This is a genomic window from Streptococcus sp. 20925_1_77, assembly GCF_041432125.1.
Lineage (GTDB): Bacteria > Bacillota > Bacilli > Lactobacillales > Streptococcaceae > Streptococcus.
This window is the reverse complement of the sequence record NZ_JAPVZB010000003.1, coordinates 115,343-173,013: the sequence shown is the minus strand read 5'-3', so window position 1 is coordinate 173,013 and position 57,671 is coordinate 115,343. Positions and strand designations below refer to the sequence as shown.

Here is a 57,671-nt window from a genome sequence, read left to right as displayed (position 1 = left end):
TAGTTTTTTTAAGGTTATATCAGTATTATCAATGCCATTAGCAACTATTTTGTTTACAAGTTTATCCATGTGGAACTCTCAGTTTGCTTGGGGTGTATTCTTATTATTATCCATTGTGGTATTTGTACTTTCCTTATTTTCTAATAAATCGGCTACTAGTGACTAAGATTAGTTTGCAAGATTTAAATGTTGAATAAAAAGGTAGGTGTGTTTGATTTTTCTAAATTTTGAAAACAAGAGAAAACTGCTGAAAGCGTTTGAAATCATTCTTAAAATCAAGTATAATAAAACTAATAAAAGCATAGGAGAACTTGTTATGGCTGTTAAAGATTTTATGACACGTAAAGTGGTTTACATTAGTCCAGATACGACAATTGCCCATGCGGCAGATTTGATGCGCGAACAAGGTTTGCACCGTTTGCCAGTCATTGAAAATGATCGATTAGTTGGCTTGGTGACAGAAGGTACGATTGCAGAAGCAAGTCCATCTAAAGCAACCAGCTTGTCTATTTTTGAAATGAACTATCTCTTGAACAAGACAAAGGTCAAAGATGTCATGCTTCGCGATGTCATTACCGTCTCTAAATTTGCAAGCTTAGAAGATGCGACCTACCTCATGTATAAGAACAAGGTGGGAATTCTTCCAGTCGTGGACAATGACCAGGTATCCGGTGTCATCACTGACCGTGATATTTTCCGTGCCTTCCTTGAAGTGTCCGGATATGGAGAAGAAGGAGTCCGTGTACGCTTCGTGACGGAAGATAAGGTTGGCGTTCTAGAACAAATCATTCACTTGATTGTAGAAGAAGGGTATAACATCGCCAATACAGTCAATATCCCAACCAAAGATGATCGTGTCGTCATCGAAGTTCAAATTGATGGGGTGACAGATCTAGAAGGAATCCGTAGTAAATTTGAAGCCAACGGTTTGAAAGTCGATGAAATCACTCGAACTAGCGCAAAAGCTATTTAATAAAAAATCAGGCTGGATGATCGTCCAGTCTGATTTTTCTATTAACGAGTAATGGGTTGTTTTTCTTTATCTAAAGTGAAGCCTTCGCCGAGAATTTCATGGGCTTCGGAAATAGTGATAAAGGCGAATGGATCAATACGATTGATGATGTCTTTCATTTGTTTCATCTCATTCCGCGAAACGACACAGTAGACGATATCCAGGTCCTTACGGCTGTAATAGCCCATCCCACGGATAAAGGTAATCCCGCGACCCAGATCGTCAGATACCTTTTGGGCAATTTCTTCTGGTTTAGATGTAACGATGAGGAAGCCTTTTCCAGCGAAACCACCTTCTCCAATCAAGTCGATCACCAGGGTGTCAATCAGGATGAAGAAGAGAGTATACATGGCGGTACGGACATCTTGGAAGACTACGACAACAGTTGTCAGAACAATGGCATCTACAATCAACATGAGTTTTCCCATACTGAGGGAAGTGTATTTATTAAAGATACGAGCGAGGATATCTGTTCCTCCAGTGGTTCCTCCAGCATTGAAGATGATCCCTAGCCCCAAACCAAGCACAACCCCTGAGGCAATACAGGCAAGCAGAATATCTCCTTTAAAGGCGTCAAAGATGAAGTGATGGTAGCGGTGGCTGAGGGGCATGGCTTCAAAAATAGCCATCCAAGCCGAAACCGAAAAGGTCCCCAGTAAGCTCAGATAAAGAGATTTCTTGCCCAGCAGTTTCCAAGCCAAAACGAAGAGAGGGATATTGATCAGCAAGTTCATGATGGATACAGGGATTTTGAAAAGGTAATAGGTGATCAAGGTAATCCCTGTTGCTCCTCCTTCATAGAAGTGAAAGGGAATGACTAAAAAATAGATCCCAAACGAAAAAATGCCGGCCCCAAAAATGATAGCCAGAATATCTTTAAATTTAAACATGATAGGTTGTCTCCTAAAACTTTATAAGAATATTGTAACAAAAAAGTGAAAAAATGAAAATGACTTTGAAAAATTTTCTCTCCTAAAATACAAGATTTTTACCCTTATTTTTGGTAAAATAAAAAGAAGAAAAACAGAAAGAGGATACTATGGTAAACGGTACATTAATTTCATTTGAAGGTCCAGAAGGAGCGGGGAAATCATCGGTCCTAGAAGCCATTTTGCCTCTACTTGAAGAAAAAGGAATCCCTTTTATTACAACCCGTGAACCAGGTGGTGTCGACATTGCCGAAAAGATCCGCCAAGTCATTTTGGATCCAGACCATACTAGTATGGATGCCAAGACCGAGTTGTTGCTCTATATTGCTAGTCGCCGGCAGCATTTGGTGGAACGTGTCTTGCCAGCCCTTGCAGCTGGGAAAGTTGTCTTGATGGACCGCTTTATTGACAGCTCGGTGGCTTATCAAGGGTATGGTCGCGGTCTGAGTGTGGAAGACATCGAGTGGCTCAATCAATTCGCGACAGATGGCCTGAAGCCAGACCTAACCCTTTACTTTGATCTGGATGTCGAAGAAGGGCTCGCCCGAATTGCCAAAAACCAAGAGCGGGAAGTCAATCGTTTGGATTTGGAAGGATTGGAGCTTCACCAAAAAGTCAGACAAGGTTATTTGGCCTTGTATGAAAAGGAACCAGAGCGCATCGTGAAAATCGATGCCAGTCAATCCTTTGAAGCAGTCTTTGCGGATGTCTTGGCTGTTTTAGAAAATCGCTTGGGGACATTGAAATGAAGCTAGAAGAGATCCAACAGCTCCAGCCAGAATTGGTGGAGCGCTTCACCCAGATCCTAGAACACAAACAGCTCAGTCATGCTTATCTTTTTACCGGCTCTTTTGCCAGTTTTGAGATGGCCCTCTTGCTAGCTCAAAGTCAGTTTTGTGAAGATTTGCAAGGAGTCTGGCCTTGTGGCAAATGTCGGTCCTGTCGCTTGATTGCTGAAGAAGAATTCTCAGACGTGAAGATCGTGCGTCCAGTCAACCAGATCATAAAGACTGATCGTATTCGCTCGTTGGTTCAAGACTTTTCTCAATCCGGATTTGAAGGAAGTCGGCAGGTCTTTATCGTCCAAGATGCGGACAAGATGCACACCAATGCAGCCAATTCTCTCTTAAAAGTCATGGAAGAGCCCCAGAGTGAGATCTATCTCTTCTTGTTGACATCCGATGAAAACTTGATTTTACCGACCATCAAAAGTCGGGCCCAGCAGGTCCATTTTCCCAAAAAGCAAGCCTACCTTACCGAACGTCTAGAAAAAGAAGGTTTGATTAAATCGCAGGCAAGTCTAGTAGCTCGATTTAGTTTTAGTCTTGAAGAGGCAGAGCAGCAAAAAAAGAATGCTACTTTTTTTGAGTTGGCGAAAGTTTGTAATCAGTTCATCGAACGTTGTCACTCCAATTTGAATAGCGCCTATTTGGAAGTGACCCGATTGGTGAGCTTAGCAGATGATAAGGTAAAACAAAGCCAGGCTTTTCGTTTGATGGAGTTGTCTTTAGAAGAGCAGTTACGCTTGAGCAGATCCCAGCAGTTGCTGGAAAAATTGAGTCTTGCTCGCACCATGTGGAAGGCCAATGTTTCTTTTCAAAATGCTCTAGAATATATGGTTTTGAGCTTAGAAAGTTAAGGAGTCAGAATGAATAAAAAAGAATTATTTGATGCTTTAGACGGCTTTTCTCAGAATTTGTTGGTCACCTTGGCTGAAGTTGAAGCCATCAAGAAAAATTTGAAACAAGTCATCGAAGAAAATACAGCTCTTCGCTTAGAAAATGATAAATTGAGAGAGCGTTTGGGGGAAGTTGAGAAGACCGCATCCGCAAAGTCACAACACCATGGCCGTGAAAATTTGCAACGCATTTACAATGATGGTTTTCACATTTGCACCTATTCCTATGGTCAACGCCGTGAGAACGATGAAGAGTGTATGTTTTGTGACGAGTTGTTATTTAGGGAGTAAGCATGCAGATCCAACGAAGTTTTAAAGGGGAAAAGAAAACAGGGGTCCTTTACCTAGTCCCAACACCGATCGGCAATCGTGAAGATATGAGTTACCGCATGGTCCAGACCTTAAAGGATGTGGACTTGATCGCAGCTGAGGATACCAGAAATACAGGCCTCTTGCTCAAGCATTTTGAGATTAGGACTCCCCAGACTAGCTTTCATGAGCATAATGCCCAGGAGAAAATTCCAGATCTGATCGCCCATTTAGAATCTGGAAAAGATTTGGCGCAGGTCTCAGATGCAGGACTCCCAAGTATCTCTGATCCTGGTCATGATTTGGTCAAGGCAGCGATTGAACGCGAGATTCCTGTTGTAGCTGTTCCTGGTCCAAGTGCAGGGATTACTGGCTTGATTGCCAGTGGCCTAGCACCTCAACCTCATATTTTTTACGGATTTCTGCCTCGCAAAGAGGGGCAACAAAAGGCCTTTTTCCAAGGAAAAGTGGCCTATCCGGAGACACAGATCTTTTATGAGTCTCCCCATCGGGTGAAAGCAACCTTAGAGAATATGTTGGCTGTCTATGGGGATCGTCCGGTTGTCTTGGTTCGTGAATTGACCAAGATCTACGAAGAATATACTCGCGGCAGCATTTCAGAGTTAGTCGCATTTCTTGAAGAAAATCCCCTCAAAGGGGAGTGCCTCTTGATCGTCGAAGGAGCTAAGGAAGAAGTGCTAGACCTAGAAGAGGTCGATTTGATCCAAGAGATCGATACCTTGGTCCAAGAGGGGATGAAGAAGAATCAAGCAATCAAACAGGTCGCCAAACAATACGGCCTGCAAAAGAGTGAGCTTTATGCTCGTTACCATCAAGAGTAGGAAAGGTTGGAAGCAGGATGGAAATTAGAATGGCTTATCCAAATGAGATCCAGCGAATTATGGAAATCATCCAAGATGCTAAGGAAAGCCTGGCTCAAAGACAGGTTGACCAGTGGCAGGATGGTTATCCAGATGAAGAGATCATTTTTGAGGATATACTAGAAAGTCGTGGCTATGTGGCCGTTGAAGATCAGGAAGTTGTCGCCTATGCTGCCGTCCACAAGGGAAATGAAGCGGCCTATAATGAGATTTACGATGGCAAGTGGGAGCATGACAACTATATGTATGTTACTTTTCATCGTGTCGCTGTAGCCAAAGAAGCTGCTGGCAAAGGGGTGGCTCAGACCTTCCTTCAAGGTTTAATCGAAGGAGAAAAAGGGCCGGATTTCCGTTGCGATACGCACCCGGATAATCTAGTCATGCAACATTTGCTTGAAAAATTGGGCTACCATTATTGTGGAAAAGTCCCAATTGATGGCGTCCGTCTGGCTTATCAAAAGATCAAACGAAAAGCAGAAACCAGTTTGTTCCAAGTGGTCTCAGAAGAGGACCGCTGGGACCAAAGAGCAGAAGCGGCCTACAATGACACTCTATCTTAAACAATTCTATGAGAGCCCTATGGGACTTCTTTCGATCATTGTCAGTAAGGAAGGCCTTGTAGAGCTTGATTTTTATGATCCGAAAGAAGATGCGCCTGATCCTTTTGGGGCGCTGGAGCAGTTCCATCCCTACCATGAGAAGGTGAAGGAGTGGTTGGACCATTATTTTGCTGGGGCCCCAATTGTGATCAGTTTTCCATTAGCGCCAAAAGGAACAGCCTTTCAAGAGCGGGTATGGCAGTTGTTGCGAGAAATCCCCTATGGTGAGACTAAGACCTATGGGCAGCTGGCCCAAGATCTTTCTTGTGGTTCTGCTCAGGCCGTGGGACAAGCAGTTGGGCGCAATCCCTTGTCGATCCTAGTTCCCTGTCACCGCGTGATGGGAAAAAATGGAGAATTGACAGGCTATGCGTCTGGACTCGATCGTAAACGCTGGCTCTTACAACACGAAGGAATTACGTGGAAGGAGAAATGAAATCGATGTATACCTTTATTGAATATCCAAAATGTTCGACTTGTCGAAAGGCTAAATCAGAATTGGACGGTCTCCAATGTGAGTTTCAGAGCCAAAATATTGTAACCGAAACACCGACTAGTCAAGAATTGCAAGACTGGATGGCAGCGTCTGGCCTACCGATCAAATCTTTCTTTAATACCAGCGGGATGAAATACCGGGAACTCGGCTTGAAAGATAAGGTAGATCAACTGACAATAGAAGAAGCAGCGGATCTTTTGGCTAGCGACGGTATGCTGATCAAGCGCCCTCTACTTGTCAAAGACGGTAAAGTGGTTCAAGTGGGTTACCGGAAACCATACGCAGACTTAGATTTGTAAAAGAAAAGGGAGTTGGATTTTCTTCAGATCTATAATAAAAGTATGCCAGAAGCTTTCCTTAGGTGAGTACGGACGTCAGCGAACTTCAAAGAAGTTCCATGACTTAGTTTTGAGCCTAAGGTCTCAAAACTCCCGAGTGCTAGAAACAATAATGTTTCTAGCACTTTTCTCACGGCGGAAAGTTTCGGTATATTCTTTATGAAATTCATAAGTTAGAACTTATTTTGATTTCTTGACAAAATCGCGTAACCCATCTTACTTATAATTTATTTTTATATATTCTAAAGGGAGTTGGACTCCCTTTTCATTTTGAGTTGAAGATGATATAATCATACGAGTGAAATCTACGAAAGAGAGTTAAGCATGAGTATTTTAGAAGTGAAAAATTTGAGTCACGGTTTTGGAGACCGTGCGATTTTTGAGGATGTGTCTTTCCGTTTGCTAAAGGGAGAGCATATCGGTCTGGTCGGGGCCAATGGTGAAGGGAAATCGACCTTCATGAGCATCGTGACCGGTAAGATGCAGCCAGACGAAGGAAAGGTCGAGTGGTCTAAGTATGTGACCGCTGGTTACCTGGACCAACACGCTGTCCTAAAAGAAGGACAAACGGTGCGTGATGTTTTGCGGACAGCTTTCGACGAACTTTTTAAAGCAGAAGCTCGGATCAATGACCTTTATATGGCCATGGCAGAAGACGGAGCTGATGTCGATGCTTTGATGGAAGAGGTTGGAGAACTCCAAGAGCGTCTAGAAAGTCGTGATTTTTATACCTTGGATGCCAAGATAGATGAAGTGGCGTGTGCTCTTGGGGTCATGGATTTTGGGATGGAGACGGATGTGACCTCCTTGTCAGGTGGGCAACGGACCAAGGTCCTCTTGGCCAAACTCCTCCTTGAAAAACCAGATATCTTGCTACTAGATGAGCCGACCAACTACTTGGATGCAGAGCACATCGATTGGCTCAAGCGCTATTTGCAAAATTATGAAAATGCCTTTGTCCTCATTTCCCATGATATTCCATTCTTGAACGATGTGATCAATATCGTCTACCATGTGGAAAATCAGCAGTTGACCCGCTATTCTGGGGACTATTACCAATTCCTTGAAGTCTATGAAATGAAGAAATCGCAATTGGAAGCGGCTTATGAGCGTCAGCAAAAAGAAATTGCTGATTTGAAAGATTTCGTAGCCCGTAATAAGGCGCGTGTAGCTACACGGAATATGGCTATGTCTCGTCAGAAGAAGCTGGACAAGATGGAACTCATTGAACTGCAAAGTGAGAAACCAAAGCCATCCTTTGACTTTAAAAATGCCCGTACTCCGGGACGCTTTATCTTCCAAGCCAAGGATCTCCAAATTGGGTATGACCGTCCTTTGACCAAGCCTTTGAACCTAACGTTTGAGCGCAATCAAAAGGTAGCCATCATCGGTGCCAACGGGATCGGGAAAACGACTCTCTTGAAGAGCTTGCTAGGAATCATTCCACCGATCGCTGGAGAAGTAGAACGTGGAGATTATCTAGAGCTTGGCTACTTCGAGCAAGAGGTCGAAGGAGGCAATCGTCAGACGCCGCTTGAAGCAGTCTGGAATGCCTTTCCGGCTCTCAACCAAGCAGAGGTCCGTGCTGCCCTTGCCCGCTGTGGGTTGACGACCAAGCATATCGAGAGCCAAATTCAGGTACTATCCGGTGGGGAGCAAGCCAAAGTACGCTTCTGTCTCCTCATGAATCGTGAAAACAATGTCTTGGTACTAGACGAACCAACCAACCACTTGGATGTGGATGCCAAAGATGAATTGAAACGGGCCCTGAAAGAATACAAGGGATCGATTCTCATGGTTTGCCACGAGCCAGACTTCTACGAAGGCTGGATGGACCAAATCTGGAACTTTAATGAATTGACTTAAACACAAAAAGAGAACCGTGCGGTTCTCTTTTCAGATTCTTCTTAGAAACTTTCCTTAGGTGAGTACGGACGTCAGCGAACTTCTGCGAAGTTCCATGACTAATTATTGAGCCTAAGGTCTCAATAATTCCGTGTGCCTGAAACAAATCTGTTTCAGGCACTTTTCTCACGACGGAAAGTTTCAGTAGATGAATGACTTAAATAATTAGAATTCATTTTATTGACCGATGAATCTATTAGCTAATTTTATGTAAAATGCTTATCAATATCTTAAAAAGAGAACCATTTGGTTCTCTTCTCATTATTTCTTGAAATTATAGTCTTTTAAGATCTCGATTTTTTCAATCTTGATGTCTGTTTTTGGTTTGTCTTTATCGTCAGTTTCGGCAGACGCAATTTTATCGACGACATCCATGCCATCGATGACTTGTCCAAAGACAGTGTAGTTGCCCCCATCAAGGGTTGGATTTCCACCATTTTTATAAGCATCGATGATTTTAGCTGGGAAGCGATCAGTCGGGAGCTTGCTAGAAATATCTTCCTTATTTTGGTTGATATAGAATTGACTACCATTGGTATTTGGACCAGAATTGGCCATGGCAAGGGCTCCACGAAGGTTGTAAAGGTATGGAGAATACTCATTCTCAAAACCAGTACCTGAATCTTTGGATTTGTCTTTACCCTTCCAGATGGATTCACCACCAGTACCATCTCCCTTAGGATCCCCAGTTTGGATCATAAAGTTGTTAATGACACGGTGGAAAAGTAAGCCATTGTAGTAGCCTTCTTTTGCATGGGTCAAGAAGTTTTCAACTGCAAGTGGGGCATATTTAGGGAAGAGCTTCACAGTGATGTCGCCTTCAGTCGTTGTGATTTTAACCTCCGCTTCGTCTTCAGCCACGTCAGTTGAAAGTTGTGGGAAGACGGCATTTTCATTGGTCATGGCATCGTTAAAATCTTTGCGCAGTTGTTCTAATTTCTTTTGATCTTTTTCACTAGAGCTAGAAGTTGCTGTCTGCTCTGTCTTTTCTTTGCTTGAGCTTGAAGAGTTAGCGTCTGTCTTATTGGACGAACAAGCTGTTAAAGCCAAGCCGGAAAATAATAGTAGTGCGATTAATTTTTTCATATTCTTCCTTTCCAACATAGTTGTCTTGCTCTATTGTACCTTAATTTTGAGATACTTTCAAATTTAGACGGAAATCTCTATTCTCTAAAGATGTTTCAAGATCGATAATGCTTGATATCACTAGTTAAAAAGAAATTTGCATATAGGGATCAAATCCGGTATGATGGGAGATAACACTAAAAGAGGTATTATCAAATGAGTTTTAGTAAATTAAGAAAAAAATATGTCATACTACTTTGGATTGGGATTATCAGTTTATTTGTAGGCCATTTCTATTTATCTAGTCTGTATCCGGATCATCAAGACTTTTATTCGAATACCTTGCTAGTAGTTCTTGGTCTTCTATTTCTTCTTTATGTTTTGATGAATAAATGGTTTGGAAAAGAAGCTCTTAAGATTCTAAATGCTTCGACTGGGATCGATTTTTGGTATGAATGGTCTCAATCGGGAAATCGTGCTAGATTTAGTATAAGCAAACAATCTGCCCGTCTTGCTAGTGTGGTCTATTGCTACATGATAGGAGATTTTTCATCGGCAATCGATCGAATAGAGTATTTACAAAATCAAAATATTGCTAAGACGGATCGTTCATCCCTCTTAGGAATTTTCATAAAATCTTCCCTTCTTTCAGGAAAAGGCATCAGCAAGGAAGAGATTCAGAAGAAGTTTTCTTATATTTCCTTCAAGGATGAAGCGGAAAAAGATGAAGCCCTTCAGAAGCAACTGGCCATCTATGACATTCTTGTGGACCAACAACCGAATGATTATTTTGATCTTGTGAGAGGTTCACAGGCTTTTCAACGCTTGGAAAATCGTTATTTCAAAGGATTAAATGCCCAATTAAGGGGAGAGTTGGTGCAGGCTACTTCCTTATTTGAAGAAATTTCTCAAGAAGATGAGCGTCTGTATTTTGTCCGGATGGCTAAGCAATGGTTAGCGAGTGAAGATCACTTTTTATCTGCTCTTGTACCAGCTCCAAAGCAGGAGTCTGATAGACTTGCAACTCTGACAGCTGATCTACCTCTTCCTGAGGTAGAACTTCCTAAAAAGAAGGGGAGGAAGAAATGGAAATGGTTATTGTTGATTTTTCCGATTCTTTTTGTCGGAGCGATCATCATGAACTTGGTGGAGTCCAATCGGCCAATTAATGGGATCTATTATTTGTCGGTTGACAATATGGAGACAAAAACTGCTTCGCTTAATAAAGAATCCTGGATCAAGATTGATGGAGATCATGTGATAGTGAAGGAGCATGGCGAGGAGAAGACGTATCCTTTTGATCGAGAAGATATCGAGTTGACCGTCGATGGAAAGCAATATGATGGAATTTTACAATGGGGTTCTCTGTCGCTTTTCGAGCAGTCTGACTCTTCACATGATATTCGCACTTACGTGAGTCGGTACAGCCCGATGTATGACGGCTACGAAAAAGGAACGGTCAGAGTTGAAAAACATTAAAAAGTGCTAAATGGCGTAAGCTAAAAAGTGTAGCTGGAAGTCTGAGGAAAAAAATGGATTCAAGAAAATTGAAAAAATCAATCTTTAAAGCCAGTTTTGAAGAGAGTCTCAATCTCGAAGATGATGGGTTTGTAAAGTTACAGCAAGAGCAACATGATAAGACAGCGAAATTTTTTAAGAATGGGTATGCTTCTCTTTGGTTTCGAATTCGAAGTTTGATTTTATCCCTTATTTTCCCTGTCGGTTTTAACTTCTTTCTGCTGATTGTATCAATGGAATTTCATGAAAGTAAGACGTTAACTCTTCCAATAGCTAAGCATGAATCCTTAACAGTAAATGTATTTTTAATCTTGGTTCTCATTTGGCTTTCCTTTGTTGTGATTGGAAAGTGGTTGAAACGAGCTTACCTGTTACCATATCGCTATCAGTTTCACGTTTTTACGTTTATGGTTTGGTTCTTATTGGAAATGGATCTAGTTGTTTTTGACATTTTATTGGCAAATCTATCAACTTTTGAAATCATTGCTATTTATGGAATCATGATGATAGCAACTTACATGCTATTCACAATTGCGCTAGCAGGATTAAGAAAACTTATGTATGCAGAGCTTTCTGAAGATACTTTCCTTTATAAGATTGCAAAAATGATTTCTCTTTATGGGATGGCTATTTTAGGAATAGGGATCATTATCAAGCATATTTTAGGCATCTTTACATTAGACGTTTCAACTTCCATCAAAGCATTTGGCTTTTTATTGATGTGGATCTTTTGTAATATAGTAGTGATTGCTATCAGTGCTTTTATAGGTTTACCATACTTCCTCCAAGCCTACTACAAATGGAAATATCCTGAAGAATACCGTGAATGGGAAGGCAAGTCTGTAGAAGAATGGTATGGCAAAAAGTATTTGAAGAAACACAAGGAGTTATTAAATAATGAATAAGAATTTTAAAGAGATGTCGTTTGATGAATTGAAATGCTACCGTAGAGAAGGTTTATGGAGATCTTTGGGCTTATTACTGGTCATTATTTTAGTGATTACGGGAATGGTCTTGATGGAAGTGAACCATGTTTCTCCTTCCAATCAGAATCGTTTTCGAGTTATTGGGTTGACCACGGTCGTTGCGCTCTTTGGCTACCTTATGCCTCTGATAGCAGCAAATCGCGTGATGTTAGACCATCCGGATTGGGTCAAGAAATCAGGTTTCCGAGCGAAAATTCCTTTGCCAATGGATTGGCATGTCAAAAGGCTTTGTGTCCTTGGAGCGAGTCTCTTGGTGATTGGAGTAGGATTTGCCTCGTCATACAAACCACAAGTTCAGCAGACAAATCTGAAGGATCAACAAGACAACATCCAAGTCAATAATGTAATCAATTTGCCTGATATTGAAGTGCCTACAAGTGATAGTCAGGACTAGTAAGTGAAAGATTGAATCTAAAAGGGGAATTGGAAAAGATTTATTGGAATGCCTTTATTTTCTGCAATAGTCTATCTACTTTGTATCTTTCTTCCAGCAGTCTTTAAGGGAATAAGACTAGATGGAGATGGGGATGTTGCCTATCAATGGTTAAATTTACCTCTTTTGTTTGTTCTACTTTTATTTTATTTGGTCTACATTTTCTATTCGTTTAAATATCGAAAGAAAAAAATGATCTTGAAATATCTCACTTATTGTTATATGTACCTTTTTTTACTATTTATGGAATTAGAGTTTGTATTAATTGGGATTTTTTGCAGAAAACTTCTTGTTTTTTTATCAGCTGGATTAACGATAGTTGTTGTGATATATCTCTTTAGGACGGTCCCTAAAAAGATAAAGACTGCGGTTGAAGAAAGAAAACCCTATGCTTCCTTGGCTGCCCTAGCAACAGAAAAAATTACAGATCAATTATTAATCTGGGGTGGAAGTGGAGTTACAGCGGGTTTGGTATTGTTTGATCGTTCCAATAATACAAACGTAAGAGGAAGCATTGATGCCATCTTAACACCATTCTGCCCCGCTATTATGGCTGTCGCTCTTTATGTATTCTTTTTAGAAATAGTAGGGGGCTATTACCTATTTTTGTACTATGAACAATACAAAGAAAAATATGATATTTTAACAAAGGTTTAGCCCAAGAAAAACCTCTAGAACAGTGCCCACTCGGTGCTGTTTTTTTGCTTTCTGCTACAAATTTGTGGAAGAGATTTTACTAGAGAACTAGCTTGGAAATGTGATATAATAAAGGTCATGGCAAACAATAATCAATCAAAAAAAACACGGTCGACAAGACGACTGTCCAAAGCAGAATTAGAAAGAAAAAAAGCAATTCATCGCATGATTGCGACCATTCTGATTAGTCTGGTCTTAATTTTTGCGGCCTTGAAATTGGGGGCAGTAGGGGTCTTAGCCTACAATTTGATCCGACTCTTTGTTGGAAGTTTAGCCTATTTGGCTATTTTAGCGACCTTTTTCTACCTTTATGCCTTTAAGTGGCTGGATAAACACGAAGGGGTGATTTCAGGATTCCTAAGCTTCTTTGTTGGGGTTCTTTTGATGTTTCAGGCCTTCTTTGTATCCTCCCTTCATTTAGACAATAATGGAATCAAGGTCACTTTTTCAAGAATCATGGCAGACTTGATTCATCTGCGGGTGGAGAGTTTTGCTGGTGGTGGTATGATCGGTGCCCTTCTTTATGCTCCGATTTCCTTCCTGTTTTCAAATATTGGCTCTTATTTTATCGGTCTGCTCTTTATTGGGTTGGGGATCCTCTTGATGAGCCCTTACTCCATCTATGATTTGTTTGAAAAGGGGTCCGAAGCCTTCCATGCTTCTATGGAAAAACGTAAAGAGCGTCGCGAACAGAAATTCCTTGAAAAAGAAGCAAGAGTTGCCGAGGAAGCTGCTGCAGCTGAAAGAGAGCAAGAAGAAGCAAGAGCTGTTCTTCCAACTCCCCTTTCAATGGAAGGGCACCCTGTAGATCCTGAAACAGGAGAGGTATTGGCGGAAGAGCCGTTCACAGAGCCCTTCCCAGAAGCTGAAATTGTCGCACCAGCAACACCAGAGATCTACCTGCCAGATGAAGAATGGCCGGAAGAGCCTGAAGAATATGAAGAGCTTCCGGTAGCCGAAGAATTCGAGGACGATGGGGAGGAAGTTCAGGTGGACTTCACGCCTAAGGAACTCCTTCAGTACAAGCTTCCAACGATTGATCTCTTTGCGCCTGATAAACCCAAAAATCAATCCAAAGAGAAAAACATCGTTCGCCAGAATATCCGCATTCTGGAAGAAACCTTTGCAAGCTTTAACATCAAGGCGACAGTGGAGCGGGCGGAGATCGGTCCTTCTGTTACCAAGTATGAGGTTAAGCCGGCTGTCGGTGTGCGGGTCAACCGCATCTCCAATCTAGCAGATGATTTGGCCCTAGCCCTAGCAGCCAAGGATGTGCGGATCGAAGCGCCGATTCCAGGGAAGTCTCTGGTCGGGATTGAAGTGCCCAACTCAGAGATTGCGACCGTTTCCTTCCGTGAATTGTGGGAGCAGTCCAAAACTGATCCTGCCAAACTCCTTGAGATTCCTCTTGGGAAGGCTGTAGATGGTTCTGCTCGGACCTTTGATTTGGCCCGGATGCCCCACCTCTTGGTAGCTGGTTCTACCGGATCTGGTAAGTCAGTAGCGGTCAATGGGATTATTTCGAGTATCTTGATGAAGGCCCGTCCGGACGAAGTCAAATTTATGATGGTCGATCCTAAGATGGTGGAGCTTTCTGTCTACAATGATATTCCTCATCTCTTGATTCCAGTGGTGACCAATCCACGCAAGGCCAGTCGGGCCCTACAAAAGGTTGTCGATGAGATGGAAAATCGCTATGAGCTCTTCTCGAAAGTGGGTGCTCGGAATATTGCTGGCTTTAATGCCAAGGTTGCGGAGTACAATGCCCAGTCTGAGATGAAGCAAGTGCCGCTTCCATTGATTGTGGTCATTGTCGATGAGTTGGCAGACTTGATGATGGTCGCAAGTAAAGAAGTGGAAGATGCCATTATTCGCCTTGGACAAAAGGCGCGTGCGGCTGGGATCCACATGATTCTTGCGACTCAACGGCCATCGGTTGACGTTATCTCAGGTTTGATCAAGGCCAATGTGCCTTCTCGTGTCGCTTTTGCGGTATCGTCTGGGACCGACTCACGGACCATCTTGGATGAAAATGGGGCAGAGAAACTACTCGGTCGCGGAGACATGCTCTTTAAACCGATCGATGAAAACCACCCGATTCGTCTGCAAGGATCCTTTATCTCAGATGACGATGTGGAGCGGATTGTCAACTTTGTCAAGGAGCAGGCAGAAGCCGATTATGATGATGCCTTTGATCCAGGCGAAGTATCCGAATCAGACTTTGATGGAGGCATGGGTGGCTCTGATGAAGGCGATCCTCTCTTTGAAGAGGCCAAGGCGCTCGTGGTTGAAACTCAAAAAGCCAGTGCTTCGATGATTCAGCGCCGCTTGTCAGTTGGCTTTAACCGAGCGACTCGCCTCATGGAAGAGTTGGAAGCAGCCGGTGTGATTGGACCTGCTGAAGGAACCAAGCCTCGGAAAGTATTGCAACAATCATAAGGATAGGGAAAAAGGGCGCTTGTCCCAATCCCTTTTCTTTTTATAGAAAATAGAAAGTAGGACCAGATGAAGTTAGACATGATTCATCATATTGCTATAATTGGACGGGATCGCGATGCCATGTTGCATTTCTATGTGGACCAGTTGGGCTTTGCGATTGTCAGTGAATATGACCGTCCTGAACGCGGAGATATCTTGATCAATCTCCGTCAGGGCCAGCTGACTTTAGAACTCTTTATCAAACCGACGGCCCCAGAACGGCCAAAGCTTCCCTTGCCCGAGCATGCGGGACTGCGTCATCTTGCCTTTAAAGTGGAAGATGTCGAGGCGTATCTAGCTAGATTGGATCAGCTAGGTATTGAGAATACAGGCCTTCGCTATGATGACTTTGATGGTAAGAAAATGGCATTTTTCTTCGATCCAGAAGGATTGCCCTTGGAAATACATGAGTGAGGAAAGCGATGGATAGATTAGAAGGACTCAGTCAGGAAGAAGTAGCGAAAAAGATCCAAGAGGGCAAGCAAAATAAGGTCACAATCAAGACAGAAAAAAGCCTAGGACAGATTATTCGAGACAATGTCTTTACTTACTTTAATCTGATATTCCTGGTCTTGGCGGCCTTGCTTGTAGCAGTGAAATCTTGGAACAATCTCTTGTTTGTCCCGATTGTCGTGGTCAACTCCTTAGTTGGTATTGTGCAGGAAGTCCGCTCTAGACGGATCTTGCGTCAGATGCAATTTCTACACATGAGTGAGGCGATCGCTCTTCGCGAAGGCAAAGAAGTCGCTCTACCTATCGATCAGCTGGTGGAGGGTGATCTCGTTCGCTTTCAAGCTGGAGATCAGATCTATGCGGATGGGGTCTTGCTGGAGGGCGAGCTAAAAGTCGATGAATCGCAATTGACAGGTGAAGCCGATGAGGTCAAAAAAGGAGCGCAAGATGCGCTCATGTCAGGTAGCTTTGTGATTGCTGGTCAAGGACTGGCACGATTGGAAAAAGTGGGGAATGACTCCTACATCAACCAATTGAGCTTGGAAGCCAAGCAAGTCAAGTCCCATGAGGAATCTGATATGGTTCATGCGGTTAACCGCATCGTAGGGATCATTGGTCTCCTTATCATTCCGCTAGGTTCCCTCCTTTTTCTTCGTAGCTATATCAGCCTAGGTGACAGCCTTAAGCTCAGTGTGACTTCAACAGTCGGAGCCTTGATCGGGATGATTCCAGAAGGTTTGTACCTCTTGATGACCTTGGCACTGGCTCTGGGAGCAGTCAGATTGGCCAAGGAGAAGGTCTTGCTCAATAGCATGAAGGGGATTGAGACCTTATCGCGCGTGGATGTCCTTTGTGTCGATAAGACAGGGACCATTACAGAGCCTGGTATGGAAGTGACAGAGATTCGTCCGGTTAAAGGCGCTCAAGACTTGGAAGCTCTAGCTCAGTATGTAGAAGCTAGTATGGATCAAAACGATACCATGGATGCGATCCGAAAATTCCACAAGACCCCAGTCAACCAGCCTTGGAAGACTCTTGAAATACTGCCCTTTACGTCCAAGAAAAAGTATGGGGCCATTGCCTTTGAATCGGGGATCTATGTATTAGGCGCACCAGAATTTGTTTTACGAGAGGGCTTCTCTGAGCTTGAACAAGAGATAGCTCCTGCTACTCAGGCAGGGAATCGGGTCTTGGCCTTTGGGAAATATAAGGGAGAACACCTGGGAGAGACTTTAGAAGCTCCTGTAGACTTGGTAGCCTGGATTATTCTCTCCAATCCTTTGAGAAAAAATGCCAAAGAAACCTTCGCCTACTTTAAACAACAAGGAGTGACCATTAAGGTTATCTCAGGGGACAACCCTGCTACAGTCTCAGCTATTGCACAAAAAGCAGGCATTAAAGGAGCAGAAGATATAATCGATGCCAGAACCTTACTGACGGAAGAAGATTTGCACCAAGCGGCGAGCCAATATACGGTCTTTGGTCGGGTGACACCAGAGCAAAAGAAAAGCCTTGTAGAAGGCTTGCAGGCAAAGGGGCATAAAGTCGCCATGACCGGAGATGGCGTCAACGATATTCTGGCCCTCAAAACAGCGGATTGTAGTATTGCGATGGAATCTGGAAACGATGCGACCAAGAAGATGGCGCAAGTGGTCTTACTGGATTCTGACTTTGGGAAGATGCCGTCCATCGTGGCAGAAGGGCGGCGGGTAGTCAATAATATTCAACGATCAGCCAGTCTATTTTTGATCAAGAATATCTTTTCCATTTTGTTGGCCATCTCAGTGACGCTTTTAGCCTTCACTTATCCCATCATGCCGTCGCAGATGTCCTTGATCAGCGGTTTTACGATTGGGATTCCAGGATTCTTTCTAGCTCTTGAGCCCAATAGCGAGCGCATCAAAGGGCGCTTTATCGAAACGGTCTTTAAAAATGCACTGCCTGCGGCCTTGACGGATTTTATACTGATCTTCAGTCTGGTCTTGCTGTCTTCAGCATTTGGCATGAGGTCGGAAGAACTCTCGAGTGCAGCCATCTGCTTGATGGCCTTCGTAGGCTTTACCATCATCTACCAAGAATCCCAGCCTCTCAATCACTACAAGAGACTGGTTCTTCTAGGAAATATCCTAGCCTTCCTAGTTTCAAGTAGTGTTCTAGGGAAATTCTTTAACATGAGCCCCTTGAGGATCCAAACACTGGTTATCTGCGCCATCATGGCCGTTCTTGCTCTCATCTTGATTCAAGTCTTCAAGAAACTAGTGGGCTGGTTCTTTCATCGGAAAAAATAAAAGAAAAGAGCAAAACAGATAAAATAGTTTCGATTGGATGACGATATTTTTACTGTTCAGTTAGTTCTAGAAAATAGGCATCCCATTCTTGTGCTTCGGCTTTTGAAAGTAACAATGAAACCGAATGGATAACATTATCATGGAGAGATCTCCCTTTCTTTGGATCTTCCCAAATACTTTGATAGATGGCCTTTAATTCTAGTAAGTATAATTTTTGAAATGCAAAATAGTTAGGGAAATGTTTTTCGAATAGAAGTGTTAGCAGTTGTTTGCTAGCACTTTTTTCTTTTCTACTGATTAAGACAGATACTAAATTTAAAATCGTATCGATTTTGATTCGATCTAGATTGTTATTAAGTTTGTCCGGTGTATTTTCCAAAATTGTATCTGTAAAGAGAACAATAGCCTCAGTTGTGAAATAGGAGACCACACTTCCCATTAACCCAATGTCAAGATTGGTCCAATAATCTAATGAAAAAAAGTAATCCGTCAGTTCATTTACTGCCTGCTGTGAAACGGTTTTGTGCTGTTTTTCTGCAATGATAATCTCTAAAACGAGGGAGAGGATGTGGTAAATGTATTGATGCTTTGAGATCGCTAATTCTTGCAAATCATTTTTTATTTGAAGAAGTGATGGCCAATCCGAGTTTTCCATTGCCTCATCCATTCTTTTTTTCAAGGTTAAAAACTCAGCACTATGGAAATCACTCCAATCAAAGATCTCATTAATCTCCACAATCATGTACCCCAATAATTGAAGCAATATATCATTGGATAGATTGGTTTTCCCATTTTCAAAATCAGAAATACTCGAAGCAGAACCAGCGATATTCCCAAGTTCTCTTAAGGAGATTTTTCTTTGTTTTCGAATCAATTTAAATTTTTCTCTAATGTCCATTTGTTCGGATTTCCGTAATTTTTTACATACTATTTTTTTATATTATATACTATATCTATAAAAAGGGAAAGGAGAAAAATAATGATTATTGAAACAATAGTTAACCATGATATGGATGAAGCAATTGAAATCAAGAATCTAATTTGTGGATCTGCTTGTTAGAAATACAAATATGTTAATTGTTTTATCCATATTTTAAGGGGGGGACAATTGTTTTAAATTGGAACCCCTTATTTATTAAAAATATAAGATTTAAGAGAATAAAATTGAACTATAGAATCATTATTGAGGAGACAATTATGCTTTATTCACCATATGTAATATCATTTGAAAAAGAAGAATATAAATATTTGTTCAATACAAAAAATAATTTGTCTATAAAAATAGAAAATAAGTTATTAAAAAAAATAAAAACAGATAATAAAACGAAAGATCAATTGATTTCGTTTTTAGAATCACATCATTTTTTGAAAGAGAATGATGAGCTAGCGAATATGATAAAAATTTTTAAAGAGAGGGATGAAAAGACATTAAGAATTACAATTTTAGCACATGGAGATTGTAATTTTAGATGTAAGTATTGTTATGAAAAATTTTCGAATTGTGATATAAGTGCTAAATATGAAAGTATTTTACATTTTATAAAGAAAAAATTAAGTGAGCATCCTTTTAAAGATTTACATGTTTCTTGGTTTGGAGGAGAACCGCTTTTGGGTTATAAGGAAATACTAAGAATTTCAGAGGAATTAATAAAATATGCTAAACTAATTGGTGTTAATTATCATTCAGATATGACTACAAATGGTTACCTACTAAATCGTACTATTTTGAATAGATTGATAACTCAGTGCAAAGTAACAAACTATCAAATTACTGTTGATGGATCGAAAAAAGGGCATGATAATCAAAGAGTCTTGAAGAATGGTCAAGGCACGTATGAGCGAATTCTAAAAAATTTAAAAAATGCTACCAAGCTTGATTTGGAATTTAATATTTTTATTCGTTTAAATGTTTCAAAAGAAAACTATGATGATGTATGTAAGTTTTTAGAGGAAGATGCTCAAGACTTTAAAGGTGATGAGAGGTTTAAAATGCTCTTTCGAAATGTAGGAGATTGGGGATGTGGAGATAGATCTAAAGGTTATGAAGTTCAATTATATGATAAAGATGTATCTTTTGGACTCTCAAAATTAGCAATAAAAATGGGATATAATCTATTTGATGATATAGTTTTCAATAGTAATTATAATGCGTGCTACGCTCAGAAACCTCATTCATATACTATCGATACGAAAGGCAATTTGTTAAAATGTACTGTTGCATTATATAATCCTGAGAACATAATTGGTGAATTAGGTAATTCATCAATAAATCAACTGAATAATAAGTTGTGGATTAATTCGTATAAATTTCGTGATGAGTGTCAAAAATGTAATTTATTATTAATTTGTAAAGGAGGAACGTGTCCAAAAAGAGATATTTTTTATGAAATTTCTTTTGAAGAAAAGTGTAGTCGAATGAAACAGAAGATAATGAATAATTTTGAATTATCTATTTTATCGAATAGAATTAATTATGAATTGAGGTCAGAGTAGAATGAAAATCATTTTAAAAAGTTTATCTAAATGGAAATTGATGTTATATGTTCTATTTGCTATCTTGTATTCACTTCAAGGGCTTTTATTATCGCTTATTATTCAGTTCGCAGGTGAAATTAATCCGCGAGATAAGGGAGCCTTACTTGTCTTTGGTATAGGAGGAATAGCTCTTTTTGTATTGATCTATGCTTGTATGTATATCGATAATCTTCTTGTTCGATCGATCATCAAAGAATTTAATATATTGATCTCAGAGAGAACGTTAACCTACTTTCATCTAAAAAAATTAGAGTATACAGAGGCAGAGTTAAACTCATTTTTAACACAGGATATTCCGATGTTTTGGCAAGAATTTTTGACTCCTATGCTCATTTATCCAGTATTTGGCTTATCCATTCTAGCATCTATAGTCTATCTCATCATGCAGAACTTTTTTATTGGTTGTCTCTTTACAATAGGTGGTTTCTTGATGATCATTCCTCAGTTTGTATTTAACAAACTCCTACAAAAACGTGGGGAGGAGCTAAGTAAGGCAAGAAAGAAAAGTTTATCAAGTATCACCGATTTTAGCAAAGGAATTCAAACCATCCAAAGCAATCAAGCGGGAACTGAATTTTCTCAACATGTTCTGAAAGAAATTAGTGAAACGGAGCATCAACAATATACCTACTATACGACTCACAATTTAGTCATGTTTTGGACGGGTCCCTTAAAAGGATTAGGATTGATTGGCCCCTTGTTAACGGGTTTATTGCTTCTTCCTTCTACGACCTTGTCTTTGACAACACTCATCGCCATGATGACGGCTTCTATGAATTTAATCTCCCCTTTGCAACAATTATTAGAAATGACATCTAATTTGCAAGGCTCAACGGTTGTCAAAAAGAAAGTTGTGTCGATTTTGGAAATGCCTGAAGTGAATGAGACGACAACTATTTTAGAACCTTTGAAAGAAAAGCTAAGTATTCAGATCGATGATTTAACAAAGACATTTGGAGACCATTTGATCTTTAGAAATACAAACCTGACAATTGATGCTTGTCAGAAAGTACTTCTCACGGGTGCCAGTGGAAGTGGCAAAACTTCCCTGTTTCACTTATTATGTGGAGAAGATAAGGAATATAGTGGAAGTATTGAATTGATAAATAGAAAAGGAAAATCTTGCTATCCTTCTTACGACAGGGTCAATCTCATTCATCAAAAACCTTATCTATTTAAGGGGACTGTAAGAGAAAATTTGACTCTATTTCAGGAGTTCTCAGATGACCAACTTCAAAAAGCTTTAGAATCTGTTCATCTTTGGGACGAATTGGCTGGAGATTTAGAGTATCAAGTAGATCCACAGAATTTATCTGGAGGACAAATGATGAAACTAGAAATTGCACGGTGTATTCTCCGACCAAAACCCATTTTGTTAGCCGATGAGGTGACAGCAGCATTAGATGAAACAAATGCAAGAGAGATTCGAAAAATATTGGCTCAACAAAAGTGTACCTTAATAGAAATCGCTCATAAATACCAGAAAGAAGATTACGATTCTATTTATCAGATTGTCGATCATAAAATTATAAAAATGAATCATTAACAATGGTAAAGACTTCCTAATTCATTCAAATCGTCGTAGTTTGTCAAAAAAATACCACCTTGAAATGAAGCAAGATGGTATCTTTTTCAGTATTAGATAAACAAACTAGCGGTTAAGATCAGATAGAGCAAGAAGGTGACCAGAAATCCAGCGCGCCAGAAGTATTTGATAAATTTCGGATAATAAAAACTCTTTTTCTTTTTTAAGAAATAAATCGTTAGCCCCAAGGCTAAAAGCGAAAGGCTCAAGGCTAATAGTGGTAAGAGGCTGTGGTAAAAGGCGCTGTCTGAGATCAGGTAGTACTCCAAGGCAAATAAAGGAAAGGCAATATCGGTCGATCGCCATCCTCTTTTTTGGAGTTTAAAGAGGTGAACAATGATACCGCTCAGAATCAGCGTTAAAAAAATAAATAATACAGAAGCAAATTTGATTAACATAGCTTCATTCTATCATAAAACGAAAAAAAAGTTTACTATATTTTAATTTTTTCTTGCAAAAAAAGAGAAATCGTGTATAATAGAAAGGTATGCACAAAGCATACTTGTGGGAGGTAAAAATCTGTAATTACCGCCAAAACCACAAAGGAGGATTTAAGAAATGGCTAAAAAAGTCGAAAAACTTGTAAAATTGCAAATCCCTGCTGGTAAAGCTACTCCAGCTCCACCGGTTGGTCCAGCGCTTGGTCAAGCAGGTATCAACATCATGGGATTCACTAAAGAGTTTAACGCTCGTACAGCTGATCAAGCTGGTATGATCATCCCAGTTGTTATCACTGTTTATGAAGACAAATCATTCGATTTCGTTACAAAAACACCACCAGCTGCTGTTCTTTTGAAAAAAGCTGCAGGTGTTGAAAAAGGTTCAGGTACACCGAACAAAACGAAAGTTGCAACTGTAACTCGTGCACAAGTACAACAAATCGCTGAAACTAAGATGCCAGATTTGAACGCTGCAAACATTGAGTCTGCAATGCGTATGATCGAAGGTACTGCTCGTTCTATGGGATTCACTGTTACTGACTAATTGTAACAATCCTATTTGCCCGCAATACACTTGATCAAATGACGAGTGACGTGGGAGATGAAAATCGATATGACCACATTACAAGGAGAAAGATAAAATGGCTAAAAAAAGCAAACAACTTCGTGCTGCTCTTGAAAAAATCGACAGCACAAAAGTCTACAGCGTAGAAGAAGCTGTAGCTCTTGCAAAAGAAACTAACTTTGCAAAATTTGATGCAACTGTAGAAGTTGCTTACAACTTGAACATCGACGTGAAAAAAGCTGACCAACAAATCCGTGGTGCAATGGTATTGCCAAACGGAACTGGTAAAACAGCTCGCGTTCTTGTATTTGCACGTGGTGCAAAAGCTGAAGAAGCAAAAGCTGCTGGTGCAGACTTCGTAGGTGAAGATGACCTTGTTGCGAAAATCAACGATGGTTGGTTGGACTTCGACGTAGTTATCGCTACACCTGACATGATGGCTCTTGTTGGACGTCTTGGACGTGTCCTTGGACCTCGTAACTTGATGCCAAACCCTAAAACTGGTACAGTAACAATGGATGTTGCGAAAGCAGTTGAAGAGTCTAAAGGTGGTAAAATCACTTACCGTGCTGATAAAGCAGGTATCGTTCAAGCGATCATCGGTAAAGTTTCATTCGATGATACTAAATTGGTTGAAAACTTTAAAGCTTTCAACGACACAATCCAAAAAGCAAAACCAGCTACAGCTAAAGGTACTTACGTAACTAGCTTGACTTTGACTACAACTCAAGGTCCTGGTATCAAAGTGGACGTTAACTCACTTTAATTGAAATGAAAAGCTGCCTTTGGGTAGCTTTTTTTGTACGCCATTTTTATTTGCTACAGTTGGTAAAACCAATCGGATGGAAAAAAGAAAATTTTGATGGATATGACTATATAAAAAACGTAATTTATGGTAAAATAATACAGATCAAAAAAGGAGAGAGAAAATGGTAGAACCTAAGTATAAACGTATCTTAATCAAGCTATCTGGTGAGGCTCTTGCCGGCGAACGTGGTGTCGGAATCGATATCAAAACTGTCCAAAATATGGCCCAAGAAATCAAGGAAGTTCACGAACTTGGAATTGAAATTGCCTTGGTGATTGGAGGGGGAAACCTTTGGCGTGGAGAACCTGCTGCTGAAGCAGGGATGGATCGTGTCCAAGCAGACTACACAGGTATGCTCGGTACTGTCATGAACGCTCTTGTGATGGCTGATTCGCTTCAACAAGTTGGCGTGGATACCCGTGTTCAAACTGCGATTGCTATGCAACAAGTTGCAGAACCATATATCCGTGGTCGTGCCCTTCGTCACCTTGAAAAAGATCGGATCGTGATCTTTGGTGCAGGGATCGGTTCTCCTTACTTCTCAACAGATACGACCGCAGCCCTTCGTGCAGCTGAGATTGAAGCAGATGCCATTCTCATGGCCAAAAATGGGGTCGATGGTGTTTACAATGCCGATCCGAAAAAAGATGCTTCAGCTGTGAAATTTGAGGAATTGACTCACCGTGATGTGATCAACAAAGGTCTTCGCATCATGGACTCAACAGCCTCTACTCTCTCCATGGACAACGACATTGACTTGGTTGTCTTTAATATGAATGAACCAGGCAATATCAAACGCGTTGTCTTTGGTGAAAATATCGGTACAACCGTATCGAATAACGTAGAAAAATAATAGAAAATAGAGGAAGATTATGGCAAACCCAATCGTAGAAAAAGCAAAAGAAAGAATGACCCAGTCTCACCAAAGTTTGGGACGTGAATTTGGTAGCATCCGTGCTGGACGTGCAAATGCAAGTCTTTTGGATCGTATTTTCGTAGAATACTACGGAGTAGAGACTCCTTTGAACCAATTGGCATCTATCACTATTCCAGAAGCGCGTGTCTTGTTGATCACACCATTTGATAAATCATCTTTGAAAGACATCGAGCACAGCATCAATGCTTCTGACCTTGGTATCACTCCAGCCAACGATGGATCTGTTATCCGCTTGGTTATCCCAGCTTTGACAGAAGAAACTCGTCGTGACTTGGCAAAAGAAGTGAAAAAAGTGGGTGAAAATGCTAAAGTAGCGATCCGTAACATCCGTCGCGATGCTATGGATGAAGCGAAGAAACAAGAAAAAGCAAAAGAAATCACAGAAGATGAATTGAAAGGTCTTGAAAAAGAGATCCAAAAAGTTACGGATGATGCTGTCAAACATGTGGATGAAATGACAGCGCACAAAGAAAAAGAATTGATGGAAGTTTAATCCATCCCAACCATTACAGGAAAGAAAGACTCAGTTGGCACTGCTGGCTGGGTTTTATTTCCATTATTCTTGTGAAGAGGCAAGAGGAAAGAAGGAAACATGAATACGAATCTAGCAAGCTACATCATGGGAATGGTCATCGATGAAAATGATCACTTCTATTTTGTTCAAAAAGATGGCCAGACCTACGCGCTTGATAAAGCAGAAGGCCCACATCAAGTCGGAGAAAGTGTCAAGGGCTTTGCCTATACAGATATGAAGCAAAAACTCCGACTCACGACACTTGAAGTTACAGCAACTCAAGAAAGCTTTGGCTGGGGGACAGTCACAGAAGTGCGCAAAGATTTGGGAGTCTTTGTGGATACAGGGCTTCCAGATAAGCAGATTGTTGTCTCACTAGATATCCTACCGGAGATCAAAGATCTATGGCCTAAAAAGGGCGATCGTCTCTATATTCGCTTAGAAGTTGATAAGAAAGATCGGATTTGGGGGATCTTAGCCTACCAGGAAGATTTCCAGCGTTTGGCTCGTCCAGCCTATAACAATATGCAAAACCAAAACTGGCCAGCCATTGTCTACCGCTTGAAATTGTCTGGAACCTTTGTTTACCTTCCAGAGAACAATATGCTGGGCTTTATCCACCCAAGTGAGCGCTATGCAGAACCTCGTTTGGGAGAGGTCTTAAATGCCCGCGTTATTGGTTTTCGTGAGGTGGACCGGACCTTGAATCTATCTTTGAAGCCACGCTCCTTTGAGATGTTGGAAAACGATGCCCAAATGATTTTGACCTATTTGGAAGCCAATGGAGGCTTTATGACCTTGAATGATAAGTCCTCTCCAGAAGAGGTCAAGGCGACTTTTGGGATTTCAAAAGGCCAGTTCAAAAAGGCTTTGGGTGGTTTGATGAAGGCCAAAAAAATCAAGCAAGACCAGTTTGGAACAGAGTTAATCTAAGAGGAGGCTTATGCGAAAATCATTTTATACTTGGCTGATGACGGAGCGCAATCCTAAAAGCAATGCTCCTAAGGCCATTCTAGCAGATCTTGCATTTCACGAGTCTGCTTTTCCCAAGCATACAGATGACTTCGATGAGGTCAGTCGCTATCTAGAAGAGCATGCCAGCTTTTCCTTTAATCTTGGCGATTTTGATGCGATTTGGGAAGAATACCAAGCCCACTAGAGAAGGATAGGTCGAGGATGGTTTTTTCTCGGCCTCTTTGTTATAATAATAGAAAAACACAGGTAGAGAGGTTCTTTATTTGCAAGAACATTCAGTTGAAATTACATTAACGCATCCAGACGATCTCTTTCATTTGTTTGGATCTAACGAACGCCATCTCCGTTTGATGGAGCAAGAATTTGGGGTGACTATTCATGCCCGAACAGAAATCGTCCAAATCATTGGGGAAGAAGAAAGCTGCGAGCAGGTTCGTCAAGTCATCCAGGCTCTTTTGGTCCTCGTTAACCGTGGCATGACCATTGGAACGCCGGATGTGGTGACCGCCATTACCATGGTGAGAAATGGTGAATTGGATAAGTTCATCGCTCTCTATGAAGAAGAGATTATCAAGGATAGTTACGGCAAGCCCATTCGGGTTAAAACGCTTGGTCAAAAGATCTATGTCGATAGTGTCAAGAACCATGATGTCACTTTTGGGATTGGACCAGCGGGGACTGGGAAAACCTTCCTAGCAGTGACTTTGGCTGTGACAGCCCTCAAGCGTGGTCAGGTCAAGCGGATCATTTTGACGCGTCCTGCTGTAGAAGCTGGCGAGAGCCTTGGTTTCCTACCAGGGGATCTTAAAGAAAAAGTAGACCCTTATCTACGACCGGTCTATGATGCTCTCTACCAGATTTTAGGGAAAGACCAAACAACTCGGATGATGGAGCGGGAGATTATCGAGATTGCGCCTTTGGCTTATATGCGGGGGCGGACCTTGGACGATGCCTTTGTCATCCTCGATGAAGCGCAAAATACCACCATCATGCAGATGAAGATGTTTTTGACCCGTCTTGGTTTTAACTCTAAGATGATTGTCAATGGAGATACCAGCCAGATTGACCTTCCTCGAAATGTCAAATCCGGCTTGATTGATGCTCAGGAGAAATTGAAGAACATTTCTCAAATTGACTTTGTGCATTTCTCTGCCAAGGATGTTGTTCGCCATCCTGTAGTAGCAGAAATTATCCGGGCCTACGAGCCCATCCCAAATCCAGTCCTCAAAGAAAAACTGGATGTGGAAGAAGAAGCAGAATAAAAAGGCAAAGATCATCGGATCTTTGCCTTTTTTATGTTAGTTTAAACCAATTCATCAATTGGTGTGAAGTCACGCTCTAAACCGGTAGCAACAGGTTGGCTTGTGATGTGACCTTGGTAAGTGGTGACCCCTTGGCGCAGGCCTTCGTCGAGGGCAATTGCCTTGTGGAAGCCATTGTCAGCTAGGGATTCGACATAAGGAAGGGTCACATTGGTAAGGGCGATGGTAGAAGTGCGAGCGACGGCCCCTGGAATATTGGCTACAGCATAGTGGAGCACGCCATGTTTTTCGTAAACTGGTTCCGTATGCGTTGTCACACGGTCTGCTGTTTCGATAACACCACCTTGGTCAACGGCCACATCGACGATGACTGAACCGGGGCGCATTTGTTTAACCATATCGTCTGTCACTAATTTAGGAGCTTTAGCACCAGGAATCAAGACAGCTCCGATGACAACATCGGCATCACGGACGCTGGCTTCAATGTTAAATGGATTGGACATAAGGGTTTGGATTTGATGACCAAAGACATCTTCCAGAACAGCCAAACGTTTAGCACTGATATCTAAGATGGTCACTTGGGCACCAAGTCCAAGGGCGATACGAGCCGCGTGGGTTCCAACGACCCCGCCTCCGATAATGGTAACTTTTCCTTTGGGAACACCTGGCACCCCACCTAGGAGGACGCCTGATCCACCTTCTTGTTTGGTCAGGAAGTGAGCACCGATTTGCACGGCCATCCGTCCAGCCACCTCACTCATTGGCACCAAGAGTGGCAATTGTCCATCTAAGTCTCGAACGGTTTCGTAGGCTACACCAGTTGTCTTGGCTGCAACCATGGCATCTGCTAATTCAGGAGCAGCAGCCATATGCAAGTAAGTAAAGAGCAAGAGGTCTTCGCGAAGGAAGCCATATTCTTCAGCGAGGGGTTCTTTGACTTTGACCACCATCTCAGCGGCCCAAGCTTCTGCAGCAGTCGCAACGATGGTTGCCCCTTGCTTCGTGTAATCTTCATCCGCAAAGCCAGAACCAAGTCCGGCATTTGTTTCCACCAAAACGTGATGACCTTTCTTCACCAAGCTTTGTACACCTGCAGGTGTCAAACCGACCCGATTTTCGTTGTTTTTAATTTCTTTAGGAATTCCAATGAGCATTCTTGCCTCCTTGCTCAGATTTAGGTGTAAAAAGGCCATTGGTGTGAGATGGCTCTCTTGACTCAATGACCTTTTCACTCCTTATCTGATTGTTTTGATTGATTTTATTGTATAGAAAAGTGGGTTAAAAAGCAAGAAAAATTTGAGCTTGCCTTCCTTTAGGTTATTTGCTAAACTAATCCCTAAAGAAGGAGTGTCAAATGGAAAATTTATATGTGAAGTTAGCGGCTTATCGAGAAATAGAGACTGAGCGCTTGCACTTGCGTCCGGTCACTCTTGAAGATGCACCGGCTATGTTTGAGTATGCTTCTGATGAAACAGTTACGCGCTACACTTTTCCAACCAATCAAAGTCTAGAAGAGACGCGTAATAATATTGCCCTCTTTTACCTAGCGAGCCCACTTGGAAGATGGGGGATCGAGCTCAAAGAAAATGGAAAATTTATCGGGACGATTGATTTACTGGATTTGGATCTTTGTCTGAAGAAGGGGAGTATCGGCTATGTTCTGAATAAAGACTATTGGAACCAAGGTCTTGCGACAGAGGCTACTAAGGCAGTCATTGCTCTGGCTTTTGAACAGTTAGGGATGAACAAGCTCATTGCCGTTCATGATAAGGACAACCCAGCTTCTGGACGGGTGATGGCAAAATCAGGAATGAAATATTCTCACGAGGAGCCCTACGCGATGCTAGACTTGCATGAAAAAGGGAGAATGGTGACGAGAGTTCATTATATCCTCACTAAGGAAGAATATTTGGCAGAAAAATGAGTCAGGATATTGACAAAAGACCTATCTCCATGATATAGTAGATAGGTACTGCTGGTTTAGCTCAGTCGGTAGAGCGCATCCATGGTAAGGATGAGGTCGCCGGTTCAATCCCGGCAACTAGCATAGCAGAAGAGAGAAGCTTAGAGAAGATCTAGGCTTCTTTTTTGCGAGTCCATCTTTAAAAGTCCGGCTTTTTTCAACAATTTTCAAAAAAACGTTGACAAGCACAGAAATCCGTGGTAAAGTTATAGCAACAAAGAGAAAGGAGAAAACCATCATGAACAAAGTAGATGTTTTGATGACACAATTGAATACACAGCTTCTCCAATCTCAGTTGAGTTCTATGTAAAAATTGAATGAACCCAAGATGGAGGAGTCTGTCTTGGGTTTTTTGTATGCATTTTTGCCTGCCTTAACTGAATTGGTGATAGGCATCAGAAGGCCCAAGTGTGGACTGAGCACCTACTCAGCTCCTTACTTGGGTTTTTTCTGTGCCATTTTGAAAAGGAGAATATATGATCAGAGCTATTTGGGAGTATATCAGGGAACGCAAGTGGCGATATATCAGTATTGCTGTTGTCCTGATTCTTTATGATTACACCTTATTGATCCCGACGCAAGTTATTCAGCGTCTAGTGGATCATCTGAGTCAGCAGACGCTGACGCAATCCAACTTTGTATGGGATATGGTCCTCTTGGTAGGATCAGCCATCCTCAATTACCTGACGGCTTTTTATTGGCAGTTGCGCCTCTTTCAGTCGTCAGTTCATTTCAAGGCGACCCTTCAGGAACAAGCTTTTCGTAAACTAGTAGCTATGCGGCGTCCCTTTTTTGAGAAATTCCGTTCAGGAGATCTCTTGACGCGGTTCACGACAGATGTCGATGGCATGGCCGACATGGCTGGTTACGGGATGATGGTGCTCTTGTTTGGCGGTGGCTTGTTTGCCTTTATTATTCCGACCATGTTTTTCATTTCTTGGCGATTAACCTTGATTTCCTTTATTCCCATGATCTTCCTTATCGTCTCGACCTATTTTTTGAGTAGAAAGCAGGAGGATTATGTTGAGCAAAACCGGGAAGCAGTCGCTCAGTTGAATGATGAAGTCTTGGAGTCCATCGAGGGGATTCGGGTCATGAGGGCCTATAGTAAACGGGACCAGCAGGTCAAACAGTTTCAGAAGAAAACAGCCAGTCTATCCAAAACAGGGGACAAAATTGCTTCTATCCAATATTCTTTTGGCCCCTTAGCCCTGTTGTTTATTGGTTTTTCGACGGTCTTACTCTTAGTATTTGGAGGCCGGTCCTTAGCAAGCGGGCAATTGAGCCTTGGCAAGTTATTGGCTTTGCAGTTGTATTTGGTCTTTTTAATTGAACCTATGTGGATGATGGCGGACCTGATCTTGGTCTATCAGACAGGGCAAATGTCCTATAAAAAATTAAAAGAAGTGATTGATGAAACGGATGATCTCGAACCAGATGGTCCTAACTATTTAGAGCAGATTGATTCGGTGCAGTTTAAGGATTATTCTTTCAGCTATCCTGGTGCTGAGCGAAAGAGTCTATCAGGCATTGATTGGACCATTCAGAAAGGACAGACAGTTGGAATTGTTGGTCGTACCGGAGCAGGAAAGACTAGTCTGGTTCGACAATTCTTGCGGCAGTACCCAGTTGGTGAGGGAGAATTCTTGGTCAACAAGCAACCGATTGTGGACTACAACCGACACTCCATTGAAGCTAAAATCGGCTATGTTTCCCAAGAACATATTTTATTCTCAAAATCCATTCGTGACAATATTGCTCTGGGTAAAAATGGTGCTAGTGAAGAGGATTTGGTGGAAGCTGTAGCCCAAGCTGCTTTTGCGGATGATCTTGAGCGGATGTCTCAGGGAATGGACACCATGATTGGTGAGAAAGGGGTCTCTGTATCAGGTGGTCAAAAACAGCGGATCTCGTTGGCACGTGCTTTTTTAAGGGATGCGGATCTCTTGCTGTTAGATGATTCCCTTTCGGCAGTAGATGCTAAGACTGAACAGGCCATTATTGACACGATTCAAAAGGAACGAAAAGACAAGACGACCCTCATTGTTTCCCATCGCTTGTCTGCTGTTCATCAGGCGGATTGGATCATCGTCTTGGATCAAGGTCGTATTGTAGAAGAAGGTAGGGCTAGTGATTTATTAGCTCAAGAGGGCTGGTATTATGAACAATACCAACGGCAACAAAAACAGGAAGGAGAATAAGATGAAAGTATTGAAACGATTATTATCGAGGATCACGCTTTATCCAACTGTCTTTCTTGCTGGCTTTATTTGCCTCTTACTAGCCACCATTTTTTCTGAATTGTCACCCTTTCTTCTCCAAAAGATGATCGATGGGCCTTTGACCGCACTGACCCACGGTGGCGGACAAGGGGACTTGCTTCAGATGGGAAGATTCTATCTCTTGGTCTTGAGCCTGGGGCAGCTGATTAGCTACATGGGCAATCGGATCTTACTGCATGGAAGTAATCAAGTAACCGCTAGTCTGAGAGACCAAGCCTTTCAAGTCATGCAAGGACTGCCTATTTCTTATTTTGATGATAAGCCGGCTGGGAAGATCGCGACAAGAATTGTCAATGATACGGAGACCTTGCGGACCCAGTTTTATAACTCTTGTATGATTTTAGTCATCTACTTGGTGCGTTTCCTCTTTATCCTAGGGATTCTCTTTTACCTGAGTCCTATGATGGGCCTTCTCTTGTGTTTGGTCTTTCCGATTTTCTATGGGATCCAGTATCTCTACAAGGTCATGACGGACCAGCCTATGAAGGATTTCTTTGATGCGCGAAGCGAGGTCAATACCCAGGTCAATGAACTCTTGCATGGTGCCAGTATGATTCAACTCTATCATCAAGAGCCTGGTGTGGTGGATGAGTTTGAAGCCACTACTCAGAAGATGTTAGGAGCCAATGATCGAATCCTCTTAGCCGATTCTATTGCTTCTTGGACCTTGACAGAATTGCTCAAGTTTTTAGTGATTGCAGGCATTTTGACTATCGCTGGGATTTCTTTCCTACAGGGTAATATCGGTGTGACGGCTGGTTTCTTATTTATCAATATTAACTATGTGATTAATCTATTTGATCTCATGGCCAATCTTAGTCGTCAATTCCCAAATATTCGGCGATCCTTAGAAACGGGGAGCCGCGTCCTTGCTTTCTTAGACCAACCGTTAGAGGCTGATGGTGCATTGGAACTGAAGATAGAAAAGGCAGAAGTCGTGTTTGACGACGTTCAATTTGCCTATGAAGAAGGCAAGCCAGTTCTGCGGGATATTGCCTTTCAAGCAAGTCCTGGGCAAACCGTCGCTCTTGTGGGTCATACTGGATCGGGTAAGTCTTCGATTATGAACCTGCTCTATCGTTTTTATGATCCTCAAGAAGGAGCGATTTTGATCGATGGTCAAGATATTCGCCAAGTCTCTCGTGAGAGCCTACGAAGCTATATGGGGATTGTCCTGCAGGATCCTTATCTATTTACAGGAACCATTGCTAGTAATGTGGCCATGAGTCAGGATCATATTGACCGGGAGGCGGTCAAAGATGCGCTGAAAAAAGTCGGGGCTTGGCCCTTTGTAGAGCGCCTTGAAAAGGGAATCGACCATCCAGTCGTAGAAAAAGGATCTGCCTTTTCAAGTGGCGAGCGCCAGTTGATTTCCTTTGCGCGGACGCTCTATATGAATCCGAAAATTCTGATTTTGGATGAGGCAACCTCTCACATTGATACGGAAACAGAAGAAATCATCCAACAAGCTATGGCGGTCCTGCAAAAGGGCCGGACCACCTTTATCATTGCCCATCGCTTGTCCACTATCCAAGATGCGGATCAGATCTTAGTCTTATCTGAAGGACGCATTGTAGAGCGTGGTAGACATGAGGAACTGGTTGTACAAGGCGGGATCTATGCCCAGATGAATGCCATCCAGCAAACAGTGGTGTAAGATGATCATCCAAAGAAAAAGTTTGAAAACCAGCCTGTATCTAGTATATAGGCTGGTTTTTGTGATATAATAAAGTGATAATAGTGAGGTGATCCAGATGTATATTGAAATGGTAGATGAGACGGGCCAAGTCTCTGACGAAATCTTAAAACAAACGCAAGAAATTTTAGAATTTGCTGCTCAAAAAATTGGGAAAGAAGACAAGGAAATGGCTGTGACTTTTGTGACCAATGAACGCAGTCATGAACTAAATCTTGAATACCGTGATACGGATCGTCCGACAGATGTCATCAGTTTAGAATACAAGCCTGAGATGGAGATTTCTTTTGATGAGGAAGACCTTGAAGAAAATCCAGAATTGGCAGAGATGATGGCGGAATTCGATACCTATATTGGTGAGCTCTTTATTTCAATTGACAAGGCGCGGGAGCAAGCGGAAGAATATGGCCATAGCTTTGAGCGCGAAATGGGATTTTTGGCAGTACATGGTTTTCTTCACATCAATGGCTATGATCACTATACGCCAGAAGAAGAAAAGGAAATGTTTGGCTTACAGGAAGAGATTTTGACAGCCTATGGACTCACAAGACAATAAGCGAAAATGGAAAAATCGGGACTTCACTTCAAGCCTGGATTTTGCGATAACAGGAATTTTCACATCGATCAAAGAAGAGCGCAATATGCGCAAGCACGCCTTATCAGCCCTTGTAGCAATGCTTGCTGGTTTGGTATTTAGGATTTCTGCGACGGAATGGCTCTTTTTATTGCTCAGCATCACTTTGGTGATTGCTTTTGAAATTATGAATTCAGCCATTGAAAATGTGGTGGATCTAGCCAGTAACTACCATTTCTCCATGTTGGCAAAGAATGCCAAAGACATGGCAGCTGGAGCGGTCCTCGTTGTATCAGGTTTTGCCTTGGTGACAGGATTGATCATTTTTGTGCCCAAATTCTGGGCCTTGGTATTTGGATAAGAGGGAGCATGCCCTCGTGAAAGGAAACTATGACATTTAAATCAGGCTTTGTAGCCATTTTAGGACGTCCCAATGTCGGGAAGTCAACATTTTTGAACCACGTCATGGGGCAAAAGATTGCCATCATGAGTGACAAGGCGCAAACAACGCGCAATAAGATTATGGGAATCTACACAACCGATAAGGAACAGATTGTCTTTATCGATACGCCAGGGATTCACAAACCCAAGACCGCGCTTGGAGACTTCATGGTAGAGTCAGCCTACAGTACCCTTCGGGAAGTCGATACCGTACTCTTCATGGTGCCAGCAGATGAAGCGCGGGGCAAGGGTGATGATATGATCATCGAACGCCTTAAAGCAGCTAAAGTGCCCGTCATCCTCGTGGTCAACAAGATCGATAAGGTGCACCCTGACCAACTTTTGGCGCAAATCGATGACTTCCGTAGTCAGATGGACTTCAAGGAAATTGTGCCGATTTCAGCCCTTCAAGGAAACAATGTTTCGCGTTTGATTGATATTTTGAGCGAAAACTTAGAAGAAGGATTCCAATATTTCCCTGCTGATCAGATTACTGACCATCCAGAGCGTTTCTTGGTTTCTGAAATGATCCGTGAAAAGGTCTTGCACTTGACGCGTGAAGAAATTCCCCACTCTGTTGCAGTAGTAGTGGATTCCATGAAGCGGGATGAAGAAACAGATAAGGTTCATATCCGTGCAACCATCATGGTGGAACGCGATAGCCAAAAAGGCATTGTCATCGGAAAAGGTGGCGCCATGCTCAAGAAGATTGGAACCCTTGCGCGGAAGGATATCGAGCTGATGCTAGGGGACAAGGTCTTCCTAGAAACTTGGGTCAAGGTCAAGAAAAATTGGCGGGATAAGAAATTAGACCTTGCCGATTTCGGATACAACGAAAAAGAATACTAAGAAGAGGTGGGCAGAAGCCTGCTTCTTGTTTTTGAAAGGAGTTCTATGCCGGAATTACCAGAAGTTGAGACCGTCCGACGCGGTCTTGAGAAATTAATTCTTGGGAAGACCATCCAATCAGTGGAAGTAAAGTATCCAAAGATGATTCAGACGGATCTGGATGCTTTTTGTCAAGATCTCCCAGGTCAAGAAATTCGATCCATGGGGCGCCGCGGGAAATACCTCTTGTTTTATCTGACGGATTTGGTCCTCATCTCGCATTTGCGGATGGAAGGCAAGTATTTCTTTTATCCAGACGAAGTCCCTCTTCGCAAGCACGCCCATGTCTTCTTTCACTTTACTGATGGCAGCACCCTGGTCTATGAAGATGTTCGCAAGTTTGGGACCATGGAAGTCTTAGTGCCTGAGTTTATAGACAGCTATTTTTTGGCGAAAAAAATTGGTCCAGAGCCAACAGAAGCGGATTTTAAAGAACCAGCCTTCCAAGCAGCTCTTAAAAAATCAAAGAAACCCATTAAATCAGCTCTTTTAGACCAAAAATTAGTGGCTGGTCTGGGCAATATCTATGTAGATGAGGTCCTTTATCGAGCCAAGGTTCACCCAGCTCGTTTGGGTCAAAGCTTGTCTGTTAGAGAAGCCAAAGCCATCCGAAAGGAAACAATCGCTGTGCTAGCTCAAGCTGTTGAAAAAGGAGGTTCCACCATTCGTTCCTATAGTAATGCTTTTGGAGAGGATGGTACCATGCAGGAAGAGCACCAAGTCTATGGAAAGACAGGTCAGCCTTGTTTGCGCTGCGGGACACCGATTGAGAAAATCCAGCTGGGGGGACGCGGAACCCATTTTTGCCCGCACTGTCAAAAGGAGAACTAGATGGCGAGAATCATTGGATTAACAGGAGGGATTGCTTCAGGAAAGTCCACTGTCACCTCCTATTTAAAAGAAAAAGGTTATCCTGTCATTGATGCTGATCGAGTGGTCCATGACTTGCAGGTACCAGGAGGGGCCCTCTACCGTGTCTTAGTGGATCATTTTGGGAAGGGGATACTCACAGAAAATGGAGAACTGGATCGCGTCGCTCTAGGTCAGCGGATTTTTTCAAATCCTAGTGAACGAGACTGGTCCAATCGCGTCCAAGGCCAGCTCATTCGTGAGGCTTTGGCAGATGCAAGAGACAGGCAAGTTGCTCAATCCGGTCTCTTTTTTATGGATATTCCCCTCTTGATCGAGCAGCACTATGAAGGGTGGTTTGAGGCTGTATGGTTGGTAGCTGTCTCAAAAGAAACCCAGCTCAAGCGCCTGATGGAACGCAACCACTTATCAGAACGGCAGGCTAAAGAACGCATCGCTGCTCAAATGCCGCTAGATGAAAAAAGAGCCCATGCGGATCTGGTCTTAGACAATAATGGCGATCTAACTGCCCTCTATGCCCAATTAGATGCAGCCCTAAAACAATTAGAAAGAAGATGATTTTATCACAAGAGAAATCAATTGGCGTAAAAATCTATATATTGCCTGGATCGGGTGCTTTTTCATCGGAGCTAGCCTTTCGTTAGTTGTGCCGTTTATGGCCCTATTTGTAGAAGAGTTGGGCGTTACGGGCAAGGCTGTTCCTTTTTATGCTGGGATTGCCGTCGCGAGTTCTTCTGTTACCTCTGCGATCATGTCTCCTATCTGGGGGAGCCTAGCCGACCGCTATGGTCGAAAACCCATGATGCTCAGGGCTTCTATTGCTATGACCCTAACCATGGGAGGGATCGCCTTTGTGCCATCCGTCTTTTGGCTCTTGGTTTTACGCTTTCTCAACGGTGTCTTTTCAGGTTTTGTCCCAAATAGTACAGCCTTGATTGCCAGTCAAGTATCAAAGGACCAATCAGGCTATGCCCTGGGGACTTTGTCGACCGGTGTCGTAGCTGGAACCTTGATGGGGCCTTTGATTGGGGGACTCATTGCTGAAAATCTGGGAATGCGCAATGTCTTTCTTTTGGTTGGTTTTTTCTTATTTCTAGTGTCCCTTTTAACCTTTTGGGGCATCGAGGAAGACTATGAGCCCATTCCAAAAGAAGAACAAAAATCCAGTTGGCAGTTGCTCATGTCCATTCAGCAAAAGGATATTCTCTTAGGCCTCTTTTTGACCAGTATGACCATTCAAATGATCGCCCAATCTATTTCTCCAATCCTGCCTCTTTATGTGCGAGCTTTAGGGCAAAGAGATAACTTGATTTTTGTATCGGGGATGATTGTTTCGGCTATGGGAGTCTCTAGTATGCTCTTTTCAGGTTGGATGGGAAAACTCGGAGACCGAATCGGGAATCACCGGCTTTTATTAATCGCCCTTCTCTATAGTGGTTGCCTTTATATTCTCTGTGCCCAAGCGCAAACGCCTCTGCAATTAGGAATCTTACGCTTCCTTTTTGGGATTGGGACTGGTGCCCTTTTACCAGGAGTTTCTGCTTTGTTAAATCGCTTAACCCCTCCTGAAGGGATCTCTCGGATCTTTAGCTACAACCAGCTCTTTTACTACTTAGGTGGCGTGTTAGGGCCAATGATGGGATCGAGTATTTTCATGCATTTTGGCTATCATTGGGTTTTTTACGGCACAGCCCTCTTGGCCTTTACCGATTTGATTTTCCTCTTATTCTTATTTAGAAAGTATTTGAAAGTGAGAGACGTACGTGCGAATTAAAGTTCAATTGACCTGCACCAGCTGTGGGAGTCAGAATTATTTGACCAGTAAAAATACCAAAACCCATCCCGAAAAGATCGAGGTCTTGAAGTATTGTCCCAAGGAAAGAAAAGTAACCTTACATATTGAATCAAAATGATTTTCATGGTATAATAGTGAGGATTTTAAGGAGTTTTGAATATGAGCGGAGCATTAACAACTATTTTACTAGTATTATCAGTATTGATTATTATCGCAATTTTTATGCAACCAACTAAAAACCAATCGAGCAACGTCTTTGACGCAAGCTCAAATGACTTGTTTGAACGTTCAAAAGCGCGCGGGTTTGAAGCCGTGATGCAGCGTTTAACAGCTATTATGATCTTCTTTTGGTTATTAATCGCGATGATCTTAATGGTACTTTCTAGTAGATAAGATAGGCTCAGACAATGTCTTTGCCTATTTTTATTTTGCAAAACAAAGACACATTTAGATAGAAAAAAGGAGGCTGGATAACCAGCAAATACATTCATGAAAACAAGTATTAAAGAATATTTACAAGAGCATGACAAAGCCCAGATCAATGATCTGGCAGCAGCTCTAGGAAAAGAAGGATCTAAGGATTTTCGTGACTTGGTCAAAACCATCTCTCTGATGGAACGCCGTCATGAGTTGAAATTCGAGGATGATGGCTCTCTTCGTTTGGCTCAAAAGAAGGCCCCAGCCATTACCCTCAAGGGGATCTTTCATGCCCATAAAAATGGCTTTGGCTTTGTCAGTTTAGAAGGCGAAGAAGAGGACCTCTTTGTTGGTCGAAATGATGTCAACCACGCCATCGATGGGGATACTGTTGAGATCGTCATTACCAAGGTAGCAGACCGAAACAAAGGAACGGCAGCAGAAGCTAAGATTATTGATGTCTTGGATCATAGCGTCAAAACGGTTGTTGGACAAATTGTTCTGGATGAGGAAAAGCCCAAATATGCCGGCTACATTCGTTCGAAAAATCAAAAAATCAGCCAGCTGATCTATGTGAAGAAGCCAGCCATCCAATTGGAAGGTACCGAAATCCTCAAGGTCGAAATTGATCAATACCCGAGCCGCAAGCACAATTATTTTGTGGCAACTGTGCGGGATGTGGTCGGTCATGTGACAGATCCTGGAATCGATGTCTTGGAAGTGCTAGAATCCATGGATATCGTCTCAGAATTTCCAGAAGAAGTGCTGAAAGAGGCTGAGCAGATTCCAGATGCACCGTCTGCAAAGGATTTAGAGGGGCGGTTGGATCTGCGAGAGGAGATTACCTTTACGATCGACGGAGCGGATGCCAAAGACTTGGACGATGCGGTCCATATCAAGCCACTCAAGAACGGCAATTTTGAGCTGGGGGTTCACATCGCAGATGTCTCTTATTACGTTACAGAAGGCTCAGCACTTGATAAGGAAGCTCTAAATCGTGCAACTTCTGTCTATGTGACCGACCGAGTAGTACCCATGCTTCCAGAACGCTTGTCCAATGGGATCTGTTCTTTAAATCCGAATGTGGACCGCCTGACCCAGTCTGCCATCATGGAGATTGATCCCCATGGAAAGGTCGTCAAGCACACCATTACCCAAACCGTCATCAATACGACTTTCCGAATGACCTATAGTGACGTCAATGATATCTTAGCAGGCGACGAAGAAAAGGCTCAAGAGTTTAAGAAAATTGTCCCAAGTATTCATCAAATGGCCACCCTGCATGGTATTCTAGAAAGCATGCGGATTCGCCGAGGAGCCCTCAATTTTGATACCAATGAGGCTAAAATCCTAGTCAATAAAGAAGGAAAACCGGTCGACATTGTCCTCCGTCAAAGAGGAATTGCGGAACGGATGATTGAGTCCTTTATGTTGATTGCCAATGAAACGGTAGCGGAACACTTTACGCGAATGAAACTGCCGTTCATCTACCGGATCCACGAAGATCCAAAGGCAGAAAAAGTACAGAAGTTTATTGACTATGCTTCTAGCTTTGGGATCCAGATCTATGGAACGGCTAGTGACATGAGCCAAGAAGCCCTGCAAGAAATTATGCGCAAGGTTGAAGGAGAACCTTATGCGGATGTCCTTTCGATGATGTTGTTGCGCTCGATGCAACAGGCCCGCTATTCAGAGCACAACCATGGCCACTATGGGCTTGCTGCGGAGTATTATACCCATTTTACTAGTCCTATCCGCCGGTATCCGGACCTGATGGTTCATCGAATGGTGCGCGAATACGGTAAATCCCAAGAATTGGCAGAACACTTTGAACAAGTCCTTCCAGACATTGCCAGCCAATCCTCTAGTCGAGAGCGCCGGGCTATTGACGCAGAGCGTGAAGTAGAAGCCATGAAGAAGGCCGAATATATGGAAGACTATGTTGGGGAAGAGTACGATGCTGTGGTTTCCAGTGTAGTGAAATTTGGCCTCTTTGTGGAGTTGCCAAATACGGTCGAAGGGTTGATCCATATTACCAATCTTCCTGAATACTACCATTTTAACGAACGAGATCTAACCCTTCGTGGGGAGAAATCGGGAGTGACTTTCCGTGTTGGTCAGCAAATCCGGATCAAGGTCGAAAGAGCTGACAAGATGACCGGAGAGATTGATTTCTCTTATATTCCAAGTGAATGGGATATCGTCGAAAAAGGCCTCAAGGCCAAAGGACGTGACCGAGATGGCAATCGCAGGGATCGCAGACGCAAAGACAAAAAAGTTTCTAAGGGTTCAACCGTTAGAAGAGATGACAAACGGAAAGATTCTTCTAAATCCAAAAAGAAAAAAGGGAAGAAACCATTTTACAAGGAAGTAGCAAAGAAAGGAGCCAAACATGGCAAAGGGCGAAGGAAAGGTAGTCGCGCAAAATAAAAAGGCGAGACATGACTACACCATCGTGGATACGATTGAAGCAGGGATGGTGCTGACGGGGACAGAGATCAAAAGTGTCCGTGCAGCACGCATTAACTTGAAAGATGGCTTTGCACAAGTAAAAAATGGCGAAGTTTGGCTTAGCAATGTCCACATTGCCCCTTACGAGGAAGGCAATATCTGGAACCAAGATCCAGACCGTCGTCGCAAGCTCCTTCTTCATAAAAAGCAAATCCAAAAGCTGGACCAAGACACCAAAGGGACCGGAATGACCTTGGTGCCTTTGAAGGTCTATCTCAAGGACGGCTATGCCAAATTGCTTTTGGGGCTCGCTAAAGGGAAACATGATTATGACAAGCGTGAATCCATCAAGCGTCGGGAACAAAACCGGGACATCGCACGGGTCATGAAACAATACAATACACGTTAAAGAAAAAGACAGTTTTGAAACTTGTTTCAGATCTGTCTTTTTTCTTGGAGATGGGCTCTCCTTTTTCCAACTTGTAAAAAGGGGCTTTTTTCTGTATGATAAGGGTAGTGAAAGAAAAAGGAGAAGCAGCATGACACAAAAATTGATCGCCTACAAACGCATGCCTATCTGGACTAAGGATAGCATGCCAGAAGCTCTTCAAAGAAAGCACAATACCAAGGTAGGAACCTGGGGGAAGATTACAGTTTTAAAAGGTCAGTTACGATTTATTGAATTGACCGAAGAGGGGGAAGAAATCGCGAGCCACCTATTTGAAGCAGGAGCAGAGAACCCCATGGCTGAGCCCCAGGCCTGGCACCGTGTCGAAGCGGCGACTGATGATGTGGAGTGGTACTTGGAATTTTACTGTGAGCCAAAAGATTATTTCCCCAAAAAATACAACACCAATCCTGTCCATTCAGAAGTGCTAGAAGCAGTGGGAATTGTCCCAGCTGGAAAGGCACTGGATTTAGGATGCGGGCAAGGCCGCAACGCCCTCTTTTTGGCCCAACATGGCTTTGACGTGACAGCAGTGGATCAAAATGAGCTGGCACTTGAGATCTTACAAAGTATTGTCGCTGAGGAAGATCTAGAGATGCCAGTGGGACTCTATGATATCAATGCTGCAGCTCTTACCCAAAACTATGACTTCATCGTATCGACTGTGGTCCTCATGTTTTTAGAGGCTGATCGGATTCCAGCGATTATCCGCAATATGCAAGAGCATACCAATCCAGGGGGCTACAATCTCATTGTCTGTGCCATGGATACGGAAGATTATCCTTGCCATATGCCCTTCTCGTTTACCTTTAAAGAAGGAGAATTGGCGGAGTATTACAAGGATTGGGAATTGGTCAAGTACAATGAAAATCCAGGCCATCTCCATCGTCGAGATGAGAATGGCCATCGGATTCAACTTCGATTTGCAACCATGTTGGCAAAGAAAAAATAAAGAAAAAGCAGGATGTTAAGATCCTGCCTTCATATTGAAGACAAAGTCATATAAAAAACTTTCCTTAGGTGAGTACGGACGTCAGCGAACTTCTTCGAAGTTCCAAGACTTAGTTTTGAGCCTAGGGTCTCAAAACTCCCGAGTGCCTGAAACGTTATTGTTTCAGGCACTTTTCTCACAGCGGAAAGTTTCGATATTTTCTTGAATCGATTTAAAAATTGGAACTCATTTTTATTTTTTTTGCAAAATCGCTTAACTTATTTTACTTTAAAGTAATTTGTCTACATTCTAAAAGCAGGATCCTAGCATCCTGCTTTTTGCTTTCTACAAACAAGTTGAACAAGGTGATCTGAATGTTGTTCATTTGCCAAAAAGAAAAACCTTCTCCATAAAGCTAGGAAAAGGTTGGGGGATTTAGTTCCAGCTAGCAAAGTCGCAGACGCTAAGAATGATCGTCCCGATTTCGATTGGCTCTTCCTTGGCACCGGATTCTAACCAGGTCACAATCACAGATTCGATGGTAGCGATGAAAATTTCTAGACCATACTTGTATGGAACTTGAAAGTCTGAAATGATGTGTTCTTTCGCATGGGGAGTATCGTCTAGTGCATGGAGGGTAAAACTTCTTACTAGTTTACGGAAGTCTGAGCAGCAGGATTGGGACAATGCATAAATAAAATCATAATTCTCTTTAATAGCAGTCAAGACATTGAGAAAGTTCACCTTGACAGGGCTTCCTTCAACGAAGAGGCTATCCAATTCTTGCATCATGTCCATTTTCATTTGCTCAAACATGTCGTATTTATCGACATAGTGCAAGTAGAAGGTCCCGCGGTTAATCCCAGCGGTTTCAGTTAATTGTCGAATAGTGATGCTTTCAAAAGGTTGTTGCAAGAGGAGTTTTGAGAGCGCATTTCGTAAGTCTGACTTGGTTGTTGTTTGTCTTTGGCGTACCATATGTTCCTTTCTGTAGTTGTATCAATCTGTTTCTATTTATTTGACGTTAAAATAATTTATATGTTAAATAATTTTACGACACTAACAAAGAGCATTATACTCCAAAAGAATAAATTAGACAACAATTCTAATTTTTGTACAGATAACGTAAAGTGTACAAAAATTTTACAAGTTTATGAATGACGGGCACTGACAAGATTTTGTGAAAATCTCACAACAATTAGTGATTTAAAATAATTCCCTCCTAAAAAAATGGTCAGGAAATTTTTAGGAAATGGAGGAGCAAGATGGAAAAGGGAGTGTAATAAACCAAAAGAGGCTGGGACACAAGTCCTAGCCTCTCAATTATTTTTGGATTGTCGAGTAAGACGCAGTGGTTGAGTGGGCTCTACTACACTGATTTCATCAGCTTTTACAGCCCTACTCAACTGTGCGGAGGTGGGACGACGAAATCGAATTCTAACGAATTACCGATTTCTGTCCCACTCTCTCTTTATTTGATAAAAGTTGTCACGATCAAATTGAAATTTAAGATAGTTAAGACAATCGCAACGAGATAGCCTAAGAAAGTATTCCATTTCGCATTAACATGTTCTCCCATGATTTCCTTGTTGGAGGTGAAATAAACCAGAGGGAAGATGGAGAATGGAAGAGCCGCTGATAGGAAGACTTGAGAGTAGACTAGAAGGTCGTCGAGGACATGTTCCTGATCTCCAAATAAGATCGCAACGATGATGACAGGAAGAAGGGCAATGATCCGAGTCATGAGACGAACGACCCATTGTGGCAGGCGGAATCTCAAGAAACCTTCCATAACGATTTGACCGGTTAGGGTCCCAGTAATGGTTGAATTTTGACCACTGGCTAACAAAGCGATGGCAAAGAGGGTGGACAAGAAGGGACTAGCGATAGCACCGGCAATATGATTATCTTTGAGGGCATTATACATGCTAGAGAAAGCACCGATCTTATCTCCGTGACCAAAGAAGAGGGCTGCTCCAAGAATCAAGAGGAGGGAGTTGACGACGAAGGCCAAACTCAATTCAATATTTGAATCCCAGGTCATAAAGCGCACTGCCCGTTTGATATCTGCTGGATCTTTGTAGTCCACCTTTCGCGTTTGCGAAATGGAAGAGTGGAGATAGAGGTTGTGGGGCATTACGGTTGCCCCGATGATTCCAAGCGCCAAGGTCAAGGCCTCATTTCCTTTTGGAAGTCCAATTCCTAGCACCTCTTTTTGAGGCAGGAAGCCAGCAAAGATTCCTCCGATATCTGGTTTCGATAGGAATACCAGATAGCCAAAAATTGCAAGGATCGTGAGGATCAAGGTTGAAACAATGGCCTCGATCTTTCGAAATCCTAGATGCATGAGCCCCAGTAATAGGAAGACATCAAAGATAGTAATCAGAATGGAAAAGAGCAAGGGCCAGCCAAAAAGAAGGTGGAGGGCAATCCCTGATCCGATGACTTCTGCTAAATCTGTCGCCATCAGGGCAAGCTCGATCACAATCCAAAGGGTATAGCGAAGCCATTTTGGCAAGTGATGGGCGGTTGTTTGGGCCAGGTCCTTACGATGGACAATCCCTAATTTCCCAGCCATTTGTTGCAACTGCATGGCGATCAAAGACGAGAGAAGAACCACTGATAAGAGGAGGTAGCGGTATTGTGCCCCTCCGACCACACTGGTAATCCAGTTTCCCGGATCCATATAGCCGACAGCTACCAGACTTCCTGGTCCTGAAAAGAGTAGAAGAGTCTTCCAAAAGGGGATGCCTTTTGGCACGTCAATAGACTGGTTGATTTCTTGAAGTGATTTCCTTTCAAACTGTTGTAAACTCACGATGAGCCTTCTTTCTAAGAATAAATCAATTTGTCTCCATTATAGCATAAAATTTATGATAGTTCATGATAATGAGGAAGAATCACTATTGGTGATGCCTCGATTTCTTTGTAATCTATTCGAAAAGGACTATAATATAGATAGGAAATAGGAGGGAGGAGAGAGAAAATGGCCTACATCGAAATGCAGCACTGTTACAAGCGATACACTAGTGGAGAAACGGAGATTCTCGCTAATCAGGATGTTTCTTTTGAGATTGAAAAAGGCGAATTGGTCATTATTTTAGGGGCGTCAGGAGCTGGAAAATCAACGGTTCTCAATATCTTAGGAGGGATGGACACGAATGACGAAGGGCAGGTCCTGATTGATGGGGTGGATATTTCTAAGCTCAATTCCCATCAACGAACGGATTATCGACGAGATGACGTTGGCTTTGTCTTTCAATTTTATAATTTAGTAGCCAATCTGACAGCCAAGGAAAATGTCGAATTGGCTTCAGAAATCGTCTCTGATGCCTTGGATCCGGAAGCCGTTTTAAGAGAAGTAGGACTTGGCAATCGTCTTGATAATTTTCCTGCCCAATTGTCAGGTGGAGAGCAACAACGGGTGGCGATTGCTCGGGCAGTGGCGAAAAACCCTAAAATTCTCCTTTGCGATGAGCCTACAGGAGCCTTAGACTACCAGACAGGTAAGCAAGTGTTGGGGATTTTACAGGATATGTCTCGAAAAAAAGGAGCGACGGTCATCATCGTAACCCATAATGCTGCTTTAGCCCCGATTGCAGACCGTGTGATTCGCATGCATGATGCCAAGGTCAAGTCGGTAGAAATCAATGAGCTTCCTCAAGATATTGCTACACTAGAGTATTAGAAGAGGTGCTAGCATGAAACGAAAAGTCTATTGGAAGGATCTATTTGGTTCTTTTACACATTCAAAAGGACGTTTTCTCTCCATCTTAACTTTGATGTTGTTGGGAAGCTTGGCCTTGGTTGGCTTAAAGGTGACCACCCCAAATATGCACCGAACAGCTAATCAGTTTATTCAACAACAAAAGATGCTGGATCTTGCCGTCATGGGGGACTTGGGATTAGACCAGGCAGATCAAGAAGAGCTTTTAGGACTCAAAGGGGCGCGTGTCGAATTTGGTTCACTGCTGGATCTGACGGTGAAAGGAACAGGAAAGGCAATTCGACTTTTTTCTCCCCCAAAGAGTCTCTCTTCTTTTCATGTGACCAAGGGGCGTCTGCCCCAAAAAGAAGGGGAACTGGCCCTAGCGAGTTTTTGGGAGGATCGTTATCGATTAGGGGATACCCTCACACTTGAAGAAAAGGTGGGAACTCGCTCTAGTTTAAAGCGAAAGCAATTCACCATTGTTGGCTTTGTTCAATCCTCTGAGATATGGTCTCAAAAGAATTTAGGCACTGCCATGAGTGGCAGTGGGAATCTAGATGCCTATGCTCTGGTTTCAAAAGAAGTCTTCACTAGCAAACTCCCTGTGATGGCGCGTATCCAGTTTGATGATCTGGGATCTTTTGATTCTTTTTCGCAGGCCTACCAAAAACGGCTAGAAGAACACCAAGAAGAGTTAGAAAAACTTCTGAAAGACAATGGAAAGGCTCGCTATCAAAGACTCAAGAAGGAGGCGGATGGGCAGATCCAAAAAGGCCAGAAAGAACTCAGTCGTGCCAAGGAAACACTCCAGTCAGCCAAGAATCAGATCGATCAGGCTCAAAAGCAATTAGACTTGCAGGAGACGCAACTCAGTAAACTAGCTCCATTTCTGCCAGCTAAAGAGCGAGTAGCCAGTCAAGAAAAAATCCATCAAGCTAAAGAACAACTGGATCAGAAAAAGAAGAACTGGACCGAAGGTGAAACGGAGCTTGCAAAAAAAGAGGAGGAGCTAAAAAAAGCTCAAACCGAGCGAGATCAGCTGGAAATTCCAACTTATCATGTCTATGACCGCAAGACCATGCCAGGCGGACAAGGTTACCTGATGTATAGCAATGCTAGTAGCAGTATCTCTGCTGTCGGAAATATTTTTCCGGTCGTTCTTTATCTGGTAGCAGCCATGGTGACCTTCACCACGATGACGCGCTTTGTCGATGAAGAGCGGACCAATGCAGGCGTTTTTAAGGCGTTGGGCTATCGAACCAAGGACATCATTCTCAAATTTGTCCTCTATGGATTCTTTGCTGGTACGATTGGAACCCTTCTAGGAAGCTTGTTGGGGCATTATTTCCTATCGGGAATCATCTCCAACATTATTACGCAAGGGATGGTTATAGGAGAGAGCAGAGAGTATTTTTATGGAGATATGACTCTGATTGCGCTCGGACTGTCTTTCGTTGCGAGTGTGCTTCCGGCTTACTGGGTTTCGCGTAAGGAATTAAAAGAAGAAGCCAATCTTTTATTACTGCCCAAACCACCGGTATCTGGTTCGAAGATTTTCCTGGAGCGTCTCCAGTTTATTTGGAAGCGTCTGAGTTTCACCCACAAGGTCACTGCTCGTAATCTCTTTCGTTACAAACAACGGATGCTGATGACCATATTTGGAGTGGCAGGTTCTGTTGCTCTTCTCTTCGCAGGGCTAGGGATTCAATCTTCTGTAGGAGGGGTTCCCAAACGCCAATTTCAAGAGATCCTATCATATGAGTTGATTGTAGCTGAAAAAACGAATGCATCAAGCCAAGAAAGCAAGGAACTAACCAATCGTCTGGGAAAATCAGATATCAAAGATTATCGACCGATCTATAGTAAGGTCATCGAAGCATCTTTAAAGGGTGGACGCGACAAGCAGACCATTACGATGATGGTAACGGATCGTACAGATTTTTCTCCCTTTGTCAGCTTGCGTTCTCTCAAGCAGGAAGAGTCCTTGTCTCTCAAGAAAGGGGTCATCATCAGTAGTAAGCTAGCACAACTAGCCCAGGTTACAGTTGGCAATCGACTGACCTTAGATGGTCACACTTTTAAGGTGGCGGGAATCACTGAAAATTATGTCGGCCATTTTGTCTATATGGATCAGGCAAGTTACCAAAAAATCTACGGAAAGCGGACTTCAGCAAATAGCTATTTGGTGCAGTTGAAAAATCCTTCTACACGACAAGTGCAGGCTGTTAGTCGGGATATGATGGCACTTGTAGCTGTGAAGGCGGTTAGTCAGAATGCTTCGATGATTTCCCTCTTTAACTCAGTTGCCAAATCTTTGGACACCACTATGATGATTCTAGTAGTCGTATCGATCTTGCTAGCCATCGTGATCTTGTATAATTTAACCAATATCAATGTGGCAGAGCGGATCCGGGAATTATCGACCATTAAGGTCTTAGGATTCCATAATAAGGAAGTGACGCTCTATATTTACCGCGAAACCATCTTATTGTCTATCATAGGGATCCTTTTGGGATTAGTTGGTGGTTATTATCTTCATCAATTCCTCATTGCTATGATTGCACCAGATGCCATTCTCTTTTACCCTAAAGTGGGACTTGGCGTTTTCCTCTTCCCTGTCGGAGGAATGATCCTTCTCTTGATCCTGTTAGGAATTTATGTTGACCATTATCTTCGAAAAGTAGACATGCTCGAAGCCCTCAAATCAGTAGACTAAGATACAAAGCCGTTAAGCAACTCTTTGGAAAAAGATAAATCCAACGACGAAGCGTCCGCTTCTAGCCTGAGTTTTCATTTCTAGTAGCATGGAATGTTCATAAAACTTTCACCTTTGGGTGGAAGTTTTTCTTCTCTTTGTTATAATGGAGAGAAGGAGAAGATCATGACTAAAATTGCTTTACTTTCAGATATTCATGGAAATACGACAGCATTGGAAGCTGTCCTAGAGGATAGTCGAAAAGCCAAGGTGGATGAATATTGGCTCTTGGGAGATAGTTTGATGCCGGGGACAGGGAGACGGGTCCTCTTGGAGCTGTTAGAGGAGCTACCGATTACGGTCAAAGTCCTTGGAAACTGGGAAGATAGTCTTTGGCGGGCTATGAGGGGGATGTTGGATGAGACCAGACCCAGTCATCGCTACCTCATGCGCCAGTGTCAATATATTCTTGAAGAAATCACGCCCCAGGAAATTGAAGCTATGCAGGAAATGCCCATGCAGGTCCATAGAGAAATCGCCGGTTTAAAGATCGGCATTACCCACCACTTACCCGATAAGAATTGGGGTCGGGAATTGATCCACATTGGTGAGCAGAAGGATTTTGATCGCTTGGTGACAAACCCGTCTTGTGATATTGCAGTCTACGGACACATTCACCAGCAGTTTTTTCGCTACGGGACAGGAGGAGAACTGATCATCAATCCTGGGTCGATCGGTCAACCTTTCTTTTTGGAAAAGAATCTTCGCAAGGATCTTCGGGCCATGTATGCTATTCTTGAATTTGATCAAACGGGGCTAAAAGATATCGATTTTAAACGGGTGGATTATGATGTGCAAAAAGAACTCCAACTTGCTAAAGACCTCCATCTTCCTTATTATCAAGTGTATTATGAAAGTTTGGTCAATGGCATTCATCATACCCACAATCATGAGCTACTTCATGAGATTGAGCAGAGAGAAGGTCATGATCGAGAAATCGATGCTTGGTTAGAGGACTTTTTCCAATAGTGTAACTGTTGACATTACAACAAAAACTAGTATAATAAGGGTAGTAAGAGTCATCTGTTGACAATCGTCCAATGGATGCCACTTTCAGAACAGGCAGAAAGGAGTAAAAACATGCAAATTTCGAGTCGCTTTACCATTGGGACTCATGTCTTGATCATGATTGCTCTACAAGGAGAAAAAACAAAAGTAACCAGTGATTTTTTGGCAGGAAGTGTTGGTGTGAATCCTGTTATTATTCGAAAGACCTTGTCTCAGTTGAAAAAAGCTGGATTGATCCATGTAGCGCGTGGGACAGGAGGAGCTGAACTCGCTAAAGCAGCCGATGAGATCAGTCTGCTGGATATCTATCAAGCTGTCGAATGCTTAGGTTCGACAGGCCAATTATTTGGTTTCCATGAAAAACCCAATCCAAATTGCCCAATAGGTCACAATATCCATAATGTTTTAGATGGAAAGCTTGAGGACATTCAGACTGCTATGGAAAAAGAAATGTCCCAAACCACTTTAAAAGACGTCGTAGAAGATACGCAGAAAAGAATGAAACTCGAATCGGTTTCATAAGAAAAATGAGAGTGGGACAGAAATCGGTAATTCGTTAGAATTCGATTTCGTCGTCCCACCTCCGCACAGTTGAGTAGGGCTGTAAAAGCTGATGAAATCAGCGTAGTAGGGCCCACTCAACTACTGCGCCTTGCTCGACAATCCAAAGATAATTAAGAGGCTAGGACTTTTGTCCCAGCCTCATTTTTTATAGTTATTAACGAAACAAGATGTTTGTTATATATTGAAACGACTAAAGGATTAGTCAAAGTAAAGTAAGTCTTTGCTGGTTTCTGTGAAGAGTCCAAATCCGTCTTTTGTTACGTACCCACAATCTTCGATACGGACACCGACTTTACCTGGAATATAGATTCCTGGTTCGACTGAGAAGCACATGCCTTCTTCAAGTACCATGTCATTTCCTTCCATAATAGAAGGGAATTCATGCACGTCCATTCCGATCCCGTGTCCGAGGCGGTGGTTGAAGTACTCACCATAACCAGCTTTTTCAATGACGCTCCGTGCAGCACGGTCTACGTCATGTGCTGTTACACCTGGTTTGATCATGTCAATGGCTGCTTGTTGAGCTTCTAAAGTCAAGTGGTAGATTTCTTTTTTGAAATCATCAGGTTTTCCAACTGCAACAGTACGAGTCATATCTGACGCATAACCATTCACCATACAGCCAAGGTCAAAGAGCAAGAGAGCATTGTTTTCGACTTTATTGCTTCCAGGAATTCCGTGTGGGTTAGCTGCATTATTCCCCGTCAAGACCATAGTTTCAAAGCTCATTTCATAGCCCAAGCGTTTGATGCCAAAGTCGATTTCTGCCACGATATCGGTTTCTGTTTTATCCAGTGAGATGGCGTCAAAACCCATATTGACAGCCTTATCTGCGTATTGACCGGCAACCAACATCTTTTGGATCTCATCAGCAGATTTGATCAAGCGCATGCGGTTAATCCGTGGTGTTAAGTTAGTAAATTCCGCTTTTTCAAAGACAGTGCGCAAACCATTGTACTTGGTCAGAATCAAGTTATCATATTCAAGTGCAACAGTTTTGGCATCTGGTTTAGCGATAGCCCCTTTAATCTTTTCCCAAGGGTTTTCAGAATCCACATAGCCAACCACTTGGAAATCGACAACTGCAGTTGCCCGTTCCACTTCAAGTGCAGGAACGAAGAGAAGGGGTTCGTGGTCTGTGTAAACGAACAAGAAGAGCTGACGTTCGTGGGGATCACTGTAAAATCCAGTCAGGTAATTGATGGTGACAGGATCGGATACAACAGCGACATCTGTTTTTTCAGTTTCAAGAAAATCGACGATTTGATCTAATTTAGACATAATGCTACCTTCTTTCTATGGATCTATTTTGTCAAATTTTCCCTAAAAAAGCAAGAGTTTACAAAATTTTACCAAAATACTTGAAAGTGTTTACAATCCATGATAAAATAGGATTAATTAGAGAATGAAAACGAAATTTTCAACAATGAAAGGAAATCTTATGAATACAGACGATACAGTAACGATTTATGATGTCGCCCGTGAAGCAGGGGTTTCAATGGCAACCGTTAGTCGTGTAGTGAATGGAAATAAGAACGTTAAAGAAAATACACGTAAAAAAGTTTTGGAAGTGATCGAACGCTTGGATTACCGTCCAAATGCTGTTGCGCGTGGTCTTGCCAGCAAGAAAACCACAACGGTCGGTGTTGTGATTCCAAACATTACCAACAGCTATTTCTCTACCTTGGCTAAAGGGATTGATGACATTGCGGAAATGTACAAGTACAACATCGTCCTTGCAAATAGCGATGAAGACGATGACAAAGAAGTTTCAGTAGTAAACAACCTCTTTTCAAAACAAGTGGATGGAATCATTTTCATGGGCTATCACTTGACAGAAAAGATTCGCTCAGAGTTTTCACGCTCTCGGACGCCAGTCGTCCTTGCTGGGACAGTCGATGTAGAACACCAATTACCAAGTGTCAATATCGACTACAAGCAAGCGACTGTTGATGCTGTTGCACAATTGGCAAAACACAATAAGAAGATTGCTTTTGTAAGTGGCCCATTGGTGGATGATATCAATGGAAAAATCCGTTTGGCTGGCTATAAAGAAGCTTTGAAAACGAAAAAATTGAGCTACAGCGAAGGACTTGTCTTTGAATCGAAATACCGTTATGATGAAGGTTACAACTTGGCAGAACGCATCATTGCGTCAAAAGCAACAGCTGCTTTTGTGACAGGTGATGAATTGGCTGCAGGTCTCTTGAATGGCTTGTCTGATCACGGTATCAAAGTACCAGAAGACTTTGAAATCATTACTAGTGATGATTCACAAGTAACACGTTACACGCGTCCAAATCTATCAACGATTGGCCAACCCTTGTATGACCTTGGTGCGATTAGTATGCGTATGTTGACCAAGATCATGCACAAAGAAGAGTTGGAAGAACGCGAAGTACTGTTGTCTCATACGATCAACCAACGTGGAACGACCAAAAAATAAGGATTAGTAGACTAGAGTCTCGACTTGGGAAGACGTGTCTACTAGTCTGAGAGGTTAGAACAGAACTGTTCTAGCCTCTTTTTTATACTGCAAACAGGTAGAGACTTGCTGGGCACTCTTTATTTCGGTATAATAGAAGGTATGAAAGTTTTACTGTATTTAGAAGGAAAATCCGTATTACAAAAATCAGGAATTGGTCGAGCCTTGCAGCATCAAATGCATGCGCTTGATTTGGCTGGGATTCCGTATACGACAGATATTTTAGGAGATTATGATGTGGTGCATATCAATACCTATGGCCCACGGAGTTTCCTTTTGCTCCATGCAGCAAAGCGTCGTGGAAAGAAAGTCATCATGCATGGCCATTCAACCCGTGAGGATTTTGAAAATTCCTTTATCGGGTCTAACTTTTTTGCGCCCTTGTTTGGTAAGTATTTGGCTCACATGTACCAAAAGGCAGACTATGTGATCACGCCATCTGAGTATTCCAAACACCTGATTCAGTCTTATGGGGTGACCACACCGATTATCGCGGTTTCCAATGGGATTGATTTGGAAAAATACAAGAAGGATCCGAAAAAAGAAGAAGTCTTTCGCAAGCATTTTAATATCCAAGAAGGCCAAAAGGTTGTCATCTGTGCAGGGCTTTATTTTAAACGCAAAGGGATTGAAGATTTCGTAGAAGTGGCCCGTCGCATGCCGGATGTTCGCTTTATTTGGCTAGGTTCTATCAACAAATGGATCATTCCGCGTAAGATTCGTCGTATCGTGGAAAAGGATCATCCTAGTAATGTGGAATTCCCTGGCTACTTCAAGGGAGCAGTCTTCCAAGGGGCCATGACGGGTTCAGATGCTTTCTTCTTCCCATCTTATGAAGAAACAGAAGGAATCGTTGTTTTGGAAGCCTTGGCCAGTCATCAGCACACGGTCTTGCGGGATATTCCCGTATATAATGGCTGGATTGACGAGACGTCATCTGAATTGTGCCATAATGTAGACGAATTTGTGGATTCCTTGAACAAGGTCTTGAACGGACAAGTAGACAAGCGGGAGGCAGGCTACAAGGTCGCTGAAAGTCGTTCGATTGACTTAGTGGCTTATCAATTGGTCGAAGCCTATCAAACAGTTTTGGAGATGTAAGATGCGTGTAGGGTTATTTACAGATACCTATTTCCCGCAAGTTTCGGGAGTGGCGACCAGTATTCGGACGCTCAAAACAGAATTAGAAAAATTGGGTCACACGGTCTTTATCTTTACGACAACGGATAAAGATGTCAACCGCTATGAAGATTGGCAGATCATTCGGATTCCAAGTGTGCCTTTCTTCGCCTTTAAGGACCGCCGCGTTGCTTATCGTGGATTCTCAAAGGCGCTTGCCATTGCCAAGCAATACCAGCTGGATATTATCCATACCCAGACTGAGTTTTCACTGGGCCTTTTGGGAGTGTGGATTGGACGCGAGTTGAGGATTCCTGTTATTCATACCTACCATACTCAGTATGAGGACTATGTCCGCTATATTGCAAGAGGTATGGTCATTCGCCCAAGTATGGTCAAATACATTGTGAGAAGTTATATGAATGATCTAGATGGAGTGATCTGTCCTAGTGAGATCGTTTATGACTTGCTCCAAAAGTACAAGGTCAAGGCAGAAAAACGCATTATTCCGACAGGGATTGATTTGGCCAAGTTTGACCGACCGGAAATCACTCCGACAGAGACAGCAGCTCTTCGTGAAAAATATGAAGTCGCAGAAGATGAAACGCTTTTATTGAGTCTGTCGCGGGTTTCTTATGAAAAGAATATTCAGGCTGTTATTGCGGCCCTTCCTGATGTCCTCAAGGTCAATCCAAAAGTTAAGTTGATCGTGGCTGGAGATGGTCCTTATTTGGATGATTTGAAAAAACAAGCGGCGAAACTGGGGATTTCAGATGCGGTTGTCTTTACAGGGATGATCCCACCAAATGAGACAGCTCTTTACTATAAGGCGGCTGACTTCTTTATTTCAGCTTCAACGAGTGAGACGCAAGGGTTGACTTATTTAGAGAGTATTGCGAGTGGTACCCCGATCATCGCTCATGGCAATCCTTATCTCGATCATGTGATTGATGACCCTATGTTTGGAAAGCTCTTTTATGAAGAGAGTGATCTGGCACAAGCGATTCTTGAAGCAATTGAGGAGATGCCACCAATCGATGAGACCAAGTGGGCAGAAAAGATTGATGATATTTCTGCAGCAACCTTTGGCCGTCGGGTCTACGAATTTTACTTGGATAAAATCATCTCTAAAGACTTTTCAAATGATTTGAATCCTGAGCAAAGTCGGGTTAAGCGGATGTCTAAGACCATTGTGAAAATCCCGACCAAGGTGATTGCTCTTCCGGTCAATGGATCTGTGAAGATGATGAAGGCTTCGGTCAAACAAGTGAAGAAAATCCGTAAAATCACGCATTTCTTTGATTGAAAATGAAACTTTTTCTTGCAAAATTTTTCAATCGTGCTATAATAACTGACAGAGACATATCAAATCTAGGAAATCTGATAGAGAGCGCGTGGGGCTGGAAATCGCGTAGAGGATAGGTTTGGGACTACTCGTGATTCTTTTATGCAAACATAAAACGGTGGCTACGTTAGAGCCAATCAGAGGTGTCCCTCTTTTTTGAGGAACATAAATGAAGGTGGAACCACGTTGCGACGTCCTTTCGAGGAGGTCGCTTTTTTGATTTCTTCATGAAGACATCAAAAGGAGTGACGATTCCAATGTTCAAAGACATCTCCCACCCATTTAGCTACTAAAAACTTTATAAGGAGAAAATCATGATTAAGATTACTTTCCCAGATGGCGCTGTTCGTGAATTCGAATCTGGCGTTACTACTTTTGAAATTGCCCAATCTATCAGCAATTCTTTGGCTAAAAAAGCTCTTGCTGGTAAATTCAACGGCAAATTGATTGACACAACTCGTGCCATCACCGAAGATGGAAGCATTGAAATCGTGACACCTGATCACGAAGATGCACTTCCAATCTTGCGTCACTCAGCGGCACACTTGTTTGCCCAAGCAGCTCGTCGCCTCTTCCCAGATATTCACTTGGGTGTCGGTCCAGCGATCGAAGATGGTTTCTACTACGATACAGACAACCAAGCTGGTCAAATCTCTAACGAAGACCTTCCTCGTATCGAAGAAGAAATGAAAAAAATCGTCAAAGAAAACTTCCCATCTATTCGTGAAGAAGTGACTAAAGATGAAGCGCGTGAAATCTTCAAAAATGATCCATACAAATTAGAATTGATCGAAGAACACTCAGAAGACGAAGGTGGGTTGACCATCTACCGTCAAGGTGAATACGTTGACCTTTGCCGTGGACCACACGTCCCATCAACTGGTCGCATCCAAATCTTCCACCTTCTGAACGTTGCTGGTGCTTACTGGCGTGGGAATAGCGACAATGCGATGATGCAACGTATCTACGGTACAGCATGGTTTGACAAGAAAGACTTGAAGAACTACCTTCAAATGCGTGAAGAAGCTAAGGAACGTGACCACCGTAAACTTGGTAAAGAGCTTGACCTCTTCATGATTTCTCAAGAAGTTGGTCAAGGTCTTCCATTCTGGTTGCCAAATGGTGCGACCATCCGTCGTGAGTTGGAACGCTATATCGTTGATAAAGAAGTAGCAGCAGGCTACCAACACGTCTACACTCCACCAATTGCTTCTGTAGAACTGTATAAGACTTCAGGTCACTGGGATCACTACCGTGAAGACATGTTCCCACCAATGGATATGGGGGATGGAGAAGAGTTTGTTCTTCGTCCAATGAACTGTCCTCACCACATCGAAGTTTACAAACACCATGTGCACTCTTACCGCGAATTGCCAATCCGTATCGCTGAAATCGGTATGATGCACCGTTATGAAAAATCTGGTGCCCTTACAGGTCTTCAACGTGTGCGTGAAATGTCTCTGAATGATGGTCATACCTTTGTGGCTCCAGAACAAATCGAGGAAGAATTCAAGAAGATCCTTCAATTGATCATCGATGTGTATGAAGACTTTAACTTGACAGATTATCGTTTCCGCTTGTCTTACCGTGATCCTGAAGACAAACACAAATACTTTGATAACGATGAAATGTGGGAAAATGCTCAACGCATGTTGAAAGCAGCCGTTGATGATATGGGTGTTGAGTACTATGAAGCTGAAGGGGAAGCAGCCTTCTACGGACCAAAATTGGATATCCAAGTGAAAACAGCTCTTGGTAAAGAAGAAACTCTTTCAACTATCCAATTGGACTTCTTGCTTCCAGAACGCTTTGATCTTCATTACATTGGAGCAGACGGGGAAGAACACCGTCCAGTCATGATCCACCGTGGGGTTATCTCAACCATGGAACGTTTTACTGCGATCTTGATTGAAAACTACAAGGGAGCTTTCCCAACCTGGCTTGCTCCTCACCAAGTAACCCTTATCCCAGTATCGAACGAAAAACACGTGGACTATGCTTGGGAAGTGGCTAAGAAACTTCGTGACCGTGGTGTTCGTGCAGATGTGGATGAACGCAATGAAAAAATGCAGTTCAAGATCCGTGCTTCACAAACTCAAAAAATTCCTTACCAATTGATTGTTGGTGACAAGGAAATGGAAGACAAGGCTGTAAACGTACGTCGTTATGGTCAAAAAGAAACAGAAACCATGTCAGTGGATGCATTTGTAGAATTGATTCTTGCAGATATTGCAAATAAATCTCG

56 protein-coding genes and 1 tRNA gene (2 of these 57 running past the window's edge) are annotated in these 57,671 nt (G+C 42.5%); 49 read left to right on the top strand and 8 right to left on the bottom strand.

All coding sequences use genetic code 11. The features are described from left to right. Both O3626_RS03400 and O3626_RS03395 read left to right on the top strand, forming a co-directional pair. Nucleotides 1–166, top strand: partial view of an MFS transporter permease gene (locus tag O3626_RS03400; protein WP_257738971.1) — the final stretch only. 1,073 nt of this gene lie to the left of the window's left edge; the window shows 166 of its 1,239 coding nt (coding positions 1,074–1,239); the start codon falls outside the window, past its left edge; its stop codon occupies nt 164–166. 150 nt (nt 167–316) lie between these two features. Beyond that, complete coding sequence (locus tag O3626_RS03395) at nt 317–973, top strand: CBS domain-containing protein (protein ID WP_371495272.1); 657 nt, start codon at nt 317–319, stop codon at nt 971–973. Between the two features lie 41 nt (nt 974–1,014). Here O3626_RS03395 and O3626_RS03390 read toward each other — a convergent pair whose 3' ends face one another. After that, nucleotides 1,015–1,902 carry a YitT family protein gene (locus tag O3626_RS03390; RefSeq protein WP_014713700.1) on the bottom strand — a complete coding sequence of 296 codons (888 nt, stop codon included), beginning with the start codon at nt 1,900–1,902 and terminating at the stop codon, nt 1,015–1,017. 149 nt (nt 1,903–2,051) lie between these two features. Here O3626_RS03390 and tmk point away from each other — a divergent pair, with 149 nt between their 5' ends. The 8 genes from tmk (at nt 2,052) to abc-f (ending at nt 8,108) form a co-directional block, all read left to right on the top strand. After that, a complete protein-coding gene (gene tmk / locus O3626_RS03385; protein WP_347112413.1) occupies nt 2,052–2,690 on the top strand; it encodes a dTMP kinase in 639 nt (212 codons plus the stop codon). After that, entirely contained in the window at nt 2,687–3,580 is an 894-nt protein-coding gene (locus tag O3626_RS03380) for a DNA polymerase III subunit delta' (protein ID WP_371495269.1), read from the top strand. Before tmk ends, O3626_RS03380 begins: the two co-directional genes overlap by 4 nt. Nucleotides 3,581–3,589: 9 nt before the next feature. After that, nucleotides 3,590–3,910 (top strand): DNA replication initiation control protein YabA, encoded by a 321-nt coding sequence (gene yabA / locus O3626_RS03375; RefSeq protein WP_014713697.1) that lies wholly within the window; start codon nt 3,590–3,592, stop codon nt 3,908–3,910. 2 nt (nt 3,911–3,912) lie between these two features. Further along, on the top strand, nt 3,913–4,770 hold the full coding sequence (gene rsmI, locus O3626_RS03370; protein ID WP_371468660.1) for a 16S rRNA (cytidine(1402)-2'-O)-methyltransferase: 858 nt from the start codon (nt 3,913–3,915) through the stop codon (nt 4,768–4,770). Between the two features lie 17 nt (nt 4,771–4,787). Next, the gene (locus O3626_RS03365; RefSeq protein ID WP_371468662.1) at nt 4,788–5,369 is read left to right on the top strand and encodes an N-acetyltransferase family protein; all 582 of its coding nucleotides are present in this window, start codon (nt 4,788–4,790) and stop codon (nt 5,367–5,369) included. Next, on the top strand, nt 5,353–5,844 hold the full coding sequence (locus tag O3626_RS03360) for a methylated-DNA--[protein]-cysteine S-methyltransferase (RefSeq protein WP_371495267.1): 492 nt from the start codon (nt 5,353–5,355) through the stop codon (nt 5,842–5,844). Before O3626_RS03365 ends, O3626_RS03360 begins: the two co-directional genes overlap by 17 nt. Before the next feature lie 5 nt (nt 5,845–5,849). After that, complete coding sequence (locus tag O3626_RS03355; RefSeq protein ID WP_070595289.1) at nt 5,850–6,203, top strand: arsenate reductase family protein; 354 nt, start codon at nt 5,850–5,852, stop codon at nt 6,201–6,203. A 363-nt stretch (nt 6,204–6,566) separates the two neighbouring features. Beyond that, on the top strand, nt 6,567–8,108 hold the full coding sequence (gene abc-f / locus O3626_RS03350; RefSeq protein ID WP_371495265.1) for a ribosomal protection-like ABC-F family protein: 1,542 nt from the start codon (nt 6,567–6,569) through the stop codon (nt 8,106–8,108). 300 nt (nt 8,109–8,408) lie between these two features. On the opposite strand, the gene O3626_RS03345 is transcribed toward abc-f, so the two are convergent. Then, entirely contained in the window at nt 8,409–9,233 is an 825-nt protein-coding gene (locus O3626_RS03345) for a peptidylprolyl isomerase (RefSeq protein WP_315377245.1), read from the bottom strand. Nucleotides 9,234–9,428: 195 nt separating this feature from the next. Between O3626_RS03345 and O3626_RS03340 the strand changes: the two genes are divergently transcribed. The 7 genes from O3626_RS03340 (at nt 9,429) to O3626_RS03310 (ending at nt 18,064) form a co-directional block, all read left to right on the top strand. Beyond that, entirely contained in the window at nt 9,429–10,691 is a 1,263-nt protein-coding gene (locus O3626_RS03340; RefSeq protein WP_315377246.1) for a hypothetical protein, read from the top strand. 53 nt (nt 10,692–10,744) lie between these two features. Further along, a complete protein-coding gene (locus O3626_RS03335) occupies nt 10,745–11,635 on the top strand; it encodes a hypothetical protein (RefSeq protein ID WP_315377247.1) in 891 nt (296 codons plus the stop codon). Then, a complete protein-coding gene (locus O3626_RS03330; RefSeq protein WP_315377248.1) occupies nt 11,628–12,110 on the top strand; it encodes a hypothetical protein in 483 nt (160 codons plus the stop codon). Before O3626_RS03335 ends, O3626_RS03330 begins: the two co-directional genes overlap by 8 nt. 48 nt (nt 12,111–12,158) lie before the next feature. Further along, nucleotides 12,159–12,806, top strand: a complete 648-nt coding sequence (locus tag O3626_RS03325; protein ID WP_315377249.1) for a hypothetical protein — start codon at nt 12,159–12,161, stop codon at nt 12,804–12,806. Between the two features lie 117 nt (nt 12,807–12,923). After that, on the top strand, nt 12,924–15,284 hold the full coding sequence (locus O3626_RS03320) for a DNA translocase FtsK (RefSeq protein ID WP_315377250.1): 2,361 nt from the start codon (nt 12,924–12,926) through the stop codon (nt 15,282–15,284). A 66-nt stretch (nt 15,285–15,350) separates the two neighbouring features. Beyond that, complete coding sequence (locus tag O3626_RS03315) at nt 15,351–15,737, top strand: VOC family protein (RefSeq protein ID WP_070665448.1); 387 nt, start codon at nt 15,351–15,353, stop codon at nt 15,735–15,737. A gap of 8 nt (nt 15,738–15,745) precedes the next feature. Next, nucleotides 15,746–18,064: an HAD-IC family P-type ATPase gene (locus tag O3626_RS03310; RefSeq protein ID WP_315377251.1), complete on the top strand. Its 2,319-nt coding sequence runs from the start codon at nt 15,746–15,748 to the stop codon at nt 18,062–18,064. Between the two features lie 49 nt (nt 18,065–18,113). Here the strand turns inward: O3626_RS03310 and O3626_RS03305 are convergent, their stop codons facing one another. Next, nucleotides 18,114–18,962 (bottom strand): helix-turn-helix domain-containing protein, encoded by an 849-nt coding sequence (locus tag O3626_RS03305; RefSeq protein WP_315377252.1) that lies wholly within the window; start codon nt 18,960–18,962, stop codon nt 18,114–18,116. A 299-nt stretch (nt 18,963–19,261) separates the two neighbouring features. Here O3626_RS03305 and O3626_RS03300 point away from each other — a divergent pair, with 299 nt between their 5' ends. Next, nucleotides 19,262–20,557 (top strand): radical SAM/SPASM domain-containing protein, encoded by a 1,296-nt coding sequence (locus O3626_RS03300; protein ID WP_315377253.1) that lies wholly within the window; start codon nt 19,262–19,264, stop codon nt 20,555–20,557. A gap of 1 nt (nt 20,558) precedes the next feature. After that, a complete protein-coding gene (locus O3626_RS03295; RefSeq protein WP_371495259.1) occupies nt 20,559–22,145 on the top strand; it encodes an ATP-binding cassette domain-containing protein in 1,587 nt (528 codons plus the stop codon). A gap of 92 nt (nt 22,146–22,237) precedes the next feature. On the opposite strand, the gene O3626_RS03290 is transcribed toward O3626_RS03295, so the two are convergent. After that, entirely contained in the window at nt 22,238–22,582 is a 345-nt protein-coding gene (locus tag O3626_RS03290) for a DUF3397 family protein (RefSeq protein WP_371495257.1), read from the bottom strand. Nucleotides 22,583–22,742: 160 nt separating this feature from the next. On the opposite strand from O3626_RS03290, the gene rplK reads away from it, so the two are divergent. The 7 genes from rplK (at nt 22,743) to O3626_RS03255 (ending at nt 27,685) form a co-directional block, all read left to right on the top strand. After that, a complete protein-coding gene (gene rplK, locus O3626_RS03285) occupies nt 22,743–23,168 on the top strand; it encodes a 50S ribosomal protein L11 (RefSeq protein WP_003005369.1) in 426 nt (141 codons plus the stop codon). 97 nt (nt 23,169–23,265) lie between these two features. Beyond that, nucleotides 23,266–23,955 carry a 50S ribosomal protein L1 gene (gene rplA / locus O3626_RS03280; protein ID WP_003005355.1) on the top strand — a complete coding sequence of 230 codons (690 nt, stop codon included), beginning with the start codon at nt 23,266–23,268 and terminating at the stop codon, nt 23,953–23,955. A 163-nt stretch (nt 23,956–24,118) separates the two neighbouring features. Then, a complete protein-coding gene (pyrH, locus tag O3626_RS03275; protein WP_003005706.1) occupies nt 24,119–24,850 on the top strand; it encodes a UMP kinase in 732 nt (243 codons plus the stop codon). A 19-nt stretch (nt 24,851–24,869) separates the two neighbouring features. Next, the gene (gene frr, locus O3626_RS03270; RefSeq protein WP_003005165.1) at nt 24,870–25,427 is read left to right on the top strand and encodes a ribosome recycling factor; all 558 of its coding nucleotides are present in this window, start codon (nt 24,870–24,872) and stop codon (nt 25,425–25,427) included. A gap of 99 nt (nt 25,428–25,526) precedes the next feature. Then, complete coding sequence (gene cvfB / locus O3626_RS03265; RefSeq protein WP_371495255.1) at nt 25,527–26,381, top strand: RNA-binding virulence regulatory protein CvfB; 855 nt, start codon at nt 25,527–25,529, stop codon at nt 26,379–26,381. A 10-nt stretch (nt 26,382–26,391) separates the two neighbouring features. Next, nucleotides 26,392–26,607: a YozE family protein gene (locus O3626_RS03260; RefSeq protein ID WP_003005127.1), complete on the top strand. Its 216-nt coding sequence runs from the start codon at nt 26,392–26,394 to the stop codon at nt 26,605–26,607. 79 nt (nt 26,608–26,686) lie between these two features. Next, nucleotides 26,687–27,685 carry a PhoH family protein gene (locus O3626_RS03255; RefSeq protein ID WP_371495253.1) on the top strand — a complete coding sequence of 333 codons (999 nt, stop codon included), beginning with the start codon at nt 26,687–26,689 and terminating at the stop codon, nt 27,683–27,685. A 41-nt stretch (nt 27,686–27,726) separates the two neighbouring features. On the opposite strand, the gene ald is transcribed toward O3626_RS03255, so the two are convergent. Beyond that, nucleotides 27,727–28,839: an alanine dehydrogenase gene (gene ald / locus O3626_RS03250; RefSeq protein WP_037608011.1), complete on the bottom strand. Its 1,113-nt coding sequence runs from the start codon at nt 28,837–28,839 to the stop codon at nt 27,727–27,729. Between the two features lie 200 nt (nt 28,840–29,039). Between ald and O3626_RS03245 the strand changes: the two genes are divergently transcribed. From O3626_RS03245 to tehB, 15 genes are all read left to right on the top strand, one after another. Next, nucleotides 29,040–29,609 carry a GNAT family N-acetyltransferase gene (locus tag O3626_RS03245; protein WP_014713679.1) on the top strand — a complete coding sequence of 190 codons (570 nt, stop codon included), beginning with the start codon at nt 29,040–29,042 and terminating at the stop codon, nt 29,607–29,609. A 50-nt stretch (nt 29,610–29,659) separates the two neighbouring features. Continuing rightward, nucleotides 29,660–29,732 (top strand) — tRNA-Thr (locus tag O3626_RS03240). A gap of 392 nt (nt 29,733–30,124) precedes the next feature. Then, the gene (tetA(46), locus tag O3626_RS03235; protein WP_371495251.1) at nt 30,125–31,849 is read left to right on the top strand and encodes a tetracycline efflux ABC transporter Tet(46) subunit A; all 1,725 of its coding nucleotides are present in this window, start codon (nt 30,125–30,127) and stop codon (nt 31,847–31,849) included. Between the two features lies 1 nt (nt 31,850). Further along, nucleotides 31,851–33,587, top strand: coding sequence for a tetracycline efflux ABC transporter Tet(46) subunit B (tetB(46), locus tag O3626_RS03230; protein ID WP_371495249.1), 1,737 nt, complete (start codon nt 31,851–31,853; stop codon nt 33,585–33,587). 97 nt (nt 33,588–33,684) lie between these two features. Next, nucleotides 33,685–34,182: an rRNA maturation RNase YbeY gene (ybeY, locus tag O3626_RS03225; RefSeq protein ID WP_006595862.1), complete on the top strand. Its 498-nt coding sequence runs from the start codon at nt 33,685–33,687 to the stop codon at nt 34,180–34,182. After that, nucleotides 34,163–34,561, top strand: coding sequence for a diacylglycerol kinase family protein (locus O3626_RS03220; protein ID WP_302692392.1), 399 nt, complete (start codon nt 34,163–34,165; stop codon nt 34,559–34,561). The genes ybeY and O3626_RS03220 overlap by 20 nt, the downstream gene beginning before the upstream one ends. Before the next feature lie 29 nt (nt 34,562–34,590). Then, the gene (gene era, locus O3626_RS03215) at nt 34,591–35,490 is read left to right on the top strand and encodes a GTPase Era (RefSeq protein ID WP_006595864.1); all 900 of its coding nucleotides are present in this window, start codon (nt 34,591–34,593) and stop codon (nt 35,488–35,490) included. 45 nt (nt 35,491–35,535) lie between these two features. After that, nucleotides 35,536–36,360 carry a DNA-formamidopyrimidine glycosylase gene (gene mutM, locus O3626_RS03210; protein WP_371495246.1) on the top strand — a complete coding sequence of 275 codons (825 nt, stop codon included), beginning with the start codon at nt 35,536–35,538 and terminating at the stop codon, nt 36,358–36,360. After that, nucleotides 36,361–36,957: a dephospho-CoA kinase gene (gene coaE, locus O3626_RS03205; RefSeq protein WP_371495244.1), complete on the top strand. Its 597-nt coding sequence runs from the start codon at nt 36,361–36,363 to the stop codon at nt 36,955–36,957. It abuts the gene before it with no gap. A 16-nt stretch (nt 36,958–36,973) separates the two neighbouring features. Continuing rightward, nucleotides 36,974–38,173, top strand: coding sequence for a multidrug efflux MFS transporter (locus O3626_RS03200; protein ID WP_223345280.1), 1,200 nt, complete (start codon nt 36,974–36,976; stop codon nt 38,171–38,173). After that, nucleotides 38,163–38,312, top strand: coding sequence for a 50S ribosomal protein L33 (gene rpmG / locus O3626_RS03195; RefSeq protein WP_003005699.1), 150 nt, complete (start codon nt 38,163–38,165; stop codon nt 38,310–38,312). The genes O3626_RS03200 and rpmG overlap by 11 nt, the downstream gene beginning before the upstream one ends. 41 nt (nt 38,313–38,353) lie before the next feature. Further along, nucleotides 38,354–38,587 (top strand): preprotein translocase subunit SecG, encoded by a 234-nt coding sequence (secG, locus tag O3626_RS03190; protein WP_003008189.1) that lies wholly within the window; start codon nt 38,354–38,356, stop codon nt 38,585–38,587. Between the two features lie 96 nt (nt 38,588–38,683). After that, nucleotides 38,684–41,041, top strand: a complete 2,358-nt coding sequence (gene rnr / locus O3626_RS03185) for a ribonuclease R (protein WP_371495242.1) — start codon at nt 38,684–38,686, stop codon at nt 41,039–41,041. Next, nucleotides 41,004–41,471 carry an SsrA-binding protein SmpB gene (gene smpB / locus O3626_RS03180; RefSeq protein ID WP_003005443.1) on the top strand — a complete coding sequence of 156 codons (468 nt, stop codon included), beginning with the start codon at nt 41,004–41,006 and terminating at the stop codon, nt 41,469–41,471. The genes rnr and smpB overlap by 38 nt, the downstream gene beginning before the upstream one ends. Before the next feature lie 130 nt (nt 41,472–41,601). Further along, nucleotides 41,602–42,462 carry an SAM-dependent methyltransferase TehB gene (tehB, locus tag O3626_RS03175; protein ID WP_320909826.1) on the top strand — a complete coding sequence of 287 codons (861 nt, stop codon included), beginning with the start codon at nt 41,602–41,604 and terminating at the stop codon, nt 42,460–42,462. A 414-nt stretch (nt 42,463–42,876) separates the two neighbouring features. Here the strand turns inward: tehB and O3626_RS03170 are convergent, their stop codons facing one another. Both O3626_RS03170 and O3626_RS03165 read right to left on the bottom strand, forming a co-directional pair. Then, on the bottom strand, nt 42,877–43,419 hold the full coding sequence (locus tag O3626_RS03170; RefSeq protein ID WP_049483745.1) for a TetR/AcrR family transcriptional regulator: 543 nt from the start codon (nt 43,417–43,419) through the stop codon (nt 42,877–42,879). Between the two features lie 493 nt (nt 43,420–43,912). Next, nucleotides 43,913–45,259 (bottom strand): Nramp family divalent metal transporter, encoded by a 1,347-nt coding sequence (locus O3626_RS03165; RefSeq protein ID WP_003013089.1) that lies wholly within the window; start codon nt 45,257–45,259, stop codon nt 43,913–43,915. A 168-nt stretch (nt 45,260–45,427) separates the two neighbouring features. Here O3626_RS03165 and O3626_RS03160 point away from each other — a divergent pair, with 168 nt between their 5' ends. The 4 genes from O3626_RS03160 to O3626_RS03145 all read left to right on the top strand — a co-directional run bounded on the left by O3626_RS03160 (nt 45,428) and on the right by O3626_RS03145 (nt 50,435). Continuing rightward, nucleotides 45,428–46,129, top strand: a complete 702-nt coding sequence (locus tag O3626_RS03160; protein WP_247913951.1) for an ABC transporter ATP-binding protein — start codon at nt 45,428–45,430, stop codon at nt 46,127–46,129. A 13-nt stretch (nt 46,130–46,142) separates the two neighbouring features. After that, nucleotides 46,143–48,866 carry an FtsX-like permease family protein gene (locus tag O3626_RS03155; protein WP_371495238.1) on the top strand — a complete coding sequence of 908 codons (2,724 nt, stop codon included), beginning with the start codon at nt 46,143–46,145 and terminating at the stop codon, nt 48,864–48,866. 165 nt (nt 48,867–49,031) lie between these two features. Then, on the top strand, nt 49,032–49,874 hold the full coding sequence (locus tag O3626_RS03150) for a metallophosphoesterase (RefSeq protein ID WP_371495236.1): 843 nt from the start codon (nt 49,032–49,034) through the stop codon (nt 49,872–49,874). Between the two features lie 111 nt (nt 49,875–49,985). After that, nucleotides 49,986–50,435, top strand: a complete 450-nt coding sequence (locus O3626_RS03145) for an Rrf2 family transcriptional regulator (RefSeq protein WP_371495234.1) — start codon at nt 49,986–49,988, stop codon at nt 50,433–50,435. 240 nt (nt 50,436–50,675) lie between these two features. Here O3626_RS03145 and O3626_RS03140 read toward each other — a convergent pair whose 3' ends face one another. Continuing rightward, a complete protein-coding gene (locus O3626_RS03140) occupies nt 50,676–51,758 on the bottom strand; it encodes a Xaa-Pro peptidase family protein (protein ID WP_049473332.1) in 1,083 nt (360 codons plus the stop codon). Nucleotides 51,759–51,918: 160 nt separating this feature from the next. Between O3626_RS03140 and ccpA the strand changes: the two genes are divergently transcribed. The 4 genes from ccpA to thrS form a co-directional block, all read left to right on the top strand. Then, nucleotides 51,919–52,923, top strand: a complete 1,005-nt coding sequence (gene ccpA, locus O3626_RS03135; protein WP_061591300.1) for a catabolite control protein A — start codon at nt 51,919–51,921, stop codon at nt 52,921–52,923. Nucleotides 52,924–53,064: 141 nt separating this feature from the next. Then, a complete protein-coding gene (locus tag O3626_RS03130) occupies nt 53,065–54,063 on the top strand; it encodes a glycosyltransferase family 4 protein (protein ID WP_003008161.1) in 999 nt (332 codons plus the stop codon). 1 nt (nt 54,064) lies between these two features. Further along, entirely contained in the window at nt 54,065–55,387 is a 1,323-nt protein-coding gene (locus tag O3626_RS03125; RefSeq protein ID WP_021153617.1) for a glycosyltransferase family 4 protein, read from the top strand. A gap of 353 nt (nt 55,388–55,740) precedes the next feature. Continuing rightward, nucleotides 55,741–57,671 carry the 5' portion of a threonine--tRNA ligase gene (gene thrS / locus O3626_RS03120; protein WP_270299391.1) on the top strand. Its footprint extends 13 nt past the window's final position, so 1,931 of the gene's 1,944 nt are visible here — the first part of the coding sequence; it begins with the start codon at nt 55,741–55,743; its stop codon lies off the right edge, out of view.

Coding starts and splice junctions, on each gene's coding strand:
- O3626_RS03130 (WP_003008161.1), top strand. CDS start 53,065: ATGAAAGTTTTACTGTATTTAGAAGGAAAATCCGTATTACAAAAATCA.
- O3626_RS03395 (WP_371495272.1), top strand. CDS start 317: ATGGCTGTTAAAGATTTTATGACACGTAAAGTGGTTTACATTAGTCCA.
- O3626_RS03355 (WP_070595289.1), top strand. CDS start 5,850: ATGTATACCTTTATTGAATATCCAAAATGTTCGACTTGTCGAAAGGCT.
- era (WP_006595864.1), top strand. CDS start 34,591: ATGACATTTAAATCAGGCTTTGTAGCCATTTTAGGACGTCCCAATGTC.
- yabA (WP_014713697.1), top strand. CDS start 3,590: ATGAATAAAAAAGAATTATTTGATGCTTTAGACGGCTTTTCTCAGAAT.
- O3626_RS03345 (WP_315377245.1), bottom strand. CDS start 9,233: ATGAAAAAATTAATCGCACTACTATTATTTTCCGGCTTGGCTTTAACA.
- O3626_RS03220 (WP_302692392.1), top strand. CDS start 34,163: ATGGACTCACAAGACAATAAGCGAAAATGGAAAAATCGGGACTTCACT.
- O3626_RS03390 (WP_014713700.1), bottom strand. CDS start 1,902: ATGTTTAAATTTAAAGATATTCTGGCTATCATTTTTGGGGCCGGCATT.
- pyrH (WP_003005706.1), top strand. CDS start 24,119: ATGGTAGAACCTAAGTATAAACGTATCTTAATCAAGCTATCTGGTGAG.
- frr (WP_003005165.1), top strand. CDS start 24,870: ATGGCAAACCCAATCGTAGAAAAAGCAAAAGAAAGAATGACCCAGTCT.
- O3626_RS03380 (WP_371495269.1), top strand. CDS start 2,687: ATGAAGCTAGAAGAGATCCAACAGCTCCAGCCAGAATTGGTGGAGCGC.
- O3626_RS03145 (WP_371495234.1), top strand. CDS start 49,986: ATGCAAATTTCGAGTCGCTTTACCATTGGGACTCATGTCTTGATCATG.
- rplA (WP_003005355.1), top strand. CDS start 23,266: ATGGCTAAAAAAAGCAAACAACTTCGTGCTGCTCTTGAAAAAATCGAC.
- O3626_RS03330 (WP_315377248.1), top strand. CDS start 11,628: ATGAATAAGAATTTTAAAGAGATGTCGTTTGATGAATTGAAATGCTAC.
- O3626_RS03320 (WP_315377250.1), top strand. CDS start 12,924: ATGGCAAACAATAATCAATCAAAAAAAACACGGTCGACAAGACGACTG.
- cvfB (WP_371495255.1), top strand. CDS start 25,527: ATGAATACGAATCTAGCAAGCTACATCATGGGAATGGTCATCGATGAA.
- O3626_RS03290 (WP_371495257.1), bottom strand. CDS start 22,582: ATGTTAATCAAATTTGCTTCTGTATTATTTATTTTTTTAACGCTGATT.
- tmk (WP_347112413.1), top strand. CDS start 2,052: ATGGTAAACGGTACATTAATTTCATTTGAAGGTCCAGAAGGAGCGGGG.
- abc-f (WP_371495265.1), top strand. CDS start 6,567: ATGAGTATTTTAGAAGTGAAAAATTTGAGTCACGGTTTTGGAGACCGT.
- O3626_RS03125 (WP_021153617.1), top strand. CDS start 54,065: ATGCGTGTAGGGTTATTTACAGATACCTATTTCCCGCAAGTTTCGGGA.
- O3626_RS03260 (WP_003005127.1), top strand. CDS start 26,392: ATGCGAAAATCATTTTATACTTGGCTGATGACGGAGCGCAATCCTAAA.
- O3626_RS03150 (WP_371495236.1), top strand. CDS start 49,032: ATGACTAAAATTGCTTTACTTTCAGATATTCATGGAAATACGACAGCA.
- ald (WP_037608011.1), bottom strand. CDS start 28,839: ATGCTCATTGGAATTCCTAAAGAAATTAAAAACAACGAAAATCGGGTC.
- O3626_RS03305 (WP_315377252.1), bottom strand. CDS start 18,962: ATGGACATTAGAGAAAAATTTAAATTGATTCGAAAACAAAGAAAAATC.
- O3626_RS03300 (WP_315377253.1), top strand. CDS start 19,262: ATGCTTTATTCACCATATGTAATATCATTTGAAAAAGAAGAATATAAA.
- coaE (WP_371495244.1), top strand. CDS start 36,361: ATGGCGAGAATCATTGGATTAACAGGAGGGATTGCTTCAGGAAAGTCC.
- O3626_RS03310 (WP_315377251.1), top strand. CDS start 15,746: ATGGATAGATTAGAAGGACTCAGTCAGGAAGAAGTAGCGAAAAAGATC.
- O3626_RS03360 (WP_371495267.1), top strand. CDS start 5,353: ATGACACTCTATCTTAAACAATTCTATGAGAGCCCTATGGGACTTCTT.
- O3626_RS03315 (WP_070665448.1), top strand. CDS start 15,351: ATGAAGTTAGACATGATTCATCATATTGCTATAATTGGACGGGATCGC.
- smpB (WP_003005443.1), top strand. CDS start 41,004: ATGGCAAAGGGCGAAGGAAAGGTAGTCGCGCAAAATAAAAAGGCGAGA.
- rnr (WP_371495242.1), top strand. CDS start 38,684: ATGAAAACAAGTATTAAAGAATATTTACAAGAGCATGACAAAGCCCAG.
- O3626_RS03340 (WP_315377246.1), top strand. CDS start 9,429: ATGAGTTTTAGTAAATTAAGAAAAAAATATGTCATACTACTTTGGATT.
- rplK (WP_003005369.1), top strand. CDS start 22,743: ATGGCTAAAAAAGTCGAAAAACTTGTAAAATTGCAAATCCCTGCTGGT.
- O3626_RS03170 (WP_049483745.1), bottom strand. CDS start 43,419: ATGGTACGCCAAAGACAAACAACAACCAAGTCAGACTTACGAAATGCG.
- O3626_RS03295 (WP_371495259.1), top strand. CDS start 20,559: ATGAAAATCATTTTAAAAAGTTTATCTAAATGGAAATTGATGTTATAT.
- O3626_RS03335 (WP_315377247.1), top strand. CDS start 10,745: ATGGATTCAAGAAAATTGAAAAAATCAATCTTTAAAGCCAGTTTTGAA.
- mutM (WP_371495246.1), top strand. CDS start 35,536: ATGCCGGAATTACCAGAAGTTGAGACCGTCCGACGCGGTCTTGAGAAA.
- O3626_RS03160 (WP_247913951.1), top strand. CDS start 45,428: ATGGCCTACATCGAAATGCAGCACTGTTACAAGCGATACACTAGTGGA.
- O3626_RS03325 (WP_315377249.1), top strand. CDS start 12,159: ATGCCTTTATTTTCTGCAATAGTCTATCTACTTTGTATCTTTCTTCCA.
- rsmI (WP_371468660.1), top strand. CDS start 3,913: ATGCAGATCCAACGAAGTTTTAAAGGGGAAAAGAAAACAGGGGTCCTT.
- O3626_RS03245 (WP_014713679.1), top strand. CDS start 29,040: ATGGAAAATTTATATGTGAAGTTAGCGGCTTATCGAGAAATAGAGACT.
- O3626_RS03365 (WP_371468662.1), top strand. CDS start 4,788: ATGGAAATTAGAATGGCTTATCCAAATGAGATCCAGCGAATTATGGAA.
- ccpA (WP_061591300.1), top strand. CDS start 51,919: ATGAATACAGACGATACAGTAACGATTTATGATGTCGCCCGTGAAGCA.
- tehB (WP_320909826.1), top strand. CDS start 41,602: ATGACACAAAAATTGATCGCCTACAAACGCATGCCTATCTGGACTAAG.
- O3626_RS03140 (WP_049473332.1), bottom strand. CDS start 51,758: ATGTCTAAATTAGATCAAATCGTCGATTTTCTTGAAACTGAAAAAACA.
- O3626_RS03155 (WP_371495238.1), top strand. CDS start 46,143: ATGAAACGAAAAGTCTATTGGAAGGATCTATTTGGTTCTTTTACACAT.
- secG (WP_003008189.1), top strand. CDS start 38,354: ATGAGCGGAGCATTAACAACTATTTTACTAGTATTATCAGTATTGATT.
- ybeY (WP_006595862.1), top strand. CDS start 33,685: ATGTATATTGAAATGGTAGATGAGACGGGCCAAGTCTCTGACGAAATC.